General features: G+C 67.9%; 56 protein-coding genes (2 of these 56 only partly in view). 31 read left to right on the top strand and 25 right to left on the bottom strand.

All coding sequences use genetic code 11. The features are described 5' to 3' along the window. Positions 1 to 1177, bottom strand: partial view of a DNA polymerase IV gene (locus FL625_RS09625; protein WP_149588451.1) — the 5' portion only. It extends 80 nt beyond the left edge of the window; 1177 of the gene's 1257 nt are visible here — the first part of the coding sequence; it begins with the start codon at positions 1175 to 1177; the stop codon falls past the left edge of the window. A 114-nt stretch (positions 1178 to 1291) separates the two neighbouring features. On the opposite strand from FL625_RS09625, the gene FL625_RS09620 reads away from it, so the two are divergent. The 7 genes from FL625_RS09620 (at position 1292) to FL625_RS09590 (ending at position 9656) form a co-directional block, all read left to right on the top strand. Further along, entirely contained in the window at positions 1292 to 2401 is a 1110-nt protein-coding gene (locus FL625_RS09620) for a GSCFA domain-containing protein (RefSeq protein WP_149588450.1), read from the top strand. Further along, on the top strand, positions 2398 to 3186 hold the full coding sequence (locus tag FL625_RS09615; RefSeq protein WP_149588449.1) for a hypothetical protein: 789 nt from the start codon (positions 2398 to 2400) through the stop codon (positions 3184 to 3186). Before FL625_RS09620 ends, FL625_RS09615 begins: the two co-directional genes overlap by 4 nt. Further along, positions 3180 to 3926, top strand: coding sequence for a hypothetical protein (locus FL625_RS09610; RefSeq protein ID WP_149588448.1), 747 nt, complete (start codon positions 3180 to 3182; stop codon positions 3924 to 3926). The genes FL625_RS09615 and FL625_RS09610 overlap by 7 nt, the downstream gene beginning before the upstream one ends. Further along, a complete protein-coding gene (locus FL625_RS09605; protein ID WP_149588447.1) occupies positions 3907 to 4875 on the top strand; it encodes an alpha/beta hydrolase in 969 nt (322 codons plus the stop codon). The genes FL625_RS09610 and FL625_RS09605 overlap by 20 nt, the downstream gene beginning before the upstream one ends. A gap of 139 nt (positions 4876 to 5014) precedes the next feature. Beyond that, entirely contained in the window at positions 5015 to 5905 is an 891-nt protein-coding gene (locus FL625_RS09600; RefSeq protein ID WP_149588446.1) for a glycosyltransferase family protein, read from the top strand. Then, positions 5905 to 7332 carry a hypothetical protein gene (locus tag FL625_RS09595; RefSeq protein WP_149588445.1) on the top strand — a complete coding sequence of 476 codons (1428 nt, stop codon included), beginning with the start codon at positions 5905 to 5907 and terminating at the stop codon, positions 7330 to 7332. The genes FL625_RS09600 and FL625_RS09595 overlap by 1 nt, the downstream gene beginning before the upstream one ends. Continuing rightward, complete coding sequence (locus FL625_RS09590) at positions 7332 to 9656, top strand: sulfatase-like hydrolase/transferase (RefSeq protein WP_149588444.1); 2325 nt, start codon at positions 7332 to 7334, stop codon at positions 9654 to 9656. The genes FL625_RS09595 and FL625_RS09590 overlap by 1 nt, the downstream gene beginning before the upstream one ends. On the opposite strand, the gene FL625_RS09585 is transcribed toward FL625_RS09590, so the two are convergent. After that, positions 9640 to 10677: a TerC family protein gene (locus FL625_RS09585; protein ID WP_149588443.1), complete on the bottom strand. Its 1038-nt coding sequence runs from the start codon at positions 10675 to 10677 to the stop codon at positions 9640 to 9642. The two genes, FL625_RS09590 and FL625_RS09585, sit on opposite strands and share 17 nt — an antisense overlap. Positions 10678 to 10867: 190 nt before the next feature. Next, positions 10868 to 11788, bottom strand: coding sequence for a glycosyltransferase (locus FL625_RS09580; RefSeq protein ID WP_149588442.1), 921 nt, complete (start codon positions 11786 to 11788; stop codon positions 10868 to 10870). A gap of 142 nt (positions 11789 to 11930) precedes the next feature. Between FL625_RS09580 and aroC the strand changes: the two genes are divergently transcribed. The 6 genes from aroC (at position 11931) to FL625_RS09550 (ending at position 18644) form a co-directional block, all read left to right on the top strand. After that, positions 11931 to 13031 (top strand): chorismate synthase, encoded by a 1101-nt coding sequence (gene aroC / locus FL625_RS09575; RefSeq protein WP_149588441.1) that lies wholly within the window; start codon positions 11931 to 11933, stop codon positions 13029 to 13031. A gap of 161 nt (positions 13032 to 13192) precedes the next feature. Continuing rightward, entirely contained in the window at positions 13193 to 13813 is a 621-nt protein-coding gene (rpsD, locus tag FL625_RS09570) for a 30S ribosomal protein S4 (RefSeq protein WP_149588440.1), read from the top strand. Positions 13814 to 13912: 99 nt separating this feature from the next. Beyond that, on the top strand, positions 13913 to 15331 hold the full coding sequence (locus FL625_RS09565) for a homospermidine synthase (protein WP_149588439.1): 1419 nt from the start codon (positions 13913 to 13915) through the stop codon (positions 15329 to 15331). Positions 15332 to 15637: 306 nt separating this feature from the next. Next, on the top strand, positions 15638 to 16723 hold the full coding sequence (gene hisC, locus FL625_RS09560) for a histidinol-phosphate transaminase (protein ID WP_149588438.1): 1086 nt from the start codon (positions 15638 to 15640) through the stop codon (positions 16721 to 16723). Next, positions 16720 to 17640, top strand: a complete 921-nt coding sequence (locus FL625_RS09555) for a prephenate/arogenate dehydrogenase family protein (protein WP_149588437.1) — start codon at positions 16720 to 16722, stop codon at positions 17638 to 17640. Before hisC ends, FL625_RS09555 begins: the two co-directional genes overlap by 4 nt. 5 nt (positions 17641 to 17645) lie before the next feature. Further along, the gene (locus tag FL625_RS09550; RefSeq protein WP_149588436.1) at positions 17646 to 18644 is read left to right on the top strand and encodes an extensin-like domain-containing protein; all 999 of its coding nucleotides are present in this window, start codon (positions 17646 to 17648) and stop codon (positions 18642 to 18644) included. 16 nt (positions 18645 to 18660) lie between these two features. On the opposite strand, the gene FL625_RS09545 is transcribed toward FL625_RS09550, so the two are convergent. Then, positions 18661 to 19689, bottom strand: coding sequence for a DUF2125 domain-containing protein (locus FL625_RS09545; RefSeq protein WP_149588435.1), 1029 nt, complete (start codon positions 19687 to 19689; stop codon positions 18661 to 18663). Between the two features lie 63 nt (positions 19690 to 19752). Between FL625_RS09545 and FL625_RS09540 the strand changes: the two genes are divergently transcribed. From FL625_RS09540 to FL625_RS09525, 4 genes are all read left to right on the top strand, one after another. Then, a complete protein-coding gene (locus FL625_RS09540) occupies positions 19753 to 20283 on the top strand; it encodes a gamma-glutamylcyclotransferase (RefSeq protein WP_149588434.1) in 531 nt (176 codons plus the stop codon). A gap of 75 nt (positions 20284 to 20358) precedes the next feature. Continuing rightward, entirely contained in the window at positions 20359 to 21534 is a 1176-nt protein-coding gene (locus FL625_RS09535) for a biopolymer transporter ExbB (protein WP_149588433.1), read from the top strand. A gap of 1 nt (position 21535) precedes the next feature. Next, positions 21536 to 23143 (top strand): peptidoglycan -binding protein, encoded by a 1608-nt coding sequence (locus FL625_RS09530; RefSeq protein ID WP_149588432.1) that lies wholly within the window; start codon positions 21536 to 21538, stop codon positions 23141 to 23143. A gap of 138 nt (positions 23144 to 23281) precedes the next feature. Then, a complete protein-coding gene (locus FL625_RS09525; RefSeq protein ID WP_149588431.1) occupies positions 23282 to 24136 on the top strand; it encodes a DUF2189 domain-containing protein in 855 nt (284 codons plus the stop codon). A gap of 206 nt (positions 24137 to 24342) precedes the next feature. On the opposite strand, the gene clpA is transcribed toward FL625_RS09525, so the two are convergent. Together clpA and gloB are read right to left on the bottom strand one after the other, a co-directional pair. Further along, positions 24343 to 26661 carry an ATP-dependent Clp protease ATP-binding subunit ClpA gene (gene clpA, locus FL625_RS09520; RefSeq protein ID WP_149588430.1) on the bottom strand — a complete coding sequence of 773 codons (2319 nt, stop codon included), beginning with the start codon at positions 26659 to 26661 and terminating at the stop codon, positions 24343 to 24345. A gap of 159 nt (positions 26662 to 26820) precedes the next feature. Continuing rightward, positions 26821 to 27588: a hydroxyacylglutathione hydrolase gene (gloB, locus tag FL625_RS09515; RefSeq protein WP_149588429.1), complete on the bottom strand. Its 768-nt coding sequence runs from the start codon at positions 27586 to 27588 to the stop codon at positions 26821 to 26823. Between the two features lie 59 nt (positions 27589 to 27647). Here gloB and FL625_RS09510 point away from each other — a divergent pair, with 59 nt between their 5' ends. Continuing rightward, complete coding sequence (locus tag FL625_RS09510; RefSeq protein WP_149588428.1) at positions 27648 to 28403, top strand: class I SAM-dependent methyltransferase; 756 nt, start codon at positions 27648 to 27650, stop codon at positions 28401 to 28403. A gap of 122 nt (positions 28404 to 28525) precedes the next feature. Here the strand turns inward: FL625_RS09510 and FL625_RS09505 are convergent, their stop codons facing one another. Continuing rightward, positions 28526 to 29074 (bottom strand): L,D-transpeptidase, encoded by a 549-nt coding sequence (locus tag FL625_RS09505; RefSeq protein ID WP_149588427.1) that lies wholly within the window; start codon positions 29072 to 29074, stop codon positions 28526 to 28528. Between the two features lie 428 nt (positions 29075 to 29502). Here FL625_RS09505 and FL625_RS09500 point away from each other — a divergent pair, with 428 nt between their 5' ends. The 6 genes from FL625_RS09500 (at position 29503) to FL625_RS09475 (ending at position 34819) form a co-directional block, all read left to right on the top strand. After that, on the top strand, positions 29503 to 30063 hold the full coding sequence (locus FL625_RS09500) for a F0F1 ATP synthase subunit delta (RefSeq protein WP_149588426.1): 561 nt from the start codon (positions 29503 to 29505) through the stop codon (positions 30061 to 30063). Next, on the top strand, positions 30063 to 31601 hold the full coding sequence (atpA, locus tag FL625_RS09495; protein ID WP_149588425.1) for a F0F1 ATP synthase subunit alpha: 1539 nt from the start codon (positions 30063 to 30065) through the stop codon (positions 31599 to 31601). Before FL625_RS09500 ends, atpA begins: the two co-directional genes overlap by 1 nt. 22 nt (positions 31602 to 31623) lie before the next feature. Further along, entirely contained in the window at positions 31624 to 32490 is an 867-nt protein-coding gene (locus tag FL625_RS09490) for a F0F1 ATP synthase subunit gamma (protein ID WP_149588424.1), read from the top strand. Positions 32491 to 32510: 20 nt separating this feature from the next. Further along, positions 32511 to 33953 carry a F0F1 ATP synthase subunit beta gene (atpD, locus tag FL625_RS09485; protein WP_149588423.1) on the top strand — a complete coding sequence of 481 codons (1443 nt, stop codon included), beginning with the start codon at positions 32511 to 32513 and terminating at the stop codon, positions 33951 to 33953. Positions 33954 to 33962: 9 nt separating this feature from the next. After that, a complete protein-coding gene (locus FL625_RS09480; protein WP_149588422.1) occupies positions 33963 to 34355 on the top strand; it encodes a F0F1 ATP synthase subunit epsilon in 393 nt (130 codons plus the stop codon). 116 nt (positions 34356 to 34471) lie between these two features. Next, the gene (locus FL625_RS09475) at positions 34472 to 34819 is read left to right on the top strand and encodes an H-type lectin domain-containing protein (RefSeq protein ID WP_149588421.1); all 348 of its coding nucleotides are present in this window, start codon (positions 34472 to 34474) and stop codon (positions 34817 to 34819) included. Here FL625_RS09475 and FL625_RS09470 read toward each other — a convergent pair. From FL625_RS09470 to FL625_RS09435, 8 genes are all read right to left on the bottom strand, one after another. Next, positions 34816 to 35733 (bottom strand): phosphatase PAP2 family protein, encoded by a 918-nt coding sequence (locus FL625_RS09470; RefSeq protein ID WP_160147761.1) that lies wholly within the window; start codon positions 35731 to 35733, stop codon positions 34816 to 34818. The genes FL625_RS09475 and FL625_RS09470 overlap by 4 nt on opposite strands. Before the next feature lie 132 nt (positions 35734 to 35865). Beyond that, positions 35866 to 36885 (bottom strand): ribose-phosphate pyrophosphokinase, encoded by a 1020-nt coding sequence (locus FL625_RS09465; RefSeq protein ID WP_149588419.1) that lies wholly within the window; start codon positions 36883 to 36885, stop codon positions 35866 to 35868. A gap of 96 nt (positions 36886 to 36981) precedes the next feature. Continuing rightward, positions 36982 to 37998, bottom strand: a complete 1017-nt coding sequence (locus FL625_RS09460) for a threonine aldolase family protein (RefSeq protein WP_149588418.1) — start codon at positions 37996 to 37998, stop codon at positions 36982 to 36984. After that, a complete protein-coding gene (locus tag FL625_RS09455; RefSeq protein WP_149588417.1) occupies positions 37998 to 38450 on the bottom strand; it encodes a YcgN family cysteine cluster protein in 453 nt (150 codons plus the stop codon). Before FL625_RS09455 ends, FL625_RS09460 begins: the two co-directional genes overlap by 1 nt. Then, positions 38447 to 39370, bottom strand: coding sequence for a bifunctional riboflavin kinase/FAD synthetase (locus FL625_RS09450; RefSeq protein WP_149588416.1), 924 nt, complete (start codon positions 39368 to 39370; stop codon positions 38447 to 38449). Before FL625_RS09450 ends, FL625_RS09455 begins: the two co-directional genes overlap by 4 nt. 28 nt (positions 39371 to 39398) lie before the next feature. Further along, on the bottom strand, positions 39399 to 39842 hold the full coding sequence (locus tag FL625_RS09445) for a MaoC family dehydratase (RefSeq protein ID WP_149588605.1): 444 nt from the start codon (positions 39840 to 39842) through the stop codon (positions 39399 to 39401). 117 nt (positions 39843 to 39959) lie between these two features. Next, the gene (locus tag FL625_RS09440) at positions 39960 to 40850 is read right to left on the bottom strand and encodes a TIGR01459 family HAD-type hydrolase (RefSeq protein ID WP_149588415.1); all 891 of its coding nucleotides are present in this window, start codon (positions 40848 to 40850) and stop codon (positions 39960 to 39962) included. Between the two features lie 84 nt (positions 40851 to 40934). Further along, the gene (locus tag FL625_RS09435; RefSeq protein WP_149588414.1) at positions 40935 to 41852 is read right to left on the bottom strand and encodes a manganese-dependent inorganic pyrophosphatase; all 918 of its coding nucleotides are present in this window, start codon (positions 41850 to 41852) and stop codon (positions 40935 to 40937) included. A 287-nt stretch (positions 41853 to 42139) separates the two neighbouring features. Between FL625_RS09435 and FL625_RS18080 the strand changes: the two genes are divergently transcribed. Further along, positions 42140 to 42310, top strand: a complete 171-nt coding sequence (locus FL625_RS18080; RefSeq protein WP_160147760.1) for a hypothetical protein — start codon at positions 42140 to 42142, stop codon at positions 42308 to 42310. A gap of 41 nt (positions 42311 to 42351) precedes the next feature. Here the strand turns inward: FL625_RS18080 and FL625_RS09430 are convergent, their stop codons facing one another. The 3 genes from FL625_RS09430 to FL625_RS09420 are packed head-to-tail and all read right to left on the bottom strand — an operon-like array spanning position 42352 to position 44938. Beyond that, positions 42352 to 43242 carry a DMT family transporter gene (locus tag FL625_RS09430; RefSeq protein WP_149588413.1) on the bottom strand — a complete coding sequence of 297 codons (891 nt, stop codon included), beginning with the start codon at positions 43240 to 43242 and terminating at the stop codon, positions 42352 to 42354. Continuing rightward, entirely contained in the window at positions 43206 to 43943 is a 738-nt protein-coding gene (locus FL625_RS09425; RefSeq protein WP_149588412.1) for an N-acyl homoserine lactonase family protein, read from the bottom strand. Before FL625_RS09425 ends, FL625_RS09430 begins: the two co-directional genes overlap by 37 nt. After that, complete coding sequence (locus FL625_RS09420; RefSeq protein ID WP_149588604.1) at positions 43940 to 44938, bottom strand: TraB/GumN family protein; 999 nt, start codon at positions 44936 to 44938, stop codon at positions 43940 to 43942. The genes FL625_RS09425 and FL625_RS09420 overlap by 4 nt, the downstream gene beginning before the upstream one ends. A gap of 197 nt (positions 44939 to 45135) precedes the next feature. On the opposite strand from FL625_RS09420, the gene groES reads away from it, so the two are divergent. Further along, positions 45136 to 45423 (top strand): co-chaperone GroES, encoded by a 288-nt coding sequence (groES, locus tag FL625_RS09415; RefSeq protein ID WP_149588411.1) that lies wholly within the window; start codon positions 45136 to 45138, stop codon positions 45421 to 45423. 63 nt (positions 45424 to 45486) lie between these two features. Next, complete coding sequence (gene groL, locus FL625_RS09410; protein ID WP_149588410.1) at positions 45487 to 47124, top strand: chaperonin GroEL; 1638 nt, start codon at positions 45487 to 45489, stop codon at positions 47122 to 47124. A 77-nt stretch (positions 47125 to 47201) separates the two neighbouring features. Here the strand turns inward: groL and FL625_RS09405 are convergent, their stop codons facing one another. The 3 genes from FL625_RS09405 to FL625_RS09395 are packed head-to-tail and all read right to left on the bottom strand — an operon-like array spanning position 47202 to position 48617. Further along, on the bottom strand, positions 47202 to 47684 hold the full coding sequence (locus FL625_RS09405) for a GNAT family N-acetyltransferase (protein WP_149588409.1): 483 nt from the start codon (positions 47682 to 47684) through the stop codon (positions 47202 to 47204). Next, a complete protein-coding gene (locus FL625_RS09400; RefSeq protein WP_149588408.1) occupies positions 47671 to 48171 on the bottom strand; it encodes a GreA/GreB family elongation factor in 501 nt (166 codons plus the stop codon). Before FL625_RS09400 ends, FL625_RS09405 begins: the two co-directional genes overlap by 14 nt. Then, positions 48168 to 48617, bottom strand: a complete 450-nt coding sequence (locus FL625_RS09395; RefSeq protein ID WP_149588407.1) for an NUDIX domain-containing protein — start codon at positions 48615 to 48617, stop codon at positions 48168 to 48170. Before FL625_RS09395 ends, FL625_RS09400 begins: the two co-directional genes overlap by 4 nt. A gap of 108 nt (positions 48618 to 48725) precedes the next feature. Here FL625_RS09395 and FL625_RS09390 point away from each other — a divergent pair, with 108 nt between their 5' ends. Beyond that, on the top strand, positions 48726 to 49412 hold the full coding sequence (locus FL625_RS09390; RefSeq protein ID WP_149588406.1) for an esterase/lipase family protein: 687 nt from the start codon (positions 48726 to 48728) through the stop codon (positions 49410 to 49412). A 72-nt stretch (positions 49413 to 49484) separates the two neighbouring features. Here the strand turns inward: FL625_RS09390 and FL625_RS09385 are convergent, their stop codons facing one another. Both FL625_RS09385 and purE read right to left on the bottom strand, forming a co-directional pair. Then, complete coding sequence (locus tag FL625_RS09385) at positions 49485 to 50552, bottom strand: 5-(carboxyamino)imidazole ribonucleotide synthase (protein WP_149588405.1); 1068 nt, start codon at positions 50550 to 50552, stop codon at positions 49485 to 49487. Further along, positions 50545 to 51021, bottom strand: coding sequence for a 5-(carboxyamino)imidazole ribonucleotide mutase (gene purE, locus FL625_RS09380; RefSeq protein WP_149588404.1), 477 nt, complete (start codon positions 51019 to 51021; stop codon positions 50545 to 50547). The genes FL625_RS09385 and purE overlap by 8 nt, the downstream gene beginning before the upstream one ends. A gap of 215 nt (positions 51022 to 51236) precedes the next feature. Between purE and FL625_RS09375 the strand changes: the two genes are divergently transcribed. Continuing rightward, positions 51237 to 52202, top strand: a complete 966-nt coding sequence (locus FL625_RS09375) for a DMP19 family protein (RefSeq protein ID WP_160147759.1) — start codon at positions 51237 to 51239, stop codon at positions 52200 to 52202. A 3-nt stretch (positions 52203 to 52205) separates the two neighbouring features. On the opposite strand, the gene FL625_RS09370 is transcribed toward FL625_RS09375, so the two are convergent. Next, positions 52206 to 52424: a YdcH family protein gene (locus tag FL625_RS09370; protein WP_128516141.1), complete on the bottom strand. Its 219-nt coding sequence runs from the start codon at positions 52422 to 52424 to the stop codon at positions 52206 to 52208. Positions 52425 to 52637: 213 nt separating this feature from the next. Here FL625_RS09370 and FL625_RS09365 point away from each other — a divergent pair, with 213 nt between their 5' ends. Together FL625_RS09365 and FL625_RS09360 are read left to right on the top strand one after the other, a co-directional pair. Beyond that, positions 52638 to 53081 carry an Hsp20 family protein gene (locus FL625_RS09365; RefSeq protein ID WP_149588402.1) on the top strand — a complete coding sequence of 148 codons (444 nt, stop codon included), beginning with the start codon at positions 52638 to 52640 and terminating at the stop codon, positions 53079 to 53081. Continuing rightward, positions 53078 to 53305, top strand: a complete 228-nt coding sequence (locus tag FL625_RS09360; protein ID WP_149588401.1) for a DUF1150 family protein — start codon at positions 53078 to 53080, stop codon at positions 53303 to 53305. The genes FL625_RS09365 and FL625_RS09360 overlap by 4 nt, the downstream gene beginning before the upstream one ends. Positions 53306 to 53307: 2 nt before the next feature. Here FL625_RS09360 and FL625_RS09355 read toward each other — a convergent pair whose 3' ends face one another. Beyond that, a protein-coding gene (locus FL625_RS09355; RefSeq protein WP_200833919.1) for a sterol desaturase family protein crosses the window boundary here: on the bottom strand, positions 53308 to 54165 show its 3' portion. Its footprint extends 21 nt past the window's final position; the window shows 858 of its 879 coding nt (coding positions 22-879); its start codon lies beyond the right edge, outside the window; the stop codon is at positions 53308 to 53310.

Genomic DNA, 54165 nt, shown 5'->3' with positions numbered 1-54165 from the left:
CGCGCCTGGTGGCGTTGGGGTCGAGGAGGTCTGCGGAGAGGTCGGCCTGATCCTCGGGGGCGAGGTCCGAGATGCCGACGCCGATCAGGCGGAAGGGGCCTTGCGTCCCGGCGTGGTCGAAAAGGTCGCGGGCGGCGCGGTAGATGCGGTCGGTGAGTTGGGTGGGGTCCGACAGGGCGTGGCGGCGGGTCACGAGCTGGAAGTCGCCCTTCTTCAGTTTCAGCGTCACCGTGCGGCCCGCCAGCCTTTTCGCCTTTGCCCGGTCGGCGACCTGTTCCGACAGGCGCCAGATGTGGCCGTCGAGGATGTCGGGGTCGGAGGTGTCCTCGAAGAAGGTCGTCTCCTTGGAGATCGATTTCGGCTTGTCGTCGCGGTTCACCCGCCGCGTATCCATCCCCCGCGCCAGGTGCCAGAGCCGGTCGCCCATGGACCCGAAGCGGGCGGTGAGGTCGGCGCGGTCCCAGCGGAGGAGGTCGGCGATGGTGCGGATGCCCGCCTGTTCCAGCGCCGCCTGGGTCGCCGTGCCCACCCCCCAGATGATGCGGACGGGCTTGGGGCGCAGGAAGGCCTCGGTCTCGTCCCGGCCGATGACGGAGAACCCGCGCGGCTTGTCGAGGTCCGAGGCGACCTTGGCGAGGAACTTGTTGTGCGACAGGCCGATGGAGCCGGTGAGGCCAAGCTCGTCCTCCATCCGCTTCGTCAGCCGGGCCAGGAGCACCGCGGGCGGCGCGCCGTGCAGGCGTTCGGTGCCGGAGAGGTCGAGGAAGGCTTCGTCGAGCGAGAGGGGCTCGATGGCGGGGGTGAGTTCCTCCATCATCGCGCGGATGGCGCGGGAGGCTTCGGTATAGGCGGCGAAGCGGGGCTTCACCACCACCGCCTCGGGGCAGAGTTTCAGCGCCTGGAACATCGGCATGGCGGACCGCACGCCCTTGATGCGCGCGATGTAGCAGCAGGTGGAGACCACGCCCCGGCTGCCGCCGCCGACGATGACGGGCTGGTCGCGAAGGGCGGGGTTGTCGCGTTTCTCGACGCTGGCGTAGAAGGCGTCGCAGTCCATGTGCGCGATGGACAGGCGGGTCAGTTCGGGATGCGAGACCATCCGGGGCGAACGGCAGGCCGGGCAGCGCGACGCCGCGGCATCGGTCAGGGTCAGGCAGTCGCGGCAGAGACTGGGCATGGTGGCACAAGGCTAACACGCCGGTCGTGGACTGTGGAGGGCGGCCATCGAAAGCGGTTGACCTTGCCGCCCGCCCTGCCGCCATATCCGGGGCCAGGAAAGGACCGCCGGCGCATGTCGCATCCCTATGAAACCCTGCCCGAGGACCGGTTCTGGCGCAGCGCCGTCGCCGGCCGCGACGCGCTGGAGATCGCGGGCCTGTGGAAACCGAAGTTCCGCATCAAGCGGCGCACGCGGATCGTGACGGCGGGGTCCTGTTTCGCGCAGCATTTCTCGAAGGCGCTGGTCGCGCGGCGCTATCGCTGGCTGGATTTCGAGCCCGGCCCCTCGGTCCTGACGCCCGAGCAGCGGCGGGACTATCATTACGGCACCTTCAGCTTCCGCACCGGCAACATCTACACGCCCCGGATGCTGCACCAGTGGCTGCGCTGGGCGCTGACCGACACCCCCCCGCCCGAGGAGGTCTGGGAGCGCGACGGGCGCTTCTACGACCCCTTCCGCCCCGGCGTGGAACCCGGCGGCTTCGCCAGCCCGGACGAGCTGTTCGCCTCGCGCCGCGACACCCTGGCGGCGATCGCGGCGGCGGTCAGGGGCGCGCAGGTCTTCGTCTTCACCATGGGGCTGACCGAGGCCTGGCAGAACCGGGAGTCCGGCGTGGAATATGCCGTCTGTCCGGGCACGGTGGCCGGGCGCTTCGATCCCGGGGCGCATGGCTTCGTCAACCATGGCTTCGCCGCACTGATGGCCGACATGAAGGCCGCGCTGCGGCTGATGCTGGCGGCGAACCGGACCCTCGGGCTACTGCTCACCGTCTCGCCCGTGCCGCTGACGGCGACGGCCTCGGGCAACCATGTGCTGACCGCGACCAGCCATTCCAAGTCGCTGCTCCGCGCCGTCGCCTCCGAGATGATGCAGGCGGGCCCCCGGGTGGATTACTTCCCCTCCTACGAGATCATCACCCATCCCGCCTATGGCGGCCGCTTCTTCGCGCCGAACCTGCGGTCGGTCCTGCCCGAGGGGGTGGACCATGTCATGACCCAGTTCTTCCGCGACCAGGCGGCGGCCTTCGGCGAAGAGGCTCCGGCCGCGCCCGTCCCGCCGCCGTCCCCGGCGACGGCCGATGAGGCGCCGGAGCCGGAACTGACCGAGGCCGAGGAGCTGCGCTGCGAGGAAGAGATCCTGGCGGCCTTTGCCCCGGATGCGCGCCCCGGGATCATGCCATGACCGACGCGCTGCCCCGGCTCTGCATCTTCGGCGACAGCCATTACGCCTGCCTGAAACAGGCGCATGTGCAGGGGCTGGTCGATGTCTCGGGCGTCGATCTGGAATACTGGGGGCATGTCGGCAGCCGGTTCCGGTTCCTGGAAGTGCGCGATGGCGTCATCCATCCGCTAGACGACTTCACCGCCCGGCGCTTTGCCAAGTTCAACGAGAAGGGCCGCAGCTTCCTGCCGGCGTCCGACTTCGACCTGATCTATGTCACCGGCGCCCGGGTCTATGTCTGGGGCCTGTTCGTCCGGGTGCTGAGCGCGCTGGGCGAGGGGCCTTTCGTCAGTTCCGGCCTTGTCCGGCGGATGCTGGCCGACGGGCTGCGCGGGCAGTCGGGCTATCGGCTGGCGGCGGGGCTGGCGGCGGCCGGACAGGCGCGCATCCTTCTGTCGCCCGTGGCCTACTACACCGCCATTCCTCCGCAACATGCCGGGGCGATCACCCCGGAGATGGCGGCATTGATCCCCACGCATCTGCCCCGGTTCTGGGCGCTGCTGGAAGAGATCGCCACCGAGGACGGGATCACGCTGCTGCCGCAGCCCGAGGGCACGGTGATCGGGGGGCTGTTCACCGATCCCGCCTATGCGGTGGCCGACCATCTGGCCAAGGGCGATTACGAGCATCACAACGCGGCCTATGGCGCGCTGATCCTGGACCGCGCCGTGGCGATCGCACGGCAGGGCCGGGCTTGCGGCGACAGGGAGCGCCCGGCAGGATGCGGGCAGGAGGTCGGATGCTGAAGATCGCTGCAACACTGCCGCCCGGGGCGCTGATCGGGGGGGAAGGCGAGGCGCTGGCCGAGGCGGTCCTGCGCAGCGGCGGGGCGCGATTCGTCGCGCGCGAGGCCGATCTGCTGCGCACCGAAGGCGCGATCACCGGCTGGCGCGAGGCGCAGGGCGCGACCGTAGCCGTCCCGGCCGGGCCGAACACCGGCAACAGCCGCTTCGACCCCGGCCCACCCGGCGCGATGCTGTGCCGCGAGGGCGAGAACTGCGGCTTCACCCTGCCCGGCTTTGCCCCCGAGGTCGAGGCCTTCACCGCCGCCGTCATCTACCGGTCGCAGGGCGAGGCGCGGACGCTGGCCTCGGTCTTTACCGGGCAGACGCAGAACATGATCTTCCTGGTGGAGCGCGACGGGCAGGTCCAACTGGCCGACCGGCAGGCCACGGCGGGGCTGACGCTGCCCCTGCGGCCGGGGCGGGGGGCACGGCTCGCGCTGATGGCCTGGGACGGGCGCGTGCTGCGGCTGGGGCTGGACGGGCGGCGCGCCGAGGTCGCCGCGGCGATTCCGGGCCTTGCCCATCCGGCGGATTTCTTCATCGCCTGCCGGTCGAACCGCTCCGGTCTGGCCAAGACCCTGGGCACCTCGCGCATCCACGAGGTGCTGTTCTGGCCCGACCGCTGTCTGCCGGGGTCCCCGGACCCCGAGGACCGCGCCGCCCTTGCCGCGCTGGAGGCCCATGTCCGCTGGAGCTACTGAACCGGCCGCCGATGCCGCGCCGCTGCTGGACGTTCCGCCCGCGATGGGGCTGGACGCGGCGGCATTGGCCGACCGGTTCCTGGTCGAGGGCGCGCATGCCAAGCTGTGGTTCGAGGGCGCCGGGGCAAAGCCGGGCGGGGCGCTGGTGGTGTCCTTCGACAACCTCGCGACGATCGACGAGGGCTGGCCGCGCCCGCCCTGGGCCTGGAAGCGGCTGGAGCCGCTCGGCCATGCCGTGCTGGGGGTGCAGAGCCATGCCAAGGACTGGTTCCGCCAGCCCACGGCCCCGGCCCTGTTGCGCGGGCTTGAGGAGCGCGGATTCTTCCGCCGCTTTTCCCGGGTGGTGCTGACCGGGGCCTCGATGGGCGGCTTCGCGGCGCTGAACTTCGCGCCGCTGATCCCCGAGGCGCGGGTGCTGGCCTTCAGCGCGCAATCGACGATGAACAAGGTCATCGCGCCCTTCGAGCAGCGCTTTCCCTATGCCGTGCGCAAGTCGAACTGGGAGGGGATGCCCTTCCTGGATGCGGCGGCGGCGGTGCCCTACATCCGGCGCGCGGTGCTGGTCTACGACCCCTTCGTCCCCGAGGACCGCGCCCATGCCGCGCGGATGGCCGGGCCGAACGTGCAGCTTCTGCGCGCGCCCTTCTGCACGCACGAGGCGATCCGCGTGGTGCTGAAGTCGGGCACCTTCCCGATGCTGGTCGAGGCGATGGTCGCCGGCGACCGGGTGCCCGAGGACTTCTGGCGCGCCTTCCGCGCCCGGCGTCAGGTGCCGAAGTGGCAGCGCGCGCTGTTGGGGGCGGCGGCGAACCGGGGGCGGCCTCGGCTGGTGATCCGCGCGGCCGAGGCCATGCTGCGGCAGGCGGCCGACCTGCCCGAGGAGGAGACGCTCTTCATCCGCCGCGCCCGGCGGGCGGCGGCGAATGCGCTGAAGGCGGCGGCGGGGTGAGGGCTCGTCGGGCACTCCGTGCACTCCTCGCCGTGGCGCCGACCGACGCGTGCCCGAAGGGCTCGAGGAGGCGGCCGCGGAGGCTAGGCCCCGGCTTTGGCCTTGTGCTATGCCGGGCGCGGCAGGCAGGACGTGAGTGATGGACCAGACGCGCGGCCGGATGATGGCGATGACCATGGTGGGAGGGGATCACTTCTTCCTCTCGCGCTGGGTGGACTATTACGGCCGCCAGCTTGGCCGCGAGAACTGCTTTGTCCTGTCCCATGGCGGCGACCCCGAACACAGGCGCATCGCGCAGGGCTGCAACCTCATCTACCTGCCCTATGACGAGACGCGAAACTGCTTCAACCAGCGGCGCTGGCAGATGCTGTCGCGGCTGACCTCTGGCTTCACCAACTATTACAACTGGGTGCTGGTGGGCGACGTGGACGAGATCGTCTGCGTCGATCCCGCGGTGTCGGACAGCCTGCCGGGCTATCTGGAGCAATACGCGGTGAAGGGCGGGCCGCAGGTCGTCACCCCCTTCGCCATCGAGATGGTGCACAACCCCACGCTGGAACCCGAGCCGATCAGCGAGGGGCGCAACATCCTGGACGTGCGCCGCATCTTCCGGCTTAACGCCAATTACGCCAAGCCCTGCATCACCCGCGACCGGATCGACATCGCGCCGGGCGGGCACTACGCCAATCATCCGAAGCTGCACCTCGACCCGCATCTATACCTCTTCCACCTGCGCTTCATCGACCACGACATGACCGAGGCGCGGCTGGCCCGGCGGCGGGAGCAGCGGGTGATCCAGTCCGGCGCGCTGGGCGAGGTCGAGAGGGAAAAGACCGGCTGGGACACCGCCTGGGACACCTACAAGGCATTGTCGAAGCAGACCCCGCGCGCCGAGACGGTGGATTTCCCCGAGTTCCGCAAGGAGATGGTCGAGGGCTGGCGCGAGAAGAAGGTGGTCTACTGGTCCCCCGGCGGTGCGCGTCCACCAGGGGTCTACCGGCTGCCGGAAAGGTTCAAGGTGCTGTTCTGATGGCCGGCGAGACCCCCCGCGAAGGCATCCTGATCCGCGCCGAGAACGGCGACGTGGTCCGTTACGACGAGACCGGCCTGATCCTGCGCCTGTCCGACCGGGTGATCGCCGATATCGCCGCGCGGCTGGAGCTGCCCCAGGGCGCGACCGGTGCCGCCGCCCCGCCGCCCCTGCCCGATCTGCCCCCCGACTTTCCCGACGACATCGACCTCTGGGCCCCCCGGCGCGAGGGGGACTGGCTGTTCTTCCAGGCCAACCTGCCCGGCGCAGACGGACCGCGCGGCTATCGCCGGCATGTCGAGGGCGGCGCGATCCTTGCCGAGGCGCGGGGACCGCTTCTGGCGATCCTGGGGATCGGCGGGGCGCGGGCGGGCCTGGGCAATCCCGGCCCGGCGCGGTTCCGCTGGCATGTGCTGGCCCCGGCCGACGACATCGGCGCGGTGGGCATGGGCGGCGAGGGCGAGGCGGCGGCGACCGACGCGCTGGAGCCCTTGCGCGAGCTGACGGTCGAGGCGCTGATCGCAGACGAGATCCTGGCCCGCCGCCGGGCCGACTGCCGCGCGCTGCCGCTGGTCATGGTGCGGACGGAAACCGACATGGCGGCCTCGGCGCATGATCTGGGCGCGGGGCTTGCGGTGGCGAACCTCGACCGAGCCTTCGGCAACCTGGTCGCGGCCGCGGCGCGGTTGGGCACGGGCGCGCAGGTGCTGGCCGTGGTGCTGGACTACACGCTTGAAGACCTGACCGGCGATCCGGTGGCCTATCGCGACGGCATGATCGCGCTGATGGAGCGGATCACCCGCGGCATGGCGAAGGCGGGCCTTTCCCGGCCGGTGTTCCTGACCGCCTTCGACTGCGGCACGCAGGAAATCACCCGGGGGCCGGGGCTGGAGGGCCAGTGGGAGCTGTCCTGGAATCACGCCGATCACCGGCTGGTCATCGCCGCGCCCTCCTATGCCTTCGCGATGGACGACACCGGGCGGCTGACCGAGGCCGGCCGCGCCGACAAGGCCCTGGTCATGGCCGAGGCGCTGCTGGCGGTCCACGGCGGGGGCAAGTGGCTCTGCCCGACGATCCAGCTGGCGGAATGGACCGGGGAGGCGATCCGCCTGGTCTGCGAGGCGCAGGAGCCGCTGGTCATCGACCCGGACGACCCCTTCGCCGCCGGGCCGCTGGCCGGCTTCGCGCTGGACGGCGTGACGAACGGCGCCGTGCTGACCGGCGTCGCCATCGACACCGACGATCCGAGGGCGGTTCTGCTGACCTGTTCGGCCCGGCCGGAGGGCGAGGTCTTCGTCACCTATGCCCATGCCGCCGCGCCCTGGGCGGGACCGGGCCCCGCGAACCGGGGCGCGCTGCGCGGCGAGGGCGGCGCGGGTCCAGTCCGGCGCTGGGCCCTGCCCGCGCGGCTGAGGCTTACCGGCTGATGGCCTTCGACGCGGACAGCATCCGGGGAGACAACATCTGTGTCATCTGGGTGGATGACATGATCGATGTCTTCACCTGGCGGACGACCTTCGGGCTGCGCATCCAGACACCCAACCTAGACCGCCTGCTGAACCGGGGCGTGCGGTTCGGCAATGCCTATGCGACGATCCCGCTCTGCGCCCCCTGCCGGGCGGAACTGGCCACCGGCCTGTCACCCTTCCGCACGGGGCTGGTGGACCTCAACCGCTTCTGGCGGCAGGTGCTGCCGCCCGAGAAGGCCTGGGCCTACGACCTGCGACGGGCGGGGTTCTACACCTTCACCACCGGCAAGGTGGATGCGACCTACAAGCCGATGCCCGAACGCTATCGCCGGGTGCTGTTCCACGAGGACGTGCCGGCCTTCGATTCTGGCGGGCGGACGAAGGTGAAGCTCTATCTCGACCGGGGGCCGGGGATCGCGGGGATCAACCATCCCGACGACGACGGGTCGCAGGACCGGCTGTTCTACGACTACACGGTGGCGCAGAACGCGATCGACTTCCTGGGCCGGGCCGACCCGGCGCGCCGGCATCTGATCCAGCTGGGATTCAAGCATCCGCATTACAACCTGGAATGTCCCGACCGGTTCTACCAGCTCTATGACCCGGCCGACATCCGCTGGCCCGACATCGCCGCGCCCGAGGATTACTACGGCCCCCCGCCCGGCTTTGCCGTCTATGAGGCCGCCTATATCGCCAACGGCAACTGGACGCCGGAAAAGGGCGGCGACGACGGCTGGCGGCAGGTGGTGCGCGCCTATTTCGCCGCGATCAGCCATGTCGATCACGAGATCGGCCGCTTCCTCGACGCGCTGGAAGCCTCGCCTCTGGGCGACCGGACCACGGTGATCTTCCTGTCGGACAACGGCTTCAACCTGGGCAACCACGACAGCTTCCACAAGATGAGCCAGTGGGACAGCGCCGCCCATGTGCCGCTGGGGATCTGGTCTCCCCGGATGACGGAAGGCCGGGTCATCGACCTGCCGGTCAGCCTGCACAACTTTCCCAAGACGATCATGCAGCTGGCCGGCCTGCCGCCGCGGCCCGACTGGGTTTCGGGCCAAAGCCTCTTGCCGCTGATCGACCCGAGCTTCGGCACCTTCGACACGTCGAAGTCTCCGATCACCTCGGTCTTCGGCACGCTGTCGGTGCGCCCCTCGGTCGAGGGCTACCGGCACCTGCGCTATTTCCGCTATCCGAACGGGGAAGAGCATGTCTATGATGTGGTCTCGGACCCCGGCGAGACCGAGAACCTCGTCGCGACCGCGCCCATGGATGTCCTGCGCGGGGAACTGGTGAAGGGCGCGCTGGAACTGGGTCTGGACCTGCGCGGGTTCGAGAACCCGGCGGATGGCGTGAACGCGATGATGGCGGTGGATGGCTCGGTCGTGCTGGAGGGGCGGCGCGGCAACGACAACTACTGGGTCTATGGCGCCGAGGCCGAGAAGATCCGCGAGACGAAGGACGGCGGCAACGACACGCTGTGGTATCTGGGAGGGCCGGACGGTTATGTCCTGCACTGTCCGATGAACGTCGAGAACATCCGCATCGCCACGGTGCTGGCGCGGCACGAGGATGCGGAGGCCGCGAAGAAATCGCCGCGCGTGTTGCGGATCGTGGCGCATCCCGACAGTCCGATCACCTTCGAGACGACGGAACGGGTGATGGTCGATGTCCGCGGCTCGCGCGGGAACGACGTGATGATCGGCCCGAAATATGGCGGGGCGACCTTCCACGGCGGCGAGGGCGACGACGTGCTGCGCGCGATCTCGGCCAGCGAAAGTTCGCGGCATTTCTTCTATGGCGGGGCGGGGAACGACCGGCTGATAGGCGGGGCGGGGCGCGATGTGCTGGACGGCGGAACGGGCGACGACACGATCATCGGGACGGCGGCGCGGAACCGGATCTTCGGCGGCCACGGCAACGACGAGATCACCGACGGCGACGGGTCGAGCGTGGTGCATACCGGACCGGGGAGGAACCGGGTGCGGCTGGGGGGCGGGAACGACACGCTGCACGCGGGCACCGGGATCACCCTGGTCGATCCGGGGCCGGGGGCGGTGGTCCTGATGCCGGCCTATGGTGGGGTGACCCATGTCAGCCAGTGGCAGGCCGAACAGGTCTATGACCTGACCGCCTGGCCGAAGCCGCCGCGGGTCGCGCGGCGGGCGGACGGGGCGGTGGACGTGACCCTGGGACTATCGGTGTTGCGGATCGCCGGGGTGCCCGGCGATCACGATGTCTGGGTGCAGATCCGCCAGGGCGGGACTATTCCGCCGGCTTGACCTCGGCCCGGTCCTGGCCCGAGTCATGGCCATCGCCGCCGTCCCGGGTCTTCCACAGCGAGTAGAAGATCCCGGCGGCGATGATGCCCACGGTGATCGCCAGCGACAGGTACGGGTCGAACTTGCCGAAGAAATAGCTGTAGAAGCCCTTCAGCCCGATGAAGATCAGCACCACGGCCAGCGCGTATTTCAGGTAGTGGAACCGGTGCACCAGCGCGGCCAGCGCGAAATAGAGCGCGCGCAGGCCGAGGATCGCCATGATGTTCGCGGTATAGACGATGAAGGTGTCGGTGGTGATCAGGAAGATCGCCGGGACCGAATCCACCGCGAAGATCAGGTCGGCCACGTTGATGACGATCAGCGCCACCAGAAGCGGCGTGGCGTAGAGCATCAGCTTGCCCGTCGCGGGGTTCGGCTGGCGGACGAAGAACTTCTGCCCGTGCAGTTCCTTCGTCACGTTCATGTGCCGCGAGACGAAGGTCACCACCGGATTCTTCGACACGTCCATGTCGCCCTCCGGCACGACCAGCATCTTGATGCCGGTAAAGGCCAGGAAGGCGGCAAAGACCAGCGTCACCCAGCTGTAGGCCGAGATCAGCTCGGCTCCGATGGCAATCATGATGCCGCGCAGGATGATGACGCCGATGATGCCCCAGACCAGCGCGCGATACTGGTATTTCCGCGGAATCGCGAAATAGCCGAAGATCAGCGAGATGACGAAGACGTTGTCGATCGAGAGCACCTTCTCGATGATGTAGCCTTGGAAATAGGCCGCGACCGGATTGGTGCCGTCGCTGGTGACAAGCGTGCCGTTCGACCAGGCCCACCAGATGTAACCGCCGAACAGGATGGCGATGAAGATGTAGAAGGCCGAAAGCTTCAGGCTTTCGGCCACCCCCAGTTCGTGATTGTCCCGGTGCAGCACGCCCAGGTCGAAAACCATCAGCGTGATGACGATGGTCAGGAACAGAAGCCAGAGCCAGACCGGCTTGGCCAGAAATGTCAGGAAAAGGAATTCCATCCCCGTTGAGCCTCTCTTGCGGTGCGTCGGGAGGTCAACCTTGGCAGGAGCGGAAGTCCCGGGCTGACATCGAGCACGTTTCTCGATGCGGTCCGACATCACGACAGGATCGTCGTCAGAGGGGCCCGGCCCGCGAACGGGTTACTTGGGCATGACGCGCGTCATTTCAACCCCCGGGCTGAACTTTTCGTTATCCGGCCGTGAGCGGCGGGGCGAAGGGTTCGGCGGGAAAGCCCATCTCCTCGGCCAGGCCCACCGGATCGCCCGCGCGCAGGATCGCGGCACGCAGCGCCTCGCCCGTGGTGTGGGGAAAGGCCGCGGCCAGGGCTGCCTCGGCGGCGGGGGTGGTCAGCGCGCCTTCCGCGAATTCAGGGTGCTGCTGCATCAGCCGCTGGATGCGGCGGTGCTCGCCGGTGTCGAGATGGAAGATCCGGCCGTAACCCGCGGTGTTGTTCGCGCTGTGCAGAGTATAGTGATAGGCGGGGAAGGTCGGGTCGCAATAGCTGGGCACGCGCGAGGCATGGACGACATGCTGGATGCGGAAGGGGTTGCGGCCGCCGGGCGGTTCGACCAGCGCAAGGCCGATGGCGATGGAGTGCTTCTGGAACGGCGCATGGCGGGCCGCGCCTTCGTGCAGAAAGCCGATGACGCCTGTCGGGAAGGTGACCATCCCGCCCGGATCCACCCGCCGGGCCGCGGCGCGCAGGCGGGCGACGTAATCGACCGACACGGCATCGTCGTCATCGACGCGGAAATGCGCCGCGGCGCCCGAGCCGTCGGCGCCGGCCTCGAGCATCGTCGGATGGAGCGCGCGGTTCAGGTCGGTTTCCTCGGTCCGCAGGATGCGCAGCTGGGGAATGTCGGCGGTGACGCGGTCCAGCCGGTCCTGGAAGAGGTCGGGCATCCGGGTCGAGGTGACGATCTGGAACATGAAGCCGGGGTCGGTCTGCGCCCGGATCGCGGGCAAGAGCAGCGTCTCGAACAGGTGGAACCGCACCGCCATCCGCACCGGGTGCCAGAGCTTGGCGAAGGCCGTCTCCAGCGTGTCGATCTCGCGCCCGGTGTCGCTGCGGCCGAAGTAGGAAAACCGGCAATGACCCCAGATCTGCATCGCGTCGCCCGTCCCCTGCCGCTATTGCCCGGCAGGTTAGACGCGCGGCCTTGCCCAGCGCAAGGCACGAGGCCGCTGCGAGAATCCGGTTTCCCGGCGCGGGATCATCGCTTATGTCCGCCACAAGAGTTCGGAGCCCGCGATGAGCCTCAACACCTTTGGTCACCTGTTCCGCGTCACCACCTGGGGCGAAAGCCACGGGCCGGCCATCGGCTGCACGGTGGACGGCTGCCCGCCCGGCGTGGCTCTGAGCGAGGCCGACATCCAACCCTGGCTGGACCGGCGCAAGCCGGGCCAGTCGAAGTTCACCACCCAGCGCAAGGAACCCGACGAGGTTCGCATCCTGTCGGGCGTGTTCGAGGGCCGGACGACCGGCACCCCGATCCAGCTGCTGATCGAGAACACCGACCAGCGGTCGAAGGACTATGGCGAGATCGCGCAGAGCTTCCGCCCCGGACATGCCGACATCACCTATCACCAGAAATACGGCATCCGCGACTATCGCGGCGGCGGGCGGTCCTCGGCGCGGGAAACAGCGTCGCGGGTCGCAGCGGGGGGAGTGGCGCGCGCCGCTCTGGCTGCACTGGTGCCGGGGCTGCGGATCACCGGCTACATGGTGCAGATGGGCACGAAGACCATCGACCGCAGCCGGTTCGACGCCGCCGAGATCGAGCGCAACCCCTTCTGGGTGCCCGATGCCGTGGCTGCCGCCGAATGGGCGGAATATCTGGACGGGCTGCGCCTGTCGCACAACTCGGTCGGCGCGGTGATCGAGGTCGTGGCCGAAGGCGTGCCGCCGGGCCTCGGCGCGCCGCTTTACGGCAAGCTCGACAGCGATCTGGCGGCGGCGATGATGTCGATCAATGCGGTCAAGGGGGTCGAGATCGGCGAGGGCATGGCGGCGGCCGCCCTGACCGGGGTCGAGAATGCCGACGAGATCCGCATGGGGCCGGATGGCCCGGAATTCCTGTCGAACCATGCGGGCGGGATCCTGGGGGGTATCTCGACCGGCCAGCCGGTCGTCTGCCGGTTCGCGGTCAAGCCCACCTCCTCGATCCTGACCCCGCGCCGGACGGTCACGCAAGGCGGGCAGGAGACGGAGCTCGTCACCAAGGGCCGCCACGACCCCTGCGTCGGCATCCGCGCCGTGCCGGTGGGAGAGGCGATGATGGCTTGCGTCCTGCTGGACCATCTGCTGCTGGACCGGGGCCAGACCGGCGGGGTGCGGGGCCGGATCGGATAGGGCGGGCCTGTTGACTCCCCCGCTTTCCCCTGTATAAGCCCCCCGGTCCCGGACGCGAGTCCGGGGCTTTTCATTGGTGTTGGCGGCTTCCGCAAGGAATGACCTGTCGCCGGGGCAACCCGGAAAGGACAACGCCCTTCACAAAGCGAAGGAGATCAGCGGTGACGAAACGCACCTCTGCCAAGTACAAGATCGACCGCCGGATGGGCGAGAACATCTGGGGCCGTCCGAAATCCCCGGTGAACAAGCGCGAATACGGCCCCGGCCAGCACGGCCAGCGCCGCAAGAACAAGCTGTCGGACTTCGGCACGCAGCTGCGCGCCAAGCAGAAGCTCAAGGGCTATTACGGCGACCTGACCGAAAAGCAGTTCCGCAAGATCTATGCCGAGGCCGAGCGGGTGCGCGGCGACACCGGCGAGATGCTGATCGGCCTCTTGGAGCGTCGCCTGGACGCGGTGGTCTACCGCGCCAAGTTCGTCCCGACCATCTTCGCCGCCCGCCAGTTCGTGAACCACGGCCATGTGCTGGTGAACGGCAAGCGGGTGAACATCGCCTCCTACCGCGTGTCGGAAGGCGATGTGATCGAGGTGCGTCAGAAGTCGAAGCAGATGGCCGCCATCGCCGAAGCCATCGCCCTGACCGAGCGTGATGTGCCCGACTATCTGGAAGTGGACAACAACAAGCTGACCGCCAAGTTCGTGCGGACCCCCGGCCTGGGCGACGTGCCCTATCCGGTGCAGATGGAACCGAACCTGGTCGTCGAATACTACGCGAAGAACTGATCCCGTCGGGGATCGTGACCCAAGGCCGCGCCGCCCGGCGCGGCCTTTTCGGTTCCGGCGCCTTTCGCGCCCTTCTTTGACCGGGGGGACCCAAGGACCATGACCACCACGACCAAGCACGCCACCATCGACGGCGCCCTGGTGATGATCGGCTTCGGCTCGATCGGACGCGGCACGCTGCCCTTGATCGAACGCCACATCGGCTTTGACCGCAGCCGCTTCACCGTGATCGAGCCCTCGGCCGACTTCGCGCACATCCTGCGCGACCATGGCATCCGCCACCTGCAGTTGGCGTTCACGCCCGACAACTTTGCCGATGTCCTGCGCAGCCTGTTCCCCGAGGGGCGCGGCATGATCGTGAACCTGTCGGTGGACGTGGATTCGATCGAGGTGATGAAGCTGGCCCAGGAGATGGGGGTCCAGTACATCGACACGGTGGTCGAACCCTGGCCGGGCTTCTACTTCGGCTCGACCCTGCCGAACGCGGACCGCACCAACTATCCCCTGCGCGAGAAGGTGCGCGCGCTGGGCAAGTCCTATCCCGGCGGTCCGACAGCGGTGTCCTGCTGCGGGGCAAACCCGGGGATGGTCAGCTGGCTTCTGAAAGAGGCGCTGTTGCGCCTTGCCAGTGATACCGGCGTCGAGGCCGATCCGAAAGGCCGCGAGGACTGGGCGGCGCTGATGCGCGACCTGGGCGTCAAGGGCATCCATATCGCCGAACGCGACACGCAGGTCTCGGCGCGGCCCAAGCCGCCGGGCGTCTTCGTCAACACCTGGTCGGTGGACGGGCTTCTGTCCGAGGGCTACCAGCCGGCGGAACTGGGCTGGGGCACGCATGAGAAGAAGCTGCCGCCGAACGGCCACCGCTTCGACCATGGTCCGGGCTACGCGATCTGGATCGACCGCCCCGGCGCGGATACCCGGGTGCGGAGCTGGTGCCCGGGCACAGGCCCGCAGTTCGGCTATGTCATCACCCACAACGAGGCGCTGTCGATCCCGGACTACTACACGGTGTGGGAGGACGGCCGCGCCGTCTATCGCCCGACCTGCCACTACGCCTATCACCCCTGCAACGACGCGATCCTGTCGCTGCACGAGATCAACGGCGCAGGGAAGCTTGCCGAGGCGCAGCACATCCTGACCGCGGACGAGATCGTCTCGGGCGGCGATGACCTGGGCGTGCTGCTCTACGGCCATGCGAAGGGCGCGATGTGGTATGGCTCGCGGCTGTCCTGCGACGAGGCACGGCGGCTTGCGCCCTACCAGAACGCGACCGGGATGCAGGTGACCTCCGCGGTGCTGGCGGCGATGGTCTGGGCGGCGGAGAACCCGAACGAAGGCTTCGTCGAAGCCGACGAGATGGACCATGTCCGCTGTCTGGAAGTCCAGCGTCCCTATCTCGGGTCCATCGAGTGCCATTACACCGACTGGACCCCGATCCAGCACCGGATCAACCGATTTGCCGAGGACCGCGACGACGAGGATCCCTGGCAGTTCACCAACTTCCTCGCGGTCTGACCGGCCAGCCTGGCGGAGCGCCTGCGGCGCAAGTCCCTTGTCTCGTCGTCGGCCTGCGCCTCCTCCTCGGCGGACGAGGGGCGCTGCCCCTCGCGCTCCCCGGAGTATTGGGGAAAGGGCAAGTGGATTTGCCCTTTAGCCAAATGCTCCCGCCGGCGGCACACCGAGGAGGAGGCGAAGGCCGACGACAATAGGATAGGCTTGCGCCGCAGGCGCACCTTTAGGCAACCGCCTGTCCTGGCGAAAGGTTCTGGCCTTGCGCGCGGAGGGCGGGTAAACGGGGCGCATCGCGCCCCGGGGGACAGGATGAACGACCAGATCAAGCCGCAGCCAGGCATCCTTGACATCGCCCTTTACGAGGGCGGCAAGGCGCATGTGGCCGGCGTGACGAATGTGGTCAAGCTGTCGTCGAACGAGAACCCGTTCGGCCCCTCGGACAAGGTGAAGGAAGCCTTCTTGCGCACCGTGCACAGCCTGCACCGCTATCCGGTCACCGACCATGCGAACCTGCGCGCGGCCATCGCCGAGGTGCATGGTCTGGACGCGGGCCGCATCATCTGCGGCGCGGGGTCGGACGAGATCATCACCTTCCTCTGCCAGGCCTATGCCGGGCCGCGCGACGAGGTCGTTTTCACCGAACACGGCTTCCTGATGTACCGCATCTCTACCCTTGCCGTGGGCGCTACCCCCGTCGAGGTGCCGGAGCGCGAGCGTACGGCGGATGTGGATGCGATCCTCGCCGCCTGCAACCGGCGCACGAAGCTCGTGTTCCTGGCCAACCCGAACAATCCGACCGGCACGATGGTTTCGGCAGCCGAGATCGCCCGGCTGGCCGAGAACCTGCCGCCGCAGGCGCTTCTGGTGCTGGACGGGGCCTATGCGGAATATGTCGAGGGCTATGACGGGGGTGCCGCGCTGGTCGATGCGCGCGACAACGTGGTGATGACGCGCACCTTCTCGAAGATCTATGGCCTGGGCGGGCTCCGGATCGGCTGGGGTTACGGGCCGCGGCATGTCATCGACGTGCTGAACCGGATCCGGGGGCCGTTCAACCTTTCGACGACGCAGCTCGAGGCGGCCGAGGCCGCGGTCCGGGATCAGGAGCATGTCGATCGCTGCCGGGCCGAGAATACGCGGATGCGCAGCTGGCTGGCGAATGCCCTGGCCGAGATCGGCGTGCCCTCGGACACCTCGATGGCCAATTTCATCCTGGCCCGTTTCGCCAGCCAGGAAGAGGCCGAGGCCTGCGATGCCTTCCTGCAGAAGCAGGGCCTGATCGTGCGCCGCGTCGCGGGCTACAAGCTGCCGCACTGCCTGCGCATCACCATCGGCGACGAGGCGAGCTGCCGCCAGGTCGCCCATGCGGTCGGCCAGTTCAAGGGGGTGAAATGATCTATCCCCGCGTTGCCCTGATCGGGCTGGGCCTGATCGCCTCGTCCATGGCGCATGCAATGCGCGCCGGCGGGCTGACGGGCGAGATCGTGGGCTACGCACGGTCGGCCGAAACGCGGGCGGTGGCGAGGGAGCTGTTCTGCGACCGCGTCTGCGACACGGCAGCTGAAGCGGTCAGGGACGCGGATCTCGTGGTGCTGGCGGTGCCGGTCGGCGCCATGGGCGAGATCGCCGCCGAGATCGGGCCGCACCTGAAGCCAGGCGCCACGGTGACGGATGTCGGGTCCGTCAAGCAGGCGGTGGTCGATGCGGTGGCGCCGCACATGCCGGCGGCTGTTCATTTCATTCCCGGCCATCCTCTTGCGGGAACGGAATATTCCGGGCCCCGGTCAGGCTTTGCCACGCTGTTCCAGAACCGCTGGTGGCTGCTGACACCGTCGGCCGGGACCGATCCCGAGGCCCTGGCCCGGCTGCGGTCGCTGCTGGAGGCAATGGGGGCCAATGTCGAGGACATGGATGTCGCGCATCACGATCTGGTGCTGGCGGTGGTCAGCCATGTGCCGCACGCGATCGCCTACACCATGGTGGGCGTGGCCGACCACATGCGGCGGGTCTCGCAGCAGGAAGTCATCAAGTATTCCGCCTCGGGCTTCCGCGATTTCACACGCATCGCGGCCTCGGACCCGGTGATGTGGCGCGATGTGTTCCTGACCAACAAGGAGGCGGTGCTGGACATCCTCGGCCGCTTTGCCGAGGAGCTTTTCGTGCTGCAACGCGCGATCCGCATGGGCGACGGCGAGCATCTGCACGCCTATTTCACCCGCACCCGCGCCATCCGCCGCGGGATCATCGAGGCCGGGCAGGACACCGCCGCGCCGGATTTCGGCCGGTCGGCGCCGCCGGCGAAAGAGGGCTGAGGCCGGTGCGGCGGATCTGGCTGGCCCTGTCTCTCTGCCTGGCCCAGGCGGCGGAGGCCGAGGCGATCGACAGCACACCCCGGCCGCCAGCCAATCCGCGTCTCGTGGCGACGCTGGTCGCTCCGGCGCCCGCCCCTGCCCCCGCGACGGCGGCCGCAGCCCCGGAAGTCGCCCAGCCGCAAGCCGAACCGCCGGCCGCGCCAGTCACCCTGATCCGGCCCCTGCCGCGTCCTGCCGGGCTGACGGCGGCTGCCGGCGCGACGGCGAAGGTCGAACCCGTTGGCGCCGCCGCTGCCCCCGAGGCCATGGCCGAGGCACGGTCCCTCCGGCCGCAGCCGCGGCCGCGGGCGCTGGAATCGCGGCTGGCCGGGCTCAAGGCGGCGGCCAAGGCGCCGGGGCTGGACCTGTCCGGCCGGAGGCCCGAACCCGAGATCGACCTTGGCGCGATTCCGCCGCCCACCCGCAAGGAAGAGCGGAAGAAGCGGCGTGAGAAGGCCTCGATGGCCGGTTCGGTCTGCGGAGTGGCTGCGATCAAGGGCGAGGAGATCGCGCGCATCAGTTCCAAGGTGAAGGGCTGCGGGGTCGAGGATCCGGTGCGCGTCACCTCGGTCGCGGGGGTCCGGTTGAGCCAGGCCGCGACGGTGGATTGTTCGATCGCCAAGGCGCTGAATTCCTGGGTGGACGAGGTGGCGCAGCCCGCCTTCGAGGGCCGGCTGGTGCAGTTGCAGATCGCGGCCCACTATGCCTGCCGCAGCAGGAACAACATCAAGGGTGCCAAGATCAGCGAGCACGGCAAGGGAAGGGCAATCGACATCTCGGCCTTCGTGCTGTCGAACGGAAAGGTGCTGTCGGTCGCGGGAGACTACAACAAGCTGCTGCGCAGGATCTACAAGGCCGGCTGCGGCTATTTCAAGACGACGCTCGGCCCCGGTTCGGACGGGTATCACGAGGACCATTTCCACTTCGACACCTCGGCCCGCAAGGGCGGGGCCTACTGCCGCTGACCTCAGCCCGCTGAGCTCAACCCGTGGGCGGCAGCATCCGCGGCGCGGGTCCGAGGGGGAAGGGGCCGAAGCTCATCCGCCCGTTCTCCATCACCAGGGTCAGGGACAGGACCGAGGTGTCCGGGGTCTGCGCGGCCAGCGCCTGCATGCCGCGCGCGATGGTCGGGGCAAGCTCGGGCTTCACCACGCCGGCGGCGACCAGGATCGCGGGGAGGCGGTTCCAGTTCGTGACCTCGACCGTCACCCGGCCGGCAGCGAAACCCTGGTCGTCGGCCTCGACCGTGCCCTTCGCGCTGGCCGACAGGTCGCCCCAGGCCATGTTCAGCTGGTTGACCTCGATCCGGGTCAGGATCGGCCGCGTGTCGCCCGCGTGCCGGTCGAGGGGGGCGGTGAAGGTCAGGTAGAGGCTGCCCCAGAGGCTTTCCACAACGTCGGGCAGGTCCGCCGGCGGCAGGTCGGGGATTGCCACGGCCCGCACGGCCGCGGGGATGGCCGGATCGGGGGTCAGCGGCGCGAGGTCGAAGCCGAGTTCATAGCCCGCCGGTCCCAACGCCGGATCGGCTCGCAGGCCGAGGGTGAATTCGCCGAGCGCGAGCGTCCAGCCCCGGTCGGAGGCCAGGCCCAGCGAGGCCCCCGCCAGCCGCACCTCGGCCAGCGGCAGGTCCATCGCGGGCTTGGCGCGGAGGCTCGCCTTCAGGTCGGACGAGGTGACGGTCACCGCCTGACCGGGCAGCGTCACCACCTGCTCGGGCGGCAGGGCGGCGATGATGTGCCAGGGCTTCCAGGTCATCGCGAAGACCTGGGCGAAGGGCGCCTGCCAGAAGACGCCGGTCCTGGGATCGCCGATCCGCAACCCTTCGACCGTCAGGTCGAAGCGGTTCGGGAAGCCCGCGACCGTCAGGCCCGTGTTCTCGGCCACCAGCCCCTGCCGGGCGGCATCGGCGAAGCCGGCCTCGGCCCCCTGCCGGATCGCGCCGGAGCCCACGAACCAGTAGCCCGACCAGAGGCCGGTCAGCAGCAGGAGGAAGAACATGAGCTTGCGCATCGACCGGCCCTTTTCATTGCCCGTGCCCCGGTGTTTACAGGGCCTTGCGCAACAGGGCCAGCCATGCACGCACCTCTCTGGGTCTTCGGCTACGGATCGCTGATCTGGGATCCGGGCTTTCCGGTCGCCGAACGGCGGCTTGCGCGACTGGACGGCTGGCACCGCAGCTTCTGCATGCGCTCGATCCACCATCGCGGCACGCCCGAACGCCCGGGCCTCGTTCTGGCCCTGGACCGGGCCGAGGGCGCAAGCTGCGCGGGCCTCGCCTTCCGGGTGGCGCCGGGGGAAGAGGCCGCGACGCTGGCGGCGCTGCGCGAGCGGGAACTTGTCTCCTCGGCCTATCTGGAAGAGGTGCTGCGGGTCGAGACGGCGGACGGCGCGCTGGACGCGCTGACCTATGTCATCGACCCCGACCATGCCCAGTATTGCGGCGGCCTGCCGCTGGAGGAGCAGGCGGGCATCATCGCCCGCGCCACGGGCGGGCGGGGGGCGAACCGCGACTATCTCTGGTCCACCGCCGCGCATCTGGCAGACCTTGGCATCGCCGACCCCGACCTGGAATGGCTGGCCGCACGGGTGCGCGATCTGAGTTGACCTTTTGCTTGGCTGTTGCCGTCATCCTGCTAGTCTTGGCGCAAGGCAGGGAAGCACAGGGCAACCAGAGGACACATGTCCCAGACAGACCACCGGGGGGCAGAGGTCGAGACGACCTTCTCGCAACCGATCCGCGCGATCACGGCCATGCTTCTGGTCTGCGCCCTGGTCGGGGCCGGGGCCTGGCTGATCCATGCCCAGATCATCGGCATCCTGCAGACGAACGCCGTCCTGAACAGCGTCATCGCGCTGGTCTTCCTGTTCGGCGTCCTGTCCTGCTTCTGGCAGGTCTGGATCCTGGCGCAGTCGGTCTATTGGATCGAGAACTTCGTGCGCGGCACGCCGGGCACCGAGGACGCCGCCCCGCCGCGCCTGCTGGCGCCTCTGGCCGCGCTCTTGCGCTCGCGCTCCGCCCGGATGACGATTTCGGCCACCTCGTCGCGGTCGATCCAGGATTCGGTCGTCCAGCGCATCGACGAGGCGCGCGACATCACCCGCTATCTCATCAATCTTCTGGTCTTCCTTGGCCTTCTGGGCACCTTCTGGGGCCTTGCGACCACCGTTCCCGCGGTGGTGGAGACCATCCGCTCGCTGGCCCCGCAGGAGGGCGAAAGCGGCATGGATGTCTTCGGCAAGCTGATGACCGGCCTCGAAAGCCAGCTGGGCGGGATGGGGACGGCGTTTTCCTCGTCGCTTCTGGGGCTGGCGGGGTCATTGGTGCTGGGCCTGCTGGAACTGTTCGCCGGCCACGGCCAGAACCGCTTCATCCGCGAGCTGGAGGAATGGCTCTCCTCGATCACCCGGCTCGGCTATGCCGGCGACGGCGAGGGCGCGGACCAGAACGCGCTGGGCCTTCTGGTCGATCACATGGCGCAACAACTGGAAGAGTTGCAGGCGTTGCAGGCCCAGACCGAGGCGAACCGCTTCCACTCCGAGGCGAAGATCGCCGAACTGGTCACGGCGATGACGGCGCTGACCGAACGGATCGACGCGGAAAAGGGACAATCGGCCCTCTTGCGCCGCATCGCCGAGGGGCAGGAGAAGCTTCTGGCCGCGTTGCAGGAGGGCGAGGGGGGCACCGGCAGCGACCCGGAAAGCCGGATGCGGCTGCGGTCGATCGACGTGCAGCTGCTGCGCATCCTGGAAGAGATGTCGGCCGGCCGGCAGGAAACCCTGTCCGACCTTCGCACCGACATTGCCCAGCTGACCACCGCGATCCGCCAGCTGGGCCGCAGCGCCGGGCGCGCCTGACATGGTCGCCCGCACCCGCCGCCGCGACAGCAGCCTGATCTGGCCGGGCTTCGTCGATGCGGTGACGACGCTGCTGATGGTGCTGATGTTCGTCCTGACCATCTTCACCGTGATGCAGTCGGTCCTGCGCGACACGATCACCACCCAGGACAGCGAGCTGGACGCCTTGACGGCGCAGGTTGCGCAACTGGCCAGCGCGCTGGGGCTGGAGCAGGCCAAGGCGACAGACCTCGAGGCCCGCGTCGCCGAATTGCAGGCGGGTCTGGCCGCGGCCCAGGCCGAGGGCGACCGGCAGGCGGCGCTGATCGACCGGCTGACGGCCGACCTGACGACCCGGCAGGGCGAACTGGACCTCGCCCGGTCGCGCATCACCGATTTCGAGGCCCAGGTCGCGGCACTTCTGGTCGAACGCGACCGCGCCCGGGGCGAGGCCGAGCGGCTGACCGCCTCGGTCGCCGACCTTCAGGCGGCGCGGGACAAGCTGGTGAGCGAGGCCGAGGCGATGACGCTTGCCCTGGCCAAGGCGCGCGAGGAGGTGGACGCCAATGCCGAGGCCGCGCGCCTTGCCGCCGCGCGCCGCGAGGCGCTGGAGGCGCTCTTGGCCGAGGCGAAGGCGAAGGCCGAAGCGGACGGCACGGCGCTGAAGGCGGCCGAGGCGAAGGTGACCGAGGCCGAGGCCGCGCGGCTGGCCGATGCGGCGGCCTTGCAGGCGCTGCGCGAGAAACTGGCCAATGCCGAAACGGAACTGACCGCGATGACGCTGGCGCTGGAGGAGGAACGCAGGCGCGCCGAGGAGACGCTGACCCTGCTGGCCGCCGCCCGGACCGAGGCCGCGAAGGGTGCGACCGAGAAGGACGCGGCGCTGGCGGCGGCGCAGACCGCGCTTCTGGCCGAGCAGAAGAAGGCGCTCGACGCCGCGCGCGAGGTCGAACTGCTGAACCAGCAGGTCGCGGCGCTGCGCAGCCAGCTGGGCAGCCTGCAAGCCGTGCTGGACGAGTCCAAGGCGCGCGACGAGGCGGCAAAGGTGCAGCTGGAGAGTCTCGGAAAGGACTTGAACGCCGCCCTGGCCCAGGTCGCAGCCGAACAGCGTCGCCGGGCCGAGCTGGAGGCCGCCGAGGCCGCTCGTCTGGCGGCCGAGAACCAGGACCTTGCGCGGTTCCGGTCGGAATTCTTCGGCCAGCTGTCCGAGCTCTTGCAGGGCCGCGAAGGCGTCCGTGTGGTGGGCGACCGTTTCGTCTTTTCATCGGAGGTGCTGTTCAGCCCCGGCTCGGCCGATCTTGCGCCCGAAGGGCGGGCGCAGATCGCCGGGGTGGTGCAGATCCTGAACGAGATCCGCCCCCGGATCCCTGCGGATATCGACTGGATCATCCGGGTGGATGGCCATACCGACAACGTGCCCCTGTCCGGGGCCGGTGCCTTCCGCGACAACTGGGCGCTGAGCCAGGCCCGCGCCCTTTCGGTGGTGCGCTACATGCAGGACGAACTGGGCTTTCCGCCCGAGCGCATGGCGGCGACCGGCTTTGGCGAATACCGGCCGGTGGCCCAGGGCGACAGCCCCGAGGCGCGGGCGCAGAACCGGCGGATCGAACTGAAGCTGACCGAACGCTGAGGCGCACCATTCCGTGACTGCGGGCGCGGGAAATCCGTGCTAGTCTGGTCGCAAGAAACTTTCCTGCTTGCCGTCGTTGCCATTGGGGCGTCCCCGGGCATGACCAGCCGGGGCGCCCCCTCTGCGGGAGGACCCCTGATGCCGAAGACGATCGGAAACCCCCTGTCCTGGACCCTTGGCGCGCTGGGCTCGGCCGCCGGCTATGCAACCGAGGTCGCGGCCCATTCCGCCGCCGATCCCGATGTCCGGCCCGAGACCCGGGTGCTGGTGCCGGGCGACCTGCGCGCGGCGTTGCGCAAGGGCTGGGACGACCTGGCGGCGATGCGGTCGGACGTGCTGTTCGCCTGCATGCTCTATCCCGCGATGGGGGCGGTCCTGCTGGCGCTGGCGAGCCAGGGGAACCTGACCCACCTCTTGTTCCCGGTCCTGTCCGGCTTTGCCCTTGTCGGGCCGGTGGCGGCGCTGGGGCTCTACGAACTCAGCCGCCGGCGCCAGGCGGGGCAGGAGGTCAGCTGGGGTGCGATGTTCGAGGTGCTGCGCAATCCCCGCTTTCCGCGGATCCTGATGCTGAGCCTGTTCAACGCTTTGCTGTTCATGGTCTGGCTGCTCGTGGCCGACGCAATCCATGCGGCCACCCTGGGGCCGGACCGGCCGGCCAGCCTGATGGCGCTCGTCACCGCGGCGCTGACCACGCCCGCGGGCTGGGTGATGACGGTGGTCGGGACGGCGGTGGGGGCGGTGCTGGCGGCGGCGGTGCTGGCGGTCAGCGCGATCTCGTTCCCGCTTCTGCTCGACCGCGACGTGACCCTGCCGGTCGCGGTGATGACCTCGGTCCAGGTCGCGCGCGAGAACCCGGGCGTGATGGCGACCTGGGGTCTCATCGTCGCGGGCGGGCTGGTGCTGGGGATCCTGCCGCTGCTTCTGGGACTGGTCGTGGTGCTGCCGGTGCTGGGGCATGCGACCTGGCATCTTTACCGGGCGGCGGTGGTCTGAGGCTGTCCACGCAGGACGGTCCTGCCGGATGATGCGATATCAAGGGGTTGCCTGCGGACGTTCAGGAAATCTTAACCGCCGCGGAACGGCTCCTCGTGCGCCTTCGGCTTCTCGTCGCGGGAAGCGAGGCGTGACGCAGTCATCGACGAGCGGCCAAAACAGAACCCCCGCCGGTTCAGGGCGGGGGTTCCGGGTGTGTCAGGCGCCTATTCGGCGGTCAGCAGCGGCGGCTTCTGGCCGGTGAGACGCGGTTTCTGCGGTTCCTCGATGTCCAGAACGATGGCGTCGTCCTTGACCTTCACCCGGACCACGCCGCCCTTGACCAGCTTGCCGAACAGAAGCTCCTCGGCCAGAGGCTTCTTGATGTGCTCCTGGATCACCCGGGCCAGCGGCCGCGCGCCCATCTTGTCGTCGTAGCCCTTGTCGCCCAGCCAGGCGGCGGCTTCGGGCGTCAGCTCGATATGCACGCCACGGTCCATCAGCTGCGCCTCGAGCTGGAGCACGAACTTCTCGACCACCTGCATGATGATCTCCTTGCCCAGCGGGGCGAAGTTGATCACCGCGTCCAGACGGTTGCGGAATTCCGGCGTGAAGGTGCGCTCGATCGCCGCCGTATCCTCGCCCGTCCGGCGGTCGCGGCCAAAGCCGATGGCGGCCTTTGCCATGTCGGAGGCGCCCGCGTTCGAGGTCATGATGAGGATCACGTTGCGAAAATCCACCGTCCGGCCGTTGTGGTCGGTCAGCTTGCCGTGGTCCATCACCTGCAGAAGGATGTTGTAGACGTCCGGGTGCGCCTTCTCCATCTCGTCCAGAAGCAGGACGCAGTGCGGATGCTGGTCCACCGCATCGGTCAGCATGCCGCCCTGGTCGAAGCCGACATAGCCCGGAGGCGCGCCGATCAGGCGGGAAACCGCGTGCTTCTCCATGTATTCCGACATGTCGAAGCGGATCAGTTCGACCCCCAGCGACGAGGCCAGCTGCTTGGCCACCTCGGTCTTGCCGACGCCGGTCGGCCCGGCGAAGAGGTAGTTGCCGATGGGCTTTTCCGGCTCGCGCAGGCCCGCGCGGGCCAGCTTGATGGCGGAACACAGCGCCTCGACCGCCTTGTCCTGGCCGAACACGACCCGCTTCAGCGTCTTTTCCAGGTCGCGCAGGGTTTCGGCATCGTCCTTCGACACGGTCTTGGGTGGGATGCGCGCGATCTTGGCGACCACGGCCTCGATCTCCTTGATGCCGAGCGTCTTGCGGCGCTTCGATTCCGCCACCAGGTGCTGTGCCGCCCCGGCCTCGTCGATCACGTCGATGGCGCTGTCAGGCAGCTTGCGGTCATGGATGTAGCGCGCGGCCAGTTCCACCGCCGACTTGATCGCATCGTTGGTGTATTTCAGGTCGTGGTGTTCCTCGAAATGCGGTTTCAGACCCATCAGGATCTTGATGGCGTCGGGCACCGAAGGCTCGTTCACGTCGATCTTCTGGAAGCGGCGGGAAAGCGCGCGGTCCTTTTCGAAGTGCTGGCGGAACTCCTTGTAGGTGGTCGAGCCCATGCAGCGCAGCTTGCCGCCCTGCAGCGCGGGTTTCAGCAGGTTCGATGCGTCCATCGCCCCGCCCGAGGTCGCCCCGGCGCCGATGACGGTGTGGATCTCGTCGATGAAGAGGATCGCGTCGGGGTGGTCTTCCAGTTCCTTGACCACGGCCTTCAGCCGTTCTTCGAAATCGCCGCGATAGCGGGTGCCCGCCAGAAGCGCGCCCATGTCGAGCGAGAAGATCGTGGCCTTGGAGAGGACCTCGGGCGTCTCGCCGTTGACGATCTTGCGGGCCAGCCCCTCGGCGATGGCGGTCTTGCCGACGCCGGGGTCGCCCACCAGAAGCGGGTTGTTCTTGCGGCGGCGGCAGAGGACCTGGATGCAGCGTTCCACCTCGGCCTCGCGCCCGATCAGCGGATCGACATCGCCCTTGCGGGCTTTCACGTTCAGATCGACGCAATATTTCGAGAGGGCGGATTCCTTCGCCTCGCCCGCCTCGGCCTTGGGCGTTTCCTGCTGGTCGTCCGCCCCCTGCACCGGGCGGGCCTCGCCATAGGACGGGTCCTTCGCCACGCCATGCGCGATGAAGTTGACCGCGTCGTAGCGGGTCATGTCCTGTTCCTGGAGGAAGTAGGCGGCATTCGATTCGCGTTCGGCGAAGATCGCAACCAGCACGTTGGCGCCGGTCACTTCCGTCCGGCCCGAAGACTGGACATGGATCGCCGCGCGCTGGATCACGCGCTGGAAGGCCGCGGTCGGCACGGCCTCGGACCCCTCGACATCCGTCACCAGGGTGGACAGGTCGTCGTCGATGAAGTCGGTCAGGGTCTTGCGCAACTCGTCCAGGTTCACGGCGCAGGCCTTCATCACGCGGGCCGCGTCGGGTTCGTCGATCAGCGCCAGCAGGAGATGTTCCAGCGTGGCGAGTTCGTGACGGCGCGAGTTGGCCAGGGCCAGGGCGCTGTGGATGGCCTGTTCAAGCGTGGTCGAAAACGATGGCACTTCAGTGCTCCTGTCCTGCGGGTCGGAGGGGGCGCCAGGGCCCGAACCAACCGTGGCCTCATATGCTTAAAGTTCGGTTTTCTTCACCGCACTTCAAGCGCAATCTTCCAGATTTTGGGGTTTCCCCCGGATCATCACGCCATTTGTGATACGGTGCGCTCAGAACTTGTCTTTTCTGGCCCGTATTTCGGCGAAAACCGTGACATCGTCGGCATCCGGCAGGCCGACCGCTGTCTTGAGCGCGGGCAGATGGGCCCGCAGGTAGGGGTTCGTCGCCAGTTCTTCCTCGAGCGGAACGGGGACGGTGGGAAGGCCCTTGGCGCGCCGTTCGGCGACCTCGGCTGCACGAGAGATAAGGCGGGGATTGTCGGGTTCAAGGGTCAGCGCGAAGCGCAGGTTCGCGGCGGTGTATTCGTGGCCCGAGCAGATCAGCGTGTCGGGCGGCAGGGCGGCGAGCTTCGACAGGCTGGCGTGCATCTGGCGCGCGCTGCCCTCGAACAGCCGGCCGCAGCCGCCGGCCATCAGGCTGTCGGCGGTAAAGCAGAGGCGGCTTTGCGGGAAATGGAAGGCGATGTGGCCGAGCGTGTGGCCGGGCACGTCGATCACCCGGGCGAATTCGGACCCGACCGGGAAGCTGGAGTGTTCGTCGAGGGCGAGGTCGAGCCGGGGCAGGCGGTGGGCATCGGCGGCGGCGCCGAGGACCATGGCCCCGGTCCGCGCGCGGAGCGCCTCGACGCCCTGGATGTGGTCGTCGTGGTGGTGGGTGATAAGGATGTCGGTCAGCCGCCACTGGTGCGCCTCGAGCGCGGCGAGGATCGGCCCCGGTTCGGGGGCGTCCACCAGCGCGGTCTGGGCGCTGTCCGGGTCGTGGACCAGATAGGCGTAGTTGTCGGCCAGGCAGGGGATCGTCACCAGTTGCAGCGGCATGGTCTTTGGTCTCCTCCCCTGTATGATGCACAGGATTGCCCGAGGAGAGGCGCGCCGCAATGCACCTTGATGTGCTGGACCTGAGGAATTTCTACTACCGCACCCAGCTGGGCCGGGTGGCGCAGCGGGCGATCCGGGATCAGGTCGTGCGGCTCTGGCCGCCAAAGGCCGGCGAGACGGTGGTGGGGTTCGGCTTTGCGGTGCCTCTGCTGCGGCCCTATCTCGCCGAGGCGCGGCGTGTGATCGGGCTGATGCCGGGGCCGCAGGGGGTGATGCCCTGGCCGGCGGGGATGGAGAACGTCAGCGTCCTGTGCGAGGACACCGCCTGGCCTCTGCCCACGGGCCTCGTGGACCGGCTGGTGCTGATGCACGGGTTGGAGACCTCGGAGAACCCTTCGGCGGTGCTGGAGGAATCGACGCGCGTCCTCGGGCCGGGCGGGCGGGCGCTGTTCATCGTGCCGAACCGGGGCGGCCTGTGGTCGCGGCGCGACGAGACGCCCTTCGGGTTCGGGCGGCCCTATTCGGTGGCGCAGCTGGAGGCGCAGCTGAAGCGGCATGGCTTCACGCCGGAACGCAACTGTTCGGTGCTGTTCGCCCCGCCGCTTGGCACGCGGTTCTGGCTGCGGTCGGCGGATTTCTGGGAGGCCTTCGGGCGCAAGATGCCCTGGCTGGCGGGCGGCGTGCTGATGGTCGAGGCATCGAAGCAGGTCTATGCGCCGACGCAGGGCGGCCTGCGCGCGGCGGTGAAGAAGCCGTTGCGCGTGCTGGAGGGCGTCGGCAAGGGCGCGCCCGAACCGGCGCTGAACCGGGAGTGAGGACGGAGGCGCCCGGTGGGATGCCGGGTGCCCCGGGGCCGGCGTCGGCGCCTCCGGCGGGAGTATTTGGGTAAAGGGCAAGAGCGGGGGCGGGGGAGGTGCCCTCTCTGGCCGGGGGCGGTTCAGATCACCCGGACGCGGGTGCCGATCGGGCAGAGCGCGAAGAGTTCGGCAATGTTCTCATTGTAGAGGCCGATGCAGCCGTCCGAGGAGCGGCGGCCGATCTTCCGCGTGTCGTGGGTGCCGTGGATGATATAAGCCGGCCAGGACAGATACATGGCATGGGTGCCGAGCGGGTTGTCCGGGCCGGGGCCGATCGGCTTCCAGTCGGGGTAGCGCTGCATCTGCGAGGGCGTGGGCGTCCAGCTGGGGCCGACCTTCTTGCGCACGATCTCGGTATAGCCACGCTTGGTCAGCTCGTCGGTCATCGGCACCGAAGTGGGATAGATGCGATAGTCGGAGCCGTCCGCGCTCCAGAAATGCAGGGCGCGTGAGCCGGTATCGGCGACGATGGTCGCGACACCGAGGCTGTCGAAATGGTCGCGCCAGTCCTGCGCGATGAAGGCAGAGGTGTTGCTGCGCACCGGCGCCTTGGTCTCGGCCCGGGCGAGGACGGGAAGGGCGAGAAGCCCCGCGCCGGCCCCGATGATGCTGCGCCGTGAAATCGTCATGTCCCAGCTTCCCTTTCGTCTGTCACATTCCGAACGCATTGATCGCTAACACAGCGCGGAGAGGCAACCGCCAGGCGCCTTGCCTGACGCGGTTGTGAGACAGAGTGACCGCGTGGACGAGGCCGAATCCATGGTGGGCAAAGCCCGGGCACCGCCGTCGCGACACCGCTTGAGTCGATGCTGCCGGCCATGCGGAGACGGGGCGGGCGGGACAAGCCTCTTCCGCCCGCGCGGCGATTGCGCAAACAGCGACAATCTGCGTCCCGATGCCCTCAAGAAACCGTGTTCAACCCGGTTGCGGGGTGGCAGAGGCTCTGCTAAGGACGCCCGCGACGGATGGCTTTCGCCACGGCCGCAGGGCCGAGGTGTGCGCCGATGGACCGCCCGGTTCGCAAGAGCCCAGGGCACGAGACAGCGGAAGGGTTGACGTGTCAGAACCAGCTTCGATCTCTCTGGGCATTGCCGCACGCTATGCGTCGGCCTTGTTCGATCTGGCCAAGGAAGGCGGCGGGCTGAAGGAACTTGAAGCCGATGCCGCCGCGCTGACCGAGACGCTGGCCGCCAGCGAGGAGCTGCGCGCGATGATCGCCTCTCCGGTCGTCAGCCGCGAGGATCAGGGCAAGGTGATCGCCGCGATCGGCGCGAAGCTGGGCCTGTCCACCCTGACCGCGAATACACTCGCACTGATGGCCGACAAGCGCCGCCTGTTCGTGCTGCCGCAGTTCGCCGCGCAGCTGACCGACATGATCGCCGCCGAGAAGGGCGAAGTGACCGCCGAGGTCACCGCCGCCCGCGCGCTGACCGCGGCCCAGTCGAAGAAACTTGCCGAGACGCTGAAGGCCCGCGTCGGCAAGACCGTGAAACTGAAAACGACCGTCGATGAAAGCCTCATCGGCGGTCTTGTCGTCAAGCTGGGCTCGACCATGATCGACACTTCGGTCAAGGCAAAGCTCGCGGCCCTGCAAAATGCAATGAAAGAGGTTGGGTGATGGGAATCCAGGCTGCTGAGATCTCTGCGATCCTGAAGGAGCAGATCAAGAACTTCGGCAAGGACGCGGAAGTGGCCGAAGTCGGCCGCGTGTTGTCGGTCGGCGACGGGATTGCCCGTGTGCATGGCCTCGACAACGTGCAGGCCGGCGAGATGGTCGAATTCCCCGGCGGCATCCGCGGGATGGCGCTGAACCTGGAAGTGGACAACGTCGGTATCGTTATCTTCGGCGACGACCGGGACATCAAGGAAGGCGACACCGTCAAGCGCACCAAGGCCATCGTGGACGTGCCGGCGGGCGACGGGCTTCTGGGCCGCGTCGTGGACGCGCTGGGCAACCCGATCGACGGCAAGGGGCCGATCAAGGCCTCCGAGCGCCGCGTGGCCGACGTGAAGGCGCCGGGCATCATTCCGCGCAAGTCGGTGCATGAGCCGATGGCGACCGGCCTGAAGGCAGTGGACGCGATGATCCCCGTCGGCCGTGGCCAGCGGGAACTGATCATCGGCGACCGGCAGACCGGCAAGACCGCCGTGGCGCTGGACACGATCCTGAACCAGAAGTCCTACAACGAAGCCGCCGGTTCGGACGAATCGAAGAAGCTCTACTGCGTCTATGTCGCGGTCGGGCAGAAGCGGTCCACCGTTGCCCAGCTGGTGAAGAAGCTGGAAGAGACCGGCGCCATGGCCTACACGATCGTCGTGGCCGCCACCGCTTCGGACCCCGCGCCGATGCAGTTCCTGGCGCCCTATTCGGCCACCGCCATGGCGGAATACTTCCGCGACAACGGTCGCCATGCGCTGATCATCTACGATGACCTGTCCAAGCAGGCCGTGGCCTATCGCCAGATGTCGCTGCTGCTGCGTCGTCCGCCGGGGCGCGAGGCCTATCCGGGCGACGTGTTCTACCTGCACTCGCGCCTGCTGGAACGTTCGGCCAAGTTGAACGAGGATTTCGGCGCCGGTTCGCTGACGGCGCTGCCGATCATCGAGACCCAGGCGGGCGACGTGTCGGCCTATATCCCGACCAACGTGATCTCGATCACCGACGGTCAGATCTTCCTGGAAACCGAACTGTTCTATCAGGGCATCCGTCCGGCCGTGAACACCGGTCTGTCGGTGAGCCGCGTGGGCTCCTCGGCCCAGACCTCGGCGATGAAGTCGGTCGCGGGCAAGGTGAAGCTGGAACTGGCGCAGTACCGCGAGATGGCGGCCTTCGCGCAGTTCGGTTCCGACCTCGACGCCTCGACCCAGGCGCTCCTGAACCGCGGCGCGCGCCTGACCGAGCTGATGAAGCAGAACCAGTATTCGCCGATGACCAACGCCGAGATCGTCTGCGTGATCTTCGCCGGCACCAACGGCTATCTCGACAAGATCGCGGTCAAGGACGTGGGCCGGTTCGAGGCGGGTCTGCTGCAGCACCTGCGCACCAAGGGCAAGGCGCTGCTGGACGACATCACCAAGAACGACCGCAAGGTGGCGGGCGATCTGGAAAAGGCCATCCGCGCGGAACTCGACGCCTTCGCCAAGACCTTCGCTTGAAGCGCCCTGAAGGAGTAGGCAGATGCCCAGCCTGAAGGACCTCAAGAACCGGATCGGAAGCGTGAAGAACACGCGGAAGATCACCAAGGCGATGCAGATGGTCGCCGCAGCCAAGCTGCGGCGGGCGCAGGAGGCTGCCGAGGCCGCCCGACCCTTCGCCGAGCGGATGACGGCGGTGATGTCGGCCCTGGCCGCCGGCGTCGGCACCGGGGAAGGCGCGCCGAAGCTTCTGGCCGGGAACGGCAAGGACCAGGTGCATCTTCTGGTGGTGATGACCTCGGAGCGCGGCCTTTGCGGCGGCTTCAACTCGTCCATCGTCAAGCTGGCGCGCACCCGCGCCAACGAACTTGTGGCGGCGGGCAAGACGGTGAAGATCCTGACCGTCGGCAAGAAGGGCCGCGAGCAGCTGAAGCGCGACTGGGGCAATGCCTTTGTCGGCCATGTCGATCTGAGCGAGGTCAAGCGCGTGGGTTATGCCAATGCGCAGGCCATCGCCCGCGAGGTCATGGCGGCCTTCGAGGCCGGCGAGGCCGACGTGGTGACGATCTTCTACAACCGCTTCCAGTCGGTCATCAGCCAGATCCCGACCGAACAGCAGGTGATCCCGGCCAAGTTCGAAGCCACCGGCGCTTCGGCACTGTACGACTACGAACCCTCGGAAGAGGCGATCCTGGCCGACCTTCTGCCGCGCGGCGTGGCCACGCAGATCTTCACCGCCCTTCTGGAAAACGGCGCCTCGGAGCAGGGCGCGCGGATGTCCGCGATGGACAACGCGACCCGCAATGCCGGCGACATGATCAACAAGCTGACGATCCAGTACAACCGGAGCCGTCAGGCCGCGATCACCAAGGAACTCATCGAAATCATTTCGGGCGCCGAGGCGCTCTGACGAACCCGGAGTAAAAGACAATGGCAAAAGCCCCGAAAGCATCCGCTGGCACCGGCAAGGTGACGCAGGTCATCGGCGCCGTCGTCGACGTTCAGTTCGATGGCGCGCTGCCCGCGATCCTGAACGCGCTGGAAACCACCAACAACGGCAAGCGCCTGATCCTCGAGGTCGCGCAGCACCTCGGCGAGAACACCGTGCGCACCATCGCCATGGACGCGACCGAAGGCCTTGTGCGCGGCACCGCCGTGAAGGACCTGGGCGCACCGATCTCGGTGCCCGTGGGCGACGCGACGCTGGGCCGCATCCTGAACGTCATCGGCGAGCCGGTGGACGAGAAGGGCCCGGTCGTGGCCAAGGAAACCCGGGCGATCCACCAGCCCGCCCCGGCCTTCAGCGAGCAGGCGACGGAAAGCCAGATCCTGGTGACCGGCATCAAGGTGATCGACCTCTTGGCGCCCTATGCCAAGGGCGGCAAGATCGGCCTCTTCGGCGGCGCTGGCGTGGGCAAGACGGTTCTGATCATGGAACTGATCAACAACATCGCCAAGGTGCACTCGGGCTATTCGGTGTTCGCCGGTGTGGGCGAGCGGACCCGCGAGGGCAACGACCTCTATCACGAGATGATCGAATCGGGCGTCATCAAGATCGACGACCTGTCCGCCTCCAAGGTGGCGCTGGTCTATGGCCAGATGAACGAACCCCCGGGGGCCCGTGCCCGCGTGGCGCTGACTGGCCTGACCCTGGCCGAACAGTTCCGCGACCAGTCGGGGACCGACGTTCTGTTCTTCGTGGACAACATCTTCCGCTTCACCCAGGCGGGTTCGGAAGTGTCGGCGCTTCTGGGCCGTATCCCTTCGGCCGTGGGCTACCAGCCGACGCTGGCCACCGACATGGGCGCGCTGCAGGAACGCATCACCTCGACCAAGGCCGGCTCGATCACCTCGGTGCAGGCGATCTACGTTCCGGCCGACGACCTGACCGACCCCGCGCCGGCCACGTCGTTTGCCCACCTCGACGCCACCACGGTTCTGTCGCGGGCGATCTCGGAACTCGGGATCTACCCGGCGGTGGACCCGCTCGACTCGACGAGCCGCATCCTCGACCCGCAGATCGTGGGCGAGGAGCACTACAACGTCGCCCGTTCGGTGCAGGGGATCCTTCAGCGCTACAAGTCGCTGCAGGACATCATCGCCATCCTCGGGATGGACGAACTTTCGGAAGAGGACAAGCTGACCGTGGCCCGCGCCCGGAAGATCCAGCGCTTCCTGTCGCAGCCGTTCGACGTGGCGAAGGTCTTCACCGGCTCGGACGGCGTGCAGGTGCCGCTGGAAAAGACGATCGCCTCGTTCAAGGCGGTGGTGAACGGCGAGTATGACCACCTGCCGGAGGCGGCATTCTACATGGTCGGCGACATCGAGGAAGTGAAGGCCAAGGCCGCCAAGCTCGCTGCGGCAGCGGCGTAAGGGGGCAAGATGGCCAGCTCGGTTCAATTCGATCTCGTCAGCCCGGAACGGCGCCTCGCGTCGTTCCCGGCATCCGAGGTCCAGATCCCCGGCGCAACGGGCGATCTGACGGCGATGGAGGGCCATGCGGCCACCATCACCTCGCTGCGGCCAGGCCTGCTGAGGGTGGTCGGCGCAGAGGGCACGAAGGCCTATGTGGTGACCGGCGGCTTTGCCGAGATCAGCGCGACGGGCGTTTCGGTCCTGGCCGAACAGGCGGTTCCTCTGGACGAACTGACCCCGGCGACGCTGGACGCGCTGGTGGCCGATGCCTGCGAGGCGGCGGCCGTCAACCCGGACAAGGACGCGGCCGACAAGGCGGTGGCCGACCTCTACGCGATGCGGGCGGCGGCTGGGCTGTAAGCCGATTGCCAGACCTGCCTACGAAGGCCCCGCAAGTGCGGGGCCTTTGCATTTTTCTGGCCCTCGGCCAGAAGTTTCGGCATCATGACGCCCGAGTTTGAGGTCAGGCTGTCGTGATGCGGCGCATTTCCGGGGCTGTCGGCATTGATCGGGGCACCACGATGCTGTTCACCGACTTTGCGCATGACGGCGCGATGTGGACCGGATCCGGCCCGCGCGAGGTGCGGCACGACCAGCGCTACAGCGAGGCGTTCCAGGCGCCGCCCGTGGTCACCGTCGGCATCTCGCTATGGGACATCGACCACCAGACGAACTCGCGCGTGGACATCACCGCCGAGAACGTCACCGCGACCGGCTTCGTGATCGTGTTCCGCACCTGGGCCGATACCCGCATTGCACGGATCCGGGCCGACTGGCTGGCGATCGGGCCGCTGCGCGACGAGGATGACTGGGACGTGACCTAGGCCCTGCGGATCAGCCGGTTGGCCATCCAGACGCCAAGGGCGAATACCAAAAGTCCGGCAAGAAGATCGACCAGGTGGTGGCCGCCATGGGTCAGCGTCGCCGGCACCATGGCGGTGTTGACCGCCAATGCGGGCAGGAAAACCGGCGTGGCGCGGGTGAACCAGACCACCATCAGCGCCATGATCATGTGGTAGGAGGGGAAGGCCACGACGCCGGTGATAACCTCGGGGCTGATCCGGCCAGGGCCTACCTCGACCAGTTTCAGGAGATGCTGGCCATAGGCGGGGTTGAAGTAGAGCCCGGTCGCCTGCCGCTGCGCCTCGGGGATGCTGTGAAAGGCCGAGGGGCCGACGCTGGGCACGACCCACCAGATCGCCACCGCCAGGATCAGCGTCAGCATGCCGACAAGGAGAAAACGGTGCAGTTCGGTCGGTCGCGAGAGGGCGGCCAGCACGACGATGGTCAGGAGGATCTGGACCAGGGACGTGTGGTAGATCCAGCCCAGAAGCCAGGCCAGGCCGGGATAGTCGGCCAGCCAGGCAACGACGGTCGGCCAGTCATAGCCCAGCGCGGCGTCGGCCCGGATCAGCGCGGGGTCGATCAGCGGGTTCGGCAGCGGGAAAAGCGCGAAGATGAAGATCGAGGAGACGGCGGTGAAGCCGGTGAAGATGGCGGCGCCAACCAGCGCCAGGGCGATCCGCGGGGTGGCCTTCGCCTGCCGCACATAGCCGCCGATCAGGGCAAGGCCCAGCGTGGCGGCATAACCGGCCAGGAACGGCGGCAAGTTCACCGACCGCCCCATCGCGAGGACGAGCACCACGGCCAGGGCGCCGACAAGGGCCGTGACGGCCAGAAGCCGCACCTCGACCGGCAGAAAGCGCACGAGGCGCGAAAGCCCCGGTTCCGCAGGCATGGCGTTTGACTGCATCTGCTGGCCGCCCATTCAGTTCAGGCCCGCATTCAACGCAGGCCCGCAACAATCCGTGGGTTACACCGGCATTGCGCTGACTTTATGGCAAGACCGGCACGGATTCGCGTCAGCGGATCAGGGGCGCTGGTAGAGACCCTCATAGATCGGGACCAGGGTGTCGGTCTCGAACAGGCTGGAGACGGACATCCCGCCCCAGATGTTCAGGATCGCCTGAGCGAACATCGGGGCGGTGGGGACGATGCGGATGTTCTTCGCCACCTTCACCTTGTCGCCCTGTTCGATCGAGTCGGTGATGACCAGCGATTTCATCACCGAATTCGCCACCCGTTCCACCGCCGGCCCCGAAAGCACGCCATGGGTGATGTAGCTGTGGACCTCGGTCGCCCCGGCCTCCATCAGCGTCTCGGCGGCCTTGCAGAGCGTCCCGGCGGTGTCGCAGATGTCATCGACGATGATGCACTTGCGGCCCTTCACGTCGCCGATCACGGTCATCTCGGCCACCTCGCCGGCCTTCTCGCGCCGCTTGTCCACGATGGCGAGAGGGGCGCTGATCCGCTTGGCCAGTTCCCGCGCCCGCGCCACGCCGCCCACGTCGGGCGAGACGATCATGATGTCGTCCATCTGGCCCTTGAAATGGTGCTCGATGTCCAGCGCGAAGACCGGGGCGGCATAGAGGTTGTCCACCGGGATGTCGAAGAAGCCCTGGATCTGGGCAGCGTGCAGGTCCAGCGTCAGCACGCGGTCCACGCCCGCCGTCTCGATCAGGTTCGCCACCAGCTTGGCGCTGATCGGGGTGCGCGCCTTGGCGCGGCGGTCCTGGCGGGCATAGCCGAAATAGGGGATCACGGCGGTGATCCGGCTGGCCGAGGACCGGCGCAGCGCATCGACCATGATGAGCAGTTCCATCAGGTTGTCGTTCGCCGGGTTCGAGGTCGGTTGGATGACATACATGTCCTCGCCGCGGACGTTCTCGAAGACCTCGACGAAGATCTCCTGGTCGTTGAAGCGTTCGACCCGGGCATCGACGAGATTGACGCTCATCCCCCGGTGCATCGACATGCGCCGCGCGATGGCCTTGGCCAGCGGCTGGTTGGCATTGCCGGCGATGAGCTTGGGTTCGGTGACGGCGGGCATGGCGTCCTCGGTGACGGATTCGTGACGGCCCCCGCTTATCACCCGGTGCTGCGCTTGCAAACCGGCGCGACCGCTAACGGCGCGAAAAACGCAGGGTCAGAAGGCGTTCAGGAAGGCATCCACCTCGGCCTCGGTGGTGCACCAGCTGGCGACGAGCCGCGCCTTCTCGCGCCCCTCGGGTGCCGTCCAGCGGTAATAGACCGCGCCGGCGGCCTCGAGCCTGTCGTGATGCCCCGCGGACCATTCCGGGAACAGCATGTTGGCGTCCGCCGGGGGCACATGCGCCTGCCGATCGCGCAGGCCCTGCGCCAGGCGCTGGCCCATGGCATTGGCCCGGGCCGCCAGCCGCAGCCAGAGGCCGTCGGTCAGATAGGCCTCCATCTGTGCCGACAGGAACCGGTGCTTGGAAAAGAGATGCCCGCCCCGCTTGCGGCGGAGTTCCAGTTCCCAGGCCTTGGCCGGGTTGAAGAGGACCACGCCCTCGACCCCCAGGCAGCCGTTCTTGGTGCCGCCCAGCGACAGCACGTCGATCCCGGCCTTCCAGGTCATCTCGGCGGGCGTCGCGCCGGTGGCGACCAGTGCATTGGCGAAGCGCGCGCCGTCCAGGTGGCAGGGGATGCCCCTGGCCTTCGCGAGCGCCGTCAGCGCGGCGATCTCGGCCGGGGTATAGACGGTCCCGGCCTCGGTGACATTGGTCAGCGACAGCATCCCCCGCTGCACGCCATGCACGCCGCTTTCCCCGGTGGTGGAGAGCGCCAGCGCGAGAGCGTCGGGCGTGATCTTGCCATGCGCGCCGGGGACCAGCACCAGCTTGGCGCCGGAATAGAACTCGGGCGCGTTGCATTCGTCCTCGGCGATATGGGCATGGGTGTGGCAGAACACCGCGTCCCAGGGCTGGACATGGGTCGCGATGGCCAGCGCATTGGCGGCGGTGCCGGTGGCGACAAGGCGGACTTCGGCGTGCGGAGCCTCGAAGATCTCGCGCACCAGATCGGTGACGCGGGCCATGGCCGCATCGGCGCCGTAGCTGCGCTCGTAGCCCTCGTTGGCCTTCAGGATCGCGGCCAGGATCTCGGGGGCGGCGCCAGAGGTGTTGTCGGAGGCAAAGCGCATCAGGGGGTTTCCTCGATCAGGTAGTCTTCCCAGTCCTCCTCGGGGACCAGGCCTTCGGGGATGGTTATGCCTTTGACCGACTGGCCTGCCCTGTGGGTGCTGTCAGGGTCTCCGGTGACCAGGGGATGCCAGTCGGGCAGTGGAATGCCCTGATAAAGGCGCTTGTAGGCGCAAGTTGCGGGCAACCAGTAGGCGATCTTCGGAAGCTTCTTGGGCGTCAGGACCACACATTCCGGGACATAGCGCTTGCGGTTCGGATAGTCGCGGCACTGGCAGGTATTTCCGTCGAACAGGCGGCAGGCAATGCGGGTATAGGCGACCTCGCCGGTGTCCTCGTATTCCAGCTTGTTCAGGCAGCACTTGCCGCAGCCGTCGCAGAGCGCCTCCCACTCGGCCGGGGTGAGTTTCGAGAGCGGCACCATCTCCCAGAACCGGGGGCGGAGCCCGGTCATGACGCGGACAGGATGGCGCGGGCCTGGGCGCAGTCGGCCTCCATCTGCGCGATCAGGGCGGGCAGGCCGTCGAACTTCAGTTCGGGGCGCAGGAAGTCCACCAGCGCGACGGAAAGGTGGTGGCCGTAGAGGTCGCCCTTGAAATCCATGAGATAGGTCTCGAGGTTCGGCACCTCGCCCGCGAACATCGGCCGCACGCCAAGGCTCGCAGCGCCCATGTAGGACCCGGCATGGGGGCCGGTCAGCACATCGACCTTCACCGCGTAGACCCCGAAGCGCGGCAGGTGCAGGCCGGTCAGCGCCATGTTTGCGGTGGGATAGCCAAGCTCGCGGCCCCGCTTCTCGCCATGGATCACTTCGCCCTCGATCCGGTGCAGGTGGCCCAGCATGGCGGCGGCGTCGCGGGGGCGCCCCTCGCTCAGCGCCTCGCGGATCGCGGTGGAAGAGACCTCGCGTCCGGCGATCTGGACCAGCGGCGCGATGGTGGTGTCAAAGCCGAAGCGGTCCCCCAGCGCGGCAAGGTCTCGGGCGGTGCCGGCGCGGCCCTTGCCGAAGCAGAAATCGGCGCCGACGACGACATGGGAAATCCCCAGCCCCTTGGCCAGCACGTCGCGGGCGAATTCCTCGGGCGTGAGCGCGGCAAGCGCGCGGTTGAACGGCAGCTGGAACAGGTGCTGCACGCCGAGCTTGGCCAGCCGGTTCGCCCGCGCCTCGGCGTTCATCAGCCGGAAGGGCGGGGCCTCGGGGGCAAAGACCTGACGCGGATGCGGCTCGAAGGTGACGATGCCGAGGGGGCCGCGACCGCGCGCGAGGTCGATCACCGACTGATGGCCGAGATGCACCCCGTCGAAATTGCCCATCGCGCAAGATGTGCCCCGGGCGGCCGGATCAAGCCACTGGAAATCCTGATGAATCTGCATCCGCGCCCTTCAGGGGGCGTCTGCCCCGTCAGTCGAACTTGCGGCTGGGCGCCAGTACCAGCGCCTCGCCCTTCACGACTACGGTTTTACCGACCGAGGCGAGGGTTTCAAGGGTCACCCGGCGTTTGGCGTGGTCGATGCCGGTGACGGTGACCTCGGCGCGCACCATGTCGCCGGGGCGGACGGGTGCCATGAACTTCAGGCTTTGCCCCAGATAGACCGTGCCGTGGCCCGGAAGCTGTTCCCCGATCACCGCCGAGATCAGCCCGGCGGTCAGCATCCCGTGGGCGATGCGGCCCTCGAAGATCGTGTCCTGGGCATAGGCGTCGTCGAGGTGGACCGGGTTCCGGTCGGTCGAGACTTCGGCGAACAGCTCGATGTCGCGGTCGGTGATGACCTTCATCAGATGGCGGGACATGCCGATCTCGATGTCCTCGATGCAGATCGTTCCGCGGGGCATGTTGTCGAGCATGGGGTCCGAATCCCTTCCGGTCATGCGGCACCCTAGCACGCGCTGCGACGCAGCACAATCGGTCACGCAAGAATTGTTCAATCGGACTTTCGTCTGTGAACGAATGTTGCTGCGCAGTCAGCGCAGACGGCCCATGGCGTAGGTGGGCGACAGTTCCAGCCCGTCGAGCCAGTCGTCCAGCCGGGCGGGATCGGGATTCTCCGGGTCGGGGCCAAAGCGGTCGGCTTCGAGCCCGCCGCTGATGAACAGCGTGTCCAGCCCCTCGCCTATTCCGCCGCGTATGTCGGTGGAAATCCCGTCTCCGATGCAGAGGATCGCGGGGTCTGCCGGCGCGCCCGCCTCGGCCAGACGGCGACGGGCAAGGTCGTAGATCGGCGGATGCGGCTTGCCGAAATAGAGCGTCCGGCCGCCCATCGCCTCGTAGGCCTCGGCCAGGGCGCCAGCGCAGTAAAGCCGGCGGTCGCCGAGGTCCACCACGATGTCGGGGTTGGCGCAGAGCATGGGCAGGTCCAGCGTCTTGCCCAGCAACAGCGCGGCGCGGTAGTCGTCGGGCGTCTCGGTCAGGTCGTCGCGCAGGCCGGTGCAGACGATGCCCTCGGCCTCGCGCAGCGGCACCCGCTCGATGGGGGGCTGGGTGGCGGCATAGGCGGCCAGGTCCCCGGCGAAATCGGTGAAGAAGGCCTCGTCCTTCGGGGCGCCGATGTGGTGGACCTTTCGCCCGACGGCACCCGACAGCATCCCCATCTGCGCCGCATCTCCCGAGGTCACGATGAGATCCCAGGCATCGCGCGGCACCGACAGGCCGTCGAGTTGCGCGACCACGCTGGACATCGGGCGCGGCGCGTTGGTCAGCAGGACGACCTTGCCGCCCGAGGCGCGGAACCCCTGAAGGGCCGCCACCGCCGCCGGATAGGCCGCCTTGCCGTTGTGCAGGCAGCCCCAGAGATCGCAGAACACGGCATCATAACGGCCGGTCAGGTCGGCGAGCGAGCGGAGGATCTCGGTCATTCGGGGCCTCGTCGGCAGGCCGCAGCGGCCAGGTCGGGGAAGGGGCGGGCGTCCGGTCTCAACGCCGGAGGCCCGCCTGCGGTTTCACAGTTTCAGCGCCGGGATGATCTGCTTCTTGCGGCTCATGATGCCGGGCAGGACCACGGTGTCGCCGGTGACCTTTGCACCGAACGAGGCCTCGGCCAATTGCTTCACCAGGTCGTTCGGGACCAGCAGCGTCGCCTCTTCCTTCAGGATGTCGATGATGAACAGCAGGACCTGGTCGGCGCCGTCCTCTTTCGCCACGTCCACCATGGACCGCATCAGGCTGTCCTTGCGGTCGAGGAGCACCTTGGGCGCGGTGGTCTCCAGCACCGAGACGCGCAGTTCCTTGCCGGCGACAGTGTATTCCTTGCTGTCCATCCGCAGCAGTTCCGCATCCGAGAAGGCCGAGACATCCGACTTGGCCTCGAACATCTGCGCGGCCAGTTCGGGGATCGAGACGCCAAGATCGGCCGCCAGCTTCTCGGCCACGGCGCGGTCGTGCGGGGTGGTGGTGGGGCTGCGGAATTCCAGCGTGTCGGACAGGATGCAGGACAGCATCGCGCCCTTGATCGCCGCCGGCGCCTTGGCCAGCGCGTCGCCCATCAGGTCGTGCATGATGGTGGCGGTGCAGGCCAGCGGGCGGATGGTGATGTCGATGGGGTTCTTCGTCTTGAGACCGCCGACCAGCATGTGGTGGTCGATGATGCCCTGCACCTTGGCCTCGTTGATCGAGGGCGGCAATTCGGCCGGGTTGTTGGTATCGACGATCACCACCTTGTCGTCCGCGGTCACGTCCTGGATGATTTCGGGCTTGTCCAACCCCCAGCGGCGCAACACGAAGGCGGCTTCGGTGTTCGGCTCTCCCAGCAGGACGGGTTTCGCCGGGGTGCCGGTCTCGTTCAGATACCAGGCCCAGATGATCGGAGAGCCGGTGGAATCGGTGTCGGGGGATTTGTGGCCGAAGACGAGGGTGGTCATGGGATGCCCTTGGGTGTTGCGGTTTTCGCGCGCGGTATAGGCGAGGGCGGGGCGATTGTCACGCGGGGCGGGATGTGGCAGGATGCCCGCCTTGGCAGAGGAGTTGTCGTGTCATGGACCTGACCGTCTGACGCCCCCCTGGGGGGCATGAGCGGGGCCCGATGGCCCGAGTGCAGCCCTTCACCCGAGGAGTGCCCTGAGAATGGACAAGACCGTTTCGGCCTGAGCGCCGTTTCGCGACCGGTCGCGCGCCGGTCCATCCATCCTATTCAATACAGGGGCAGATCATGCCGAAGACCAAGACTGGAAGACCCGCCATGGCGGGGTTGAAGCCGTTGCAGAAGGCGGCGAAGGGGCCGGGGTTCGACCCGGCGGTCCTGAAGGGGCCGAAAGGGCCGCAGGGGCCGAAACTGGTGCCGAAACGGGGGATGATCCCCGGCAAGGCCGGCCAGCGTTAAGGCTGCCGGGGGGGGGCGCCCTGTCCGGGCGCCCCCATGCGCTAGCGCGGGGCCGGTTGCCGCGCGGTCCACAGGATATGGCCGACCGAGGCCGCCATCACCATCGCCCCGCCGACCAGGGTCGGGGGCGTCGGCGTCTCGTGGAACACCAGCCAGACCCAGACCGGGGTCAGCGCGGTTTCCAGCGCACCGATCAGCGCGGTTTCGACCGGCGAGGTGTGGCGCGAGCCGAGGATGAACAGTGCCAGCCCGGCGGTGGAGTTCACCAGGCCGAAGGCGACAAGCAGGGTAATGTTCCAGGCGGTCAGGCCCTCGACCGTGGCGAAGGGCGCCATGACGAGCGGCGCCCAGATCGCCGAGACGATCCCGGCGGCGAGCGTGGGCGTCTCGGGCCGGCCGCGCAAGATCAGGATCATGCCGGCCATGGCCAGCACCATGCCGAAGGCCATGGCATCGCCGATCAGCGTGCCGTCGCCGCCGAGGCCGACCATGATCGTCGCCCCCGCCAGCGCCAGACCGGCGGCGGCAAGACCCGCGCGCCCCGGCGCCTCGCGCAGGAGCCACCAGCCGAGGAAGGCCGCGACGAAGGGCAGCGTGGCATAGATGATCGCGACATGGGCGATCGAGGTGGCCTTCAGGCTGCCGACGAAGAACAGCATGCCAAGGCCCGAACAGAGCGCATAGCCCCAGCCCGCCGGGCCAAGCCGGACGAAATCGCCGAAGCCTTGCCGTCCGCGCAGCCAGAGCAGCACCACGACCAGCCCCGCCGCCCCCGCCAGCCCGCGCCAGAGGATCACGGTCGGCGTGTCCAGCGGAATGGCGCGGGCGAAGAGGCCCGAGGTGCTCCAGGCCAGGGTGGATGCGAGAAGCAGCAGCACACCCTGGCGATGGGCCTCTACCACGGCCGGGGCGCCTTGGGCAGCAGTGGCCATTGTGTCGGCTCGTGGCCGTAGATCAGCACCGCCTCGGGCGGGGCAACCGACAACAGGTAACTGGCCGAGGCCTGCGAGGCGGCGGGATCGGCGGAATCGGCAAAGCCCTCGGCGGGTTCCGAAATGCGGTTCAGCGCGTCGATGGCCAGGATCGCGCTGCGCCCGTCAGCGAGCGTCACCAGCGCCGACAGATGCCCCGCCGTGTGGCCGGGAGTGGGGACCAGGGTCAGCCCCTCGCAGACCGGGGTGTCGGCCTCGATCCGGACGTAGGTTGTCTCGGGCCAGGCGATCGGGGGGGCGTCGCCGAAGTAGAGCGGCGCGGGCTCGGCCCGTTCGCGGTCGGTCAGGACCACGGGGGCATGGGCGAAAAGCGGCAGCGAGCCGACGTGGTCGATGTGCCCGTGGCTGAGGATCACCAGGTCGATGTCGGCGGGCCTGAGCCCCAGCAGCGCCAGCGCGCCCTCGGCAGTCTGGTCGGGGCGGAAGTCGATCAGCCGGCCAAAGCGGGGCAGCCCGTCGCGCGCGGGCCGGTCGGGGTCGGTCAGGTAGTCCGGGGGAAAGCCCGTGTCGATCAGGATGCGCTGGCCGCGGTCGGTTTCCAGCAGATAGGCCGGGATGCCGATGATGCGCTCGCCGCCCCGCACCTCGAACAGGCCGAGGTCGAGGATGAACAGTCGCTCGATGCGCCCCGGCAGGATCAAAACTGCAACTCGGTCAGACTGAAGCCCTGTTGCCGGAGCAGGTTCAGCACGCCCTGCTCGCCCGAAAGATGCAGCGCGCCGAAGGCGGCGACCACGGGGCCTTCCTTCGCTGCCTGGGTCAGCACCGGAATCCAGGCGCGGTTGCGGGCATTCATCAGCAGCTCTTCCATCCGCGCGAACTCGGCATCCACCTGCGCGCGGGTGTAGCCGGGCAGGTCATAGCTGATCTGGCGCATGAACTCCCAGATCTCGCGGCTGCGACCGGCGAAATAGCTGTCGGCGAGGGTGACGGCGTGATCCTCGGACCGGTCCTCGAGGGCGAGCGTCGATTGCAGCATGGCAAGGATCTCCTCGTCGGTCATGCTGTCGAACAGGGTGAAGATCGTGTCATATGGCTCCAGCGCGCGGACGGGCGTGCCCGCAGCCAGAGCCGCGTCGATCACCATGCCGTCAAGGCCCTTGGGGTCGGACATCTGCTCCATGGCGCAGGGCGGGATGGCCAGGACGGCCAGCACATACCAGGGCCGGAACTTCGCCGCCATGAAGCCGGGAATGCCGCGTTTGGACATGGCATCGGACAGTTGCGCCCAGACCTCGGCCGGCAGTTGTTCAAAGAGCGTTGGGCCGGTAGTGATGAACATCCGCGCGGGCTCGCGAGCAACCAGGTCCATCAGCGCCTTTTCTTCCTCGGGACCGGATTCGACCAACACCGTCGTGGCGTCGGCGATGAAGAGTTGCAGCTTGTCGAGGTTCGCCTGGTGGCGCGGGTCGTCGAAATGATAGGTGCCGGCGATGGTTATGACCTCGTCGCCGCGCACCGCCTGCCAGAAATTGCCCTTGGGGAAGGGGACGGCCTCGGCGGCGTCACGGATGCTGGCAAGCTTCGCGGGATCCATCTCCTCGAACAGATTGCGCCCGCCACAGAGCGCGAGGGCGGGCAGCGCGTGCAGGAAGGACAGGACAAGGGCAAGGGTGACGGCGGCAAGGCGGGACATGGGCACCACTGGACGGTTGCGACGGATGATCGGCATCGTGGCATCGGACCGCCAAAAGGCAATGCGAAAAACCGTTCCCGACGCCCGGACGGGGAGTTGACAGGCGGGGCGGGATTGCCTACCTCACCGCCGTTAGCACTCGCCTTGCCTGAGTGCTAATCGAATTCAAACCTGGTGACTCAAGGGAGAACCTCCAGATGGCTTTCAAACCCCTGCATGACCGTGTTCTGGTCAAGCGCGTCCAGTCCGATGAAAAGACCAAGGGCGGGCTGATCATCCCCGACACCGCCAAGGAAAAGCCCGCCGAGGGCGAAGTCGTTGCCGTGGGCGAAGGCGCCCGCAAGGATTCGGGCGAGCTGATCGCCCCGTCGGTGAAGGCCGGCGATCGCGTGCTGTTCGGCAAGTGGTCGGGCACCGAAGTGACCCTGAACGGCGAAGAACTGCTGATCATGAAGGAAAGCGACATCCTCGGCATCATCGCCTGAGGATAGATGGGTGGAATCCCACCCCAAGCGTTCCGCAATCAATCCATTCAAGGAGCTGTCATAATGGCTGCTAAAGACGTCAAGTTCGACACCGACGCCCGCGACCGCATGCTGCGCGGCGTCAACATCCTCGCCGACGCCGTGAAGGTGACCCTCGGCCCGAAAGGCCGCAACGTCGTGATCGACAAGTCCTTCGGCTCTCCCCGCATCACCAAGGACGGCGTGACCGTCGCCAAGGAAATCGAACTCGCCGACAAGTTCGAGAACATGGGCGCCCAGATGGTGAAGGAAGTCGCTTCCCGCACCAATGACGAGGCCGGCGACGGCACCACCACCGCGACCGTTCTGGCGCAGGCGATCATCCGCGAGGGCATGAAGGCCGTTGCCGCCGGCATGAACCCGATGGACCTGAAGCGCGGCATCGACCTGGCGACCCACAAGGTCGTCGAGGCGATCAAGGCTGCCGCCCGCCCGGTCAAGGACTCGGACGAAGTGGCGCAGGTCGGCACCATCTCGGCCAACGGCGAGGCCCAGATCGGCCGCTTCATCGCTGACGCGATGCAGAAGGTCGGCAATGAGGGTGTGATCACCGTCGAAGAGAACAAGGGCATGGAGACCGAAGTCGAAGTGGTCGAAGGGATGCAGTTCGACCGCGGCTACCTGTCGCCCTACTTCGTGACCAACGCCGACAAGATGGTCGCGGAACTGGAAGACGCGTTCATCCTGCTGCACGAGAAGAAGCTGTCGTCGCTGCAGCCGATGGTTCCGCTGCTGGAAGCCGTCATCCAGTCGCAGAAGCCGCTGGTCATCGTGGCTGAAGACGTCGAAGGCGAGGCTCTGGCCACGCTGGTCGTCAACAAGCTGCGTGGCGGCCTGAAGATCGCGGCCGTGAAGGCCCCGGGCTTCGGCGACCGTCGCAAGGCCATGCTGCAGGACATCGCGATCCTGACCGGTGGCCAGGTCATCTCGGACGACCTCGGCATGAAGCTGGAGAATGTCGGGCTCGACATGCTGGGCCGCGCCAAGAAGGTCGTCATCAAGAAGGATGACACCACGATCATCGACGGCGCCGGCGACAAGAAGGAGATCGAAGCCCGCGTCAGCCAGATCCGCGCCCAGATCGAGGAGACCACCTCGGACTACGACCGCGAGAAGCTGCAGGAGCGTGTGGCCAAGCTCGCCGGTGGTGTTGCCGTCATCCGCGTCGGCGGCATGACCGAAGTCGAAGTGAAAGAGCGCAAGGACCGCGTCGATGACGCCCTGAACGCGACCCGTGCGGCCGTGCAGGAAGGCGTGATCGTCGGCGGCGGTGTGGCCCTTGTTCAGGCGGCCAAGACGCTGGAAGGGCTGAAGGGCGCCAACAGCGACCAGGATGCCGGCATCGCCATCATCCGCCGCGCGCTGGAGGCTCCGCTGCGCCAGATCGCCGACAACGCCGGCGTGGACGGCTCGGTCGTCGCGGGCAAGATCCGCGAGTCGAACGACAAGAACTTCGGCTTCAACGCCCAGACCGAAGAATATGGCGACATGTTCAAGTTCGGCGTGATCGACCCGGCCAAGGTGACCCGCACCGCTCTGGAAGACGCGGCGTCGGTGGCTTCGCTGCTGATCACCACCGAGGCGATGATCGCCGACCGCCCCGAGCCGAAGGCTGCCCCGGCGATGCCGGCTGGCGGCGGCATGGGCGGGATGGACTTCTGATCCATCCGGTCAACGAGACAGGAAAGGGCGCCTTCGGGCGCCCTTTTCTCTTGACGCCCGAAAGCGCAGCGCCGGTGTCAGAGAGGTTTCACAAGCCGTTCGATCCAGTGTCCTGTCGTGCCATCCTGGCGGCGCAGGCCTGTCGCCCGGAAGCCCTCGCGTTCCCAGAAGGCCCGACCACGCAGATTGACGTCGAGAACGGCAAGGTAAATTCGCGGGGCGTGGCGTTTGCGGGCGAGTGTTTCGGCATGGGCGAGGAAGGCCCTGCCATGCCCGGCCCCTTGTGCCCAGGGACCGAGGATCATCAGTCCGAGATAGGCGTCGCCAGGCTCAGGGAAGCCGTAGGAGATTTCGGCCACGCCCGAAAGCCTGTGGTTCAGGAACAGGCCGAGGCGGTCGCTGTCCGCCGGATCGCAGTTCGGCGGGGCGTCGATGAAGAAATCCTGCGCCTGCGCCTTCGGGTCGCAGCGGCCTTTGGCCATGAGCCAGTAATCCGGCGCCTCGCGGTAGAATTGAGCGACCAGCGCGGTTTCCGAGGTGAAAAGCTCACGGATCCGCATGGGCGATCCGGACGATCTCGAGATCGATAGGGCCGGACGGGCGCTTCCAGGTGACCACATCGCCAACCTGCGCGCCGAGAAGAGCGCGCGCGAGCGGGGAGTTCGGAGCGATGCGATGGCGCGTCGCGTCGGCCTCGTCCTCGCCCACGATCTCGTAGGTGGTCTCGCGGCCATCCGGGTCGCTGACGGTGACGGCAAGGCCGAAGGCGACCTCGGACAGGTCGTGCCCGGCCGGGTCGATCACGACGGCGGCCTTCAGCCGCGCCTCAAGCCAGCGGAGGTCCCGCTCGGCGGCGGCCTCGGGCAGCTTGTCCAGCCGGTCGGGCCGGTCCTTCAGGGCAGCAAGATCCAACTGGCGTCGGGCAATCTGTGCATGCAGGGCGGCAAGGCCGCGCGGGGTGACGATGTTCGGCCCCGGCGGAACGGGGAGTTCCGGCAGGTCGGGACGGTCGGCCCCGGCATCCTCGTTGACGAAGGCGCGGCTCATTTGAGGATCGCCTCCAGCGGGTCGTAGAGGGCGCTACCATTGCCCCAGGCGGCCTCGGGCAGGCTGTCGGGCTTGAAGCGGATGCCGGCAAGCTCGGCGCGCGAGTAGAAGCGCCGGTCGGTGACGACGCCCTCGGGGTCCTGCCAGGCGTCGTCGATCTCGCCCCCGGCAATGGTGCAGCGGAAGAACAGGTCGATCTGGTGAAAGCCGGTGTCGGGGTCGTGGAATTCGTTCACAAGGACGGGCGGTCCGACGGCGATGGTCAAGCCGGTTTCCTCCATCACCTCCCGCGCGAGGTTTTCGGGAAGCGATTGACCGGACTCGCAGCCGCCGCCGGGCGCGCACCACAGGCCAAGGCGCCGGTCGGGATAGGCGTTGACCAGAAGCAGCCGGTCCTGGTGCAGGATCAGAGCGCGGACGGCGATGCGGGGCTTGAAGCGGGCCATGGTGTCCAAGGGTTGCGCGGGGTCGGGCCCGTTGTCCAGAGGCGGCGCGACGCAGGGTCAGGCTTGCCGGCCCTTCCCAAGGTCCCTGCAAGCGCGCATGGTCCGGCCATGCGCCTGAAACTGCCCCTTCGCCTGCCCGCCGACCGCCCCGCAGGACATGCCCCGACCGAGCGGGTGATCCTGGTGCATGGCCTTGCGAGGTCGGCGCGCTCGCTTGCGGCCATGGGGCTGGCGCTGCGGGCGGCGGGCTATGCGGTGGCCCATGCCGCCTATCCGTCCACCAGGGCCGCGCCCGAGGCGATGGTGGCCGAGGTCGCCCGCGCCCATGCCGCGCCCTTCGCGGGCACGACGCATTTCGTCACCCATTCGATGGGCGGTATCCTGGTGCGCGACTGGCTGGCGCGGGGGCATCCGCCGGGGCTGGGCCGCGTGGTGATGCTGGCTCCGCCCAATCACGGGTCGGAACTGGTGGATCATTTCGGCGACTGGAAGGTGTTCCAGATGATCAACGGCCCCGCCGGCCTGTCCTTGGGCACCGGGCCGGACAGCTGGCCGAACCGCCTGCCCCCGGCCGATTTTCCGCTGGGTATCATCGCGGGGACGCGCTCGGTCAGCCCCTGGTTCAGCCAGCTTCTGCCGGGGCCGGACGACGGCAAGGTGACGGTGGCCTCGACCCGGCTGGAGGGGATGGCGGACCACCTGACGCTGCCGGTCAGCCACACCTGGATGATGGTCAACCCGACGGTGATCCGGCAGGTGATCCACTTCCTGCGGGAAGGGCGGTTCCTGCGCTGAGGCTCGTCGTGCGCCTTCGGCTTCTCCTCGCGAGGGCCCGCCGACGAGAAGCCGCAGGCGCACGAGGAGGCGTCAGGCGCGGATGATCCGGTTCACATGGCCCATCTTCCGACCGGGGCGGGGCGCGCCCTTGCCGTAAAGATGGACAGCCGTGTCACAGGCCTTCAAGAGGTCGGGCACCCGCAGCACGTCGTCGCCGATCAGGTTCTCCATCACCACGTCGGCATGGCGGTTGCCGTCGCCGAGCGGCAGGCCCGCCACGGCGCGGATATGCTGTTCGAACTGGTCCACCGTGCAGCCCTGTTGCGTCCAGTGGCCGGAATTGTGGACGCGCGGCGCGATCTCGTTGACCAGAAGCCCGCGCGGTGTGACGAACAGCTCCACCCCCATCACGCCGACATAGTCCAGAGCGTTCAGGATCCGGGCGGCGATCAGCACGGCATCGGCGCGCTGGCCGGGGGTCAGGCGTGCGGGCACTGTGGTCGTGCGCAGGATGCCTTCGCGGTGGATGTTCTCGCCCGGATCGTAACATGCGACCGAGCCATCCAGAGCGCGCGCGGCGATGACGCTGACCTCGCGCTCGAAGGCGACGAAGCCCTCCAGCACCGAGGCCGCACCGTTCATCGCGGCCCAGGCGGCAGGGATGTCGGCTTCGCCGTCCAGCCTGGCCTGGCCCTTGCCATCGTAACCGAGGCGGGTGGTCTTGAGGATCGCGGGAAGGCCGAGGCTTTCGGCGGCGGCGCGAAGATCGGCCTCGGAGTCAACCTGCGACCAGGGGGCGGTCTGCAATCCGAGGTCGTTCAGAAAGCTCTTCTCGGCGATCCGGTCCTGGCTGACGGCCAGCGCCCGGCGGTTGGGGCGGATCGGCTTCAGGCTTTCCAGAAGGTCCAGCGCCGAGGTCGGCACGTTCTCGAATTCGTAGGTTATGACATCGACCGAACCCGCGAAGGCGCGCAGCGCCGCTTCGTCCTCGTAGGGCGCGGTGGTGACGCGATGCGCCACGTCGCCCGCAGGGGCGGCGCCGGGTTCGTAGATGTGGCAGCGATAGCCAAGGCGGCTGGCAGCAACCGAGAGCATCCGCCCCAGTTGCCCGCCGCCGAGTATCCCGATGGTCGCGCCTTGCGGCAGGGCGTCAGTCATCGGACGGCTCCTCGGGGATCGAAGCCGACAGCGCCTCGCGCCAGGCGTCCAGCTTCGCGGCCACGGCGGGGTCGGAGGTCGCAAGGATCGCGGCGGCCATCAGGCCAGCATTGGCCGCCCCGCCGATGGCCATGGTGGCGACCGGGTAGCCCTTGGGCATCTGGAGGATCGAATAGAGCGAATCGACGCCCGACAGCGCCTTTGTCTGCACCGGAACGCCGATCACCGGCACCCGGGTCTTGGACGCCATCATCCCCGGCAGGTGCGCCGCCCCGCCTGCGCCGGCGATGATGACCTTGAGGCCTCGCGCGACGGCGGTCTTGCCATAGTCCCACAGCCGGTCGGGCGTGCGGTGCGCGCTGACGATCCTGGTCTCGTAGGGGATGCCGAGCTCGTCCAGGATCTCGGCCGCGGCCTTCATGGTCGGCCAGTCGCTTTGCGACCCCATGATGATCCCGACGTCAGCCATCCGCGCCTCCTGTCTGCCGGGCCTGCCTTACACGAAGGACGGGGGCCGGCGAAAGGGGGACCGGCGCTGTTGGCTTGTCCTGGTCCGCGAATGTGCGACTTTAGGGGAAAGCGGAGCGGGTCATGCGGTGTCTTGCAGGGTTGGTGTTGTGGGTGTGGCTGACAACCGGGGCAGGTGCCAGCCCCTGCGAACCCGGGGCGCGGCTGGACTATCCAATGAGCGAGGTCCTGGGCGAAGAAGCCTGGTCCTACGCGGTCGAGGCCATCACCCGCGACGACATTCCGCCGGACCCCGACCCGGCGCTGCGCAATGCCGGCGCCTTCGCCTCAGTCATGCGGGAACGGTCCGCAGCCCTGCCCGAGCCCCTGGCCGACCTGCCCTACCTGATCCTGCTGTGGGAAAAGGCGACCTATCCCGACCCGCTCTACAGCCTGACCTACCTGGAACCTTCCACCGTGCTGCCCGAAATCGTCGCGGCTGCCGAACGCCACGGCCTGTCCGCCGAGGCCCGTTACCTGCGCACTCCGTTGACCCTCTGGCCCGATTGGGACGCCGGCCCTGCGGAGCGCATGGCAGACCGCGCGGTCCTGGACGGCGGACTGCGCGGCCTCGCCCTGCGCGCGGCGTCAACGGCGCTGCATGGGTCGGAACCGCGCATCCTTGCCGCAACCGAGGCGCTGATCGCAAGCGATCCGGGCCTTGCCGCGGAGTTCGAGGCAAGGCGGCAGGGCGCGGACAGGCACCGGCGCGTGGATCACCTGGCCTGGCGCCTGATCACCGAATGTCTGGCCGGCTGGTGGACACCGGACGAGGCCGACGCCGCCTTTGCCGAAATGGGTCCGGCGCAGGCGGACATCCTGCTCATGCACTTCTTCCTCGCGGAAAGCTTCAACGGCAGCGCGCACCAGTATTTCTACAACTCCTCCGGCACGATGGCGCCGCAGCTGGCCGCGCTTCTGGACCGGATCGGCCTTCCCGACCACGCTGCGGGGGTGCGGCAGGGTATGGCGGTGTTCCCCGCGCCCTATCCGCGCGATACCGACGCTCGGCGCGAGATCATGGCGACCTTCTCCGAGGCCCAGGACAACGCGCTTTACGCCATCACCGCCTGGGCCGATGACGGCATGATCCTGGAGGCGATGGCCCGGCTGGCCGAAGAGTCGGGGCTGATGCCCAGATAGGCGTCAGGCGATGATATCGGGGATCAGCATGTCCTCGATCTTCACGATCTGGTCCTTCAGCGCCAGCTTCTGCTTCTTCAGCCGGCGCAGGGTCAGCTGGTCGGGTCTCCCGGTCTGCTCCAGGGCATGAATGGCCTCGTCCAGGTCGCGGTGTTCGCGACGGAGGACTTCCAGACGGATGCCCAGCATCTCTTCATGGCTGAGTTCGGTGGGGGCGTTCATGGCTGTGACGAATCGGTTCCTGCCTTTGTGCAAGGATATAGGAAAGCACCGCCCTTGCGGGAAGGTTTCTGCCGAAACTCTCGCAGAAATCGGCCTCCGCAGCCCGTGTCCGGGGCCTTGCAGGACCCGACCGCCCGCCCCATATTCGAGCCGTGTGGTGCCTGATTGCGGGGCCGCACAGACCGAACCGTCGCTTATGCCAAGGACTGTCCGATGACGAAACTGAGCTTTGGGGCCCACCCGTATCTTCTGGGGTTCGAGCAGCTGGAACGGCTGGTAGAGCGCACCGCGAAGTCGGGAGCCGAGGGCTATCCTCCGTTCAACATCGAGGCGGTGGCGGACAACGCCTACCGGATCACCCTGGCCGTCGCGGGCTTCCGCGAGGAGGACCTGTCGATCACGGTCGAGGACCGGCAGCTTGTTGTCCGGGGCCGCCAGGGCGATGACGCGGGGGAACGGGTGTTCCTGCACCGGGGCATCGCCAGCCGCGCCTTCCAGCGCAGTTTCGTCCTGGCCGACGGGGTCGAGGTCGCGGGGGCCACGATGGAGAACGGGCTTCTCCACGTCGATCTGCGCCGCCACGTCCCCGAGACCGTGGTGCAGACGATCCGGATCGGTCGCAAGGATGCCAGCCAAAAGGAAGGGGGCAAGACATGAACACGCCATTCAACGGATTGCCGCAGGGCAGCGATCGCATCGTCTATGTCCGCGAGGTCCCGGTGACGGACCTGCCGGAAGAGGTGCGCGAACAGATGGGCGGGCTGGAAGTGATCTGGTCGGTCCACGGAGCCGACGGGCGCCAGCTGGCGCTGGTCGCCGACCGTCGGCTTGCGTTCCACCTTGCGCGCGAGCACGACTTCACGCCGGTCAGCGTGCATTGATCCTATTCGCCGGGAACCCTGGCCATCTCGGCGTCGGTGGGCGCAGGCGGTTTGACTGATCTGCGGCGATAGGCCCTGGCCGTGAAGGCATAGCCGATCTGCCCGGCCAGGGTCGGCGCCATGCGGTCGGTGACGCCCAATGGCACGGTGCAGGGACCCGGCACGCGGAAGGTTCCGAACACCCGGTCGAAGATCGAGAACACGGTTGCATAGTTGGTGTCGAACGCGGCCTTGTCGGCGGCATGATGCCAGCGATGCATGGCCGGAGATACGAAGATCTTGCCAAGTGGCCCGTAGGTCCAGGGCAGGTCGGCGTGGATCAGAAAGCCGTAGTAATGCCGCACGAGGTTGTTCGCGATCACCGCCTCGGCCGGCAGTCCAAGAAGCAGAAGGGCCGCCGTGTCGATCACGAAGGTGGTGAGGCGATTGATCGGGTGGAACCGCTCCAGGGTCAGCCAGGTCATTTCCGTATCGGAATGATGGACGGCATGGCTGGGCCAGAGGAAGCGGGTGTGTTCCAGCCGATGCCGCCAGTAGCCGACGAAATCGCCGATGAAGATGCCAAGAAGCATGACAGGCAGCGCCGGAACGCCGATCCAGACCGAGCTGTCGATCAGGGAAATCCCTTGCGAGTAGACGATCCAGACCAGAGCCTGTGACAGGATCACGATCATGGGTCCGACGACGATCAGGTTGAAGACGAGGATCTGGAGGTTCAACCCGGTTTCGGCCGCAGCACGGCGCATGTCGGCAAAGACTGCACTGCGCTTGACCAGCATGCCCAGCGCCAGGAAGAACGCGGCGGCCGGAAGAAGGCTTTGAAGCGCCTGAAAACCGTCCGTCCAGCTGTCTCGGAGCAA

Source organism: Tabrizicola flagellatus (assembly GCF_008271465.1).
Taxonomy (GTDB): Bacteria; Pseudomonadota; Alphaproteobacteria; order Rhodobacterales; family Rhodobacteraceae; genus Tabrizicola; species Tabrizicola flagellata.
This window is presented reverse-complemented; position numbering and strand designations above follow the sequence as displayed.

What these genes read in the sequence shown, in the direction of transcription:
- FL625_RS09620 (WP_149588450.1), top strand. Translation starts at nt 1,292, where the DNA reads ATGTCGCATCCCTATGAAACCCTGCCCGAGGACCGGTTCTGGCGCAGC.
- FL625_RS09615 (WP_149588449.1), top strand. Translation starts at nt 2,398, where the DNA reads ATGACCGACGCGCTGCCCCGGCTCTGCATCTTCGGCGACAGCCATTAC.
- FL625_RS09610 (WP_149588448.1), top strand. Translation starts at nt 3,180, where the DNA reads ATGCTGAAGATCGCTGCAACACTGCCGCCCGGGGCGCTGATCGGGGGG.
- FL625_RS09605 (WP_149588447.1), top strand. Translation starts at nt 3,907, where the DNA reads ATGTCCGCTGGAGCTACTGAACCGGCCGCCGATGCCGCGCCGCTGCTG.
- FL625_RS09600 (WP_149588446.1), top strand. Translation starts at nt 5,015, where the DNA reads ATGGACCAGACGCGCGGCCGGATGATGGCGATGACCATGGTGGGAGGG.
- FL625_RS09595 (WP_149588445.1), top strand. Translation starts at nt 5,905, where the DNA reads ATGGCCGGCGAGACCCCCCGCGAAGGCATCCTGATCCGCGCCGAGAAC.
- FL625_RS09590 (WP_149588444.1), top strand. Translation starts at nt 7,332, where the DNA reads ATGGCCTTCGACGCGGACAGCATCCGGGGAGACAACATCTGTGTCATC.
- FL625_RS09585 (WP_149588443.1), bottom strand. Translation starts at nt 10,677, where the DNA reads ATGGAATTCCTTTTCCTGACATTTCTGGCCAAGCCGGTCTGGCTCTGG.
- FL625_RS09580 (WP_149588442.1), bottom strand. Translation starts at nt 11,788, where the DNA reads ATGCAGATCTGGGGTCATTGCCGGTTTTCCTACTTCGGCCGCAGCGAC.
- aroC (WP_149588441.1), top strand. Translation starts at nt 11,931, where the DNA reads ATGAGCCTCAACACCTTTGGTCACCTGTTCCGCGTCACCACCTGGGGC.
- FL625_RS09565 (WP_149588439.1), top strand. Translation starts at nt 13,913, where the DNA reads ATGACCACCACGACCAAGCACGCCACCATCGACGGCGCCCTGGTGATG.
- hisC (WP_149588438.1), top strand. Translation starts at nt 15,638, where the DNA reads ATGAACGACCAGATCAAGCCGCAGCCAGGCATCCTTGACATCGCCCTT.
- FL625_RS09555 (WP_149588437.1), top strand. Translation starts at nt 16,720, where the DNA reads ATGATCTATCCCCGCGTTGCCCTGATCGGGCTGGGCCTGATCGCCTCG.
- FL625_RS09545 (WP_149588435.1), bottom strand. Translation starts at nt 19,689, where the DNA reads ATGCGCAAGCTCATGTTCTTCCTCCTGCTGCTGACCGGCCTCTGGTCG.
- FL625_RS09540 (WP_149588434.1), top strand. Translation starts at nt 19,753, where the DNA reads ATGCACGCACCTCTCTGGGTCTTCGGCTACGGATCGCTGATCTGGGAT.
- FL625_RS09535 (WP_149588433.1), top strand. Translation starts at nt 20,359, where the DNA reads ATGTCCCAGACAGACCACCGGGGGGCAGAGGTCGAGACGACCTTCTCG.
- FL625_RS09530 (WP_149588432.1), top strand. Translation starts at nt 21,536, where the DNA reads ATGGTCGCCCGCACCCGCCGCCGCGACAGCAGCCTGATCTGGCCGGGC.
- FL625_RS09525 (WP_149588431.1), top strand. Translation starts at nt 23,282, where the DNA reads ATGCCGAAGACGATCGGAAACCCCCTGTCCTGGACCCTTGGCGCGCTG.
- gloB (WP_149588429.1), bottom strand. Translation starts at nt 27,588, where the DNA reads ATGCCGCTGCAACTGGTGACGATCCCCTGCCTGGCCGACAACTACGCC.
- FL625_RS09510 (WP_149588428.1), top strand. Translation starts at nt 27,648, where the DNA reads ATGCACCTTGATGTGCTGGACCTGAGGAATTTCTACTACCGCACCCAG.
- FL625_RS09505 (WP_149588427.1), bottom strand. Translation starts at nt 29,074, where the DNA reads ATGACGATTTCACGGCGCAGCATCATCGGGGCCGGCGCGGGGCTTCTC.
- atpA (WP_149588425.1), top strand. Translation starts at nt 30,063, where the DNA reads ATGGGAATCCAGGCTGCTGAGATCTCTGCGATCCTGAAGGAGCAGATC.
- FL625_RS09490 (WP_149588424.1), top strand. Translation starts at nt 31,624, where the DNA reads ATGCCCAGCCTGAAGGACCTCAAGAACCGGATCGGAAGCGTGAAGAAC.
- atpD (WP_149588423.1), top strand. Translation starts at nt 32,511, where the DNA reads ATGGCAAAAGCCCCGAAAGCATCCGCTGGCACCGGCAAGGTGACGCAG.
- FL625_RS09480 (WP_149588422.1), top strand. Translation starts at nt 33,963, where the DNA reads ATGGCCAGCTCGGTTCAATTCGATCTCGTCAGCCCGGAACGGCGCCTC.
- FL625_RS09475 (WP_149588421.1), top strand. Translation starts at nt 34,472, where the DNA reads ATGCGGCGCATTTCCGGGGCTGTCGGCATTGATCGGGGCACCACGATG.
- FL625_RS09470 (WP_160147761.1), bottom strand. Translation starts at nt 35,733, where the DNA reads ATGCCTGCGGAACCGGGGCTTTCGCGCCTCGTGCGCTTTCTGCCGGTC.
- FL625_RS09465 (WP_149588419.1), bottom strand. Translation starts at nt 36,885, where the DNA reads ATGCCCGCCGTCACCGAACCCAAGCTCATCGCCGGCAATGCCAACCAG.
- FL625_RS09460 (WP_149588418.1), bottom strand. Translation starts at nt 37,998, where the DNA reads ATGCGCTTTGCCTCCGACAACACCTCTGGCGCCGCCCCCGAGATCCTG.
- FL625_RS09455 (WP_149588417.1), bottom strand. Translation starts at nt 38,450, where the DNA reads ATGACCGGGCTCCGCCCCCGGTTCTGGGAGATGGTGCCGCTCTCGAAA.
- FL625_RS09450 (WP_149588416.1), bottom strand. Translation starts at nt 39,370, where the DNA reads ATGCAGATTCATCAGGATTTCCAGTGGCTTGATCCGGCCGCCCGGGGC.
- FL625_RS09445 (WP_149588605.1), bottom strand. Translation starts at nt 39,842, where the DNA reads ATGCTCGACAACATGCCCCGCGGAACGATCTGCATCGAGGACATCGAG.
- FL625_RS09440 (WP_149588415.1), bottom strand. Translation starts at nt 40,850, where the DNA reads ATGACCGAGATCCTCCGCTCGCTCGCCGACCTGACCGGCCGTTATGAT.
- FL625_RS09435 (WP_149588414.1), bottom strand. Translation starts at nt 41,852, where the DNA reads ATGACCACCCTCGTCTTCGGCCACAAATCCCCCGACACCGATTCCACC.
- FL625_RS18080 (WP_160147760.1), top strand. Translation starts at nt 42,140, where the DNA reads ATGCCGAAGACCAAGACTGGAAGACCCGCCATGGCGGGGTTGAAGCCG.
- FL625_RS09430 (WP_149588413.1), bottom strand. Translation starts at nt 43,242, where the DNA reads ATGGCCACTGCTGCCCAAGGCGCCCCGGCCGTGGTAGAGGCCCATCGC.
- FL625_RS09420 (WP_149588604.1), bottom strand. Translation starts at nt 44,938, where the DNA reads ATGTCCCGCCTTGCCGCCGTCACCCTTGCCCTTGTCCTGTCCTTCCTG.
- groES (WP_149588411.1), top strand. Translation starts at nt 45,136, where the DNA reads ATGGCTTTCAAACCCCTGCATGACCGTGTTCTGGTCAAGCGCGTCCAG.
- groL (WP_149588410.1), top strand. Translation starts at nt 45,487, where the DNA reads ATGGCTGCTAAAGACGTCAAGTTCGACACCGACGCCCGCGACCGCATG.
- FL625_RS09405 (WP_149588409.1), bottom strand. Translation starts at nt 47,684, where the DNA reads ATGCGGATCCGTGAGCTTTTCACCTCGGAAACCGCGCTGGTCGCTCAA.
- FL625_RS09400 (WP_149588408.1), bottom strand. Translation starts at nt 48,171, where the DNA reads ATGAGCCGCGCCTTCGTCAACGAGGATGCCGGGGCCGACCGTCCCGAC.
- FL625_RS09395 (WP_149588407.1), bottom strand. Translation starts at nt 48,617, where the DNA reads ATGGCCCGCTTCAAGCCCCGCATCGCCGTCCGCGCTCTGATCCTGCAC.
- FL625_RS09390 (WP_149588406.1), top strand. Translation starts at nt 48,726, where the DNA reads ATGCGCCTGAAACTGCCCCTTCGCCTGCCCGCCGACCGCCCCGCAGGA.
- FL625_RS09385 (WP_149588405.1), bottom strand. Translation starts at nt 50,552, where the DNA reads ATGACTGACGCCCTGCCGCAAGGCGCGACCATCGGGATACTCGGCGGC.
- purE (WP_149588404.1), bottom strand. Translation starts at nt 51,021, where the DNA reads ATGGCTGACGTCGGGATCATCATGGGGTCGCAAAGCGACTGGCCGACC.
- FL625_RS09375 (WP_160147759.1), top strand. Translation starts at nt 51,237, where the DNA reads ATGAGCGAGGTCCTGGGCGAAGAAGCCTGGTCCTACGCGGTCGAGGCC.
- FL625_RS09370 (WP_128516141.1), bottom strand. Translation starts at nt 52,424, where the DNA reads ATGAACGCCCCCACCGAACTCAGCCATGAAGAGATGCTGGGCATCCGT.
- FL625_RS09365 (WP_149588402.1), top strand. Translation starts at nt 52,638, where the DNA reads ATGACGAAACTGAGCTTTGGGGCCCACCCGTATCTTCTGGGGTTCGAG.
- FL625_RS09360 (WP_149588401.1), top strand. Translation starts at nt 53,078, where the DNA reads ATGAACACGCCATTCAACGGATTGCCGCAGGGCAGCGATCGCATCGTC.